This window comes from Streptomyces sp. 142MFCol3.1 (assembly GCF_000424945.1).
In the GTDB taxonomy this organism is placed as follows: Bacteria; Actinomycetota; Actinomycetes; order Streptomycetales; family Streptomycetaceae; genus Streptomyces; species Streptomyces siamensis.
Genome location: NZ_AUKV01000032.1, coordinates 55936 through 102032 on the forward strand (window position 1 = coordinate 55936; position 46097 = coordinate 102032).

The 46097-nt window shown below is 72.3% G+C and carries 42 protein-coding genes (1 of these 42 running past the window's edge); 12 read left to right on the forward strand and 30 right to left on the reverse strand.

Going from position 1 to position 46097, the window contains the following annotated elements:
* A protein-coding gene (locus H305_RS0135275; protein ID WP_028804594.1) for a dihydrodipicolinate synthase family protein crosses the window boundary here: on the forward strand, nucleotides 1-219 show its final stretch. The gene continues 717 nt to the left of window position 1, outside the view; the window shows 219 of its 936 coding nt (coding positions 718-936); its start codon lies off the left edge, out of view; the stop codon is at nucleotides 217-219.
* A 67-nt stretch (nucleotides 220-286) separates the two neighbouring features.
* Here H305_RS0135275 and H305_RS0135280 read toward each other — a convergent pair whose 3' ends face one another.
* The 6 genes from H305_RS0135280 to leuA form a co-directional block, all read right to left on the reverse strand.
* A complete protein-coding gene (locus H305_RS0135280) occupies nucleotides 287-1501 on the reverse strand; it encodes a sialidase family protein (RefSeq protein WP_028804595.1) in 1215 nt (404 codons plus the stop codon).
* Between the two features lie 170 nt (nucleotides 1502-1671).
* A complete protein-coding gene (locus H305_RS0135285; RefSeq protein WP_028804596.1) occupies nucleotides 1672-2349 on the reverse strand; it encodes a response regulator transcription factor in 678 nt (225 codons plus the stop codon).
* Nucleotides 2346-3572, reverse strand: coding sequence for a sensor histidine kinase (locus H305_RS47975; RefSeq protein ID WP_234021363.1), 1227 nt, complete (start codon nucleotides 3570-3572; stop codon nucleotides 2346-2348). Before H305_RS47975 ends, H305_RS0135285 begins: the two co-directional genes overlap by 4 nt.
* Before the next feature lie 211 nt (nucleotides 3573-3783).
* Entirely contained in the window at nucleotides 3784-5889 is a 2106-nt protein-coding gene (locus H305_RS0135295; protein ID WP_028804597.1) for an MMPL family transporter, read from the reverse strand.
* Nucleotides 5890-6065: 176 nt separating this feature from the next.
* Nucleotides 6066-6761, reverse strand: a complete 696-nt coding sequence (locus H305_RS0135300; protein ID WP_028804598.1) for a TerB family tellurite resistance protein — start codon at nucleotides 6759-6761, stop codon at nucleotides 6066-6068.
* A gap of 217 nt (nucleotides 6762-6978) precedes the next feature.
* The gene (gene leuA, locus H305_RS0135305; protein WP_028804599.1) at nucleotides 6979-8700 is read right to left on the reverse strand and encodes a 2-isopropylmalate synthase; all 1722 of its coding nucleotides are present in this window, start codon (nucleotides 8698-8700) and stop codon (nucleotides 6979-6981) included.
* 344 nt (nucleotides 8701-9044) lie between these two features.
* Here leuA and H305_RS0135310 point away from each other — a divergent pair, with 344 nt between their 5' ends.
* The 4 genes from H305_RS0135310 to H305_RS0135325 all read left to right on the forward strand — a co-directional run bounded on the left by H305_RS0135310 (nucleotide 9045) and on the right by H305_RS0135325 (nucleotide 13160).
* Nucleotides 9045-10115 carry a M4 family metallopeptidase gene (locus H305_RS0135310; RefSeq protein WP_028804600.1) on the forward strand — a complete coding sequence of 357 codons (1071 nt, stop codon included), beginning with the start codon at nucleotides 9045-9047 and terminating at the stop codon, nucleotides 10113-10115.
* Nucleotides 10116-10147: 32 nt separating this feature from the next.
* On the forward strand, nucleotides 10148-10414 hold the full coding sequence (locus H305_RS0135315) for a protealysin inhibitor emfourin (RefSeq protein WP_028804601.1): 267 nt from the start codon (nucleotides 10148-10150) through the stop codon (nucleotides 10412-10414).
* 158 nt (nucleotides 10415-10572) lie between these two features.
* Nucleotides 10573-11895: a GH1 family beta-glucosidase gene (locus tag H305_RS0135320; protein ID WP_028804602.1), complete on the forward strand. Its 1323-nt coding sequence runs from the start codon at nucleotides 10573-10575 to the stop codon at nucleotides 11893-11895.
* A complete protein-coding gene (locus tag H305_RS0135325; protein ID WP_051371294.1) occupies nucleotides 11892-13160 on the forward strand; it encodes an MFS transporter in 1269 nt (422 codons plus the stop codon). The genes H305_RS0135320 and H305_RS0135325 overlap by 4 nt, the downstream gene beginning before the upstream one ends.
* Nucleotides 13161-13341: 181 nt before the next feature.
* Here H305_RS0135325 and H305_RS0135330 read toward each other — a convergent pair whose 3' ends face one another.
* On the reverse strand, nucleotides 13342-13680 hold the full coding sequence (locus H305_RS0135330; protein WP_028804604.1) for a P-II family nitrogen regulator: 339 nt from the start codon (nucleotides 13678-13680) through the stop codon (nucleotides 13342-13344).
* Nucleotides 13677-15023, reverse strand: coding sequence for an ammonium transporter (locus tag H305_RS0135335; RefSeq protein WP_037766344.1), 1347 nt, complete (start codon nucleotides 15021-15023; stop codon nucleotides 13677-13679). Before H305_RS0135335 ends, H305_RS0135330 begins: the two co-directional genes overlap by 4 nt.
* A gap of 166 nt (nucleotides 15024-15189) precedes the next feature.
* On the opposite strand from H305_RS0135335, the gene era reads away from it, so the two are divergent.
* A complete protein-coding gene (gene era / locus H305_RS0135340; protein WP_028804606.1) occupies nucleotides 15190-16149 on the forward strand; it encodes a GTPase Era in 960 nt (319 codons plus the stop codon).
* Between the two features lie 233 nt (nucleotides 16150-16382).
* On the opposite strand, the gene H305_RS0135345 is transcribed toward era, so the two are convergent.
* Together H305_RS0135345 and H305_RS0135350 are read right to left on the reverse strand one after the other, a co-directional pair.
* Entirely contained in the window at nucleotides 16383-16736 is a 354-nt protein-coding gene (locus H305_RS0135345) for a cytidine deaminase (protein WP_028804607.1), read from the reverse strand.
* A gap of 45 nt (nucleotides 16737-16781) precedes the next feature.
* Nucleotides 16782-17603 (reverse strand): helix-turn-helix transcriptional regulator, encoded by an 822-nt coding sequence (locus H305_RS0135350; protein WP_420708183.1) that lies wholly within the window; start codon nucleotides 17601-17603, stop codon nucleotides 16782-16784.
* A gap of 145 nt (nucleotides 17604-17748) precedes the next feature.
* Here H305_RS0135350 and H305_RS0135355 point away from each other — a divergent pair, with 145 nt between their 5' ends.
* Entirely contained in the window at nucleotides 17749-19158 is a 1410-nt protein-coding gene (locus H305_RS0135355) for an MFS transporter (protein WP_028804609.1), read from the forward strand.
* 49 nt (nucleotides 19159-19207) lie between these two features.
* Here H305_RS0135355 and H305_RS47980 read toward each other — a convergent pair whose 3' ends face one another.
* Together H305_RS47980 and H305_RS0135365 are read right to left on the reverse strand one after the other, a co-directional pair.
* A complete protein-coding gene (locus H305_RS47980; RefSeq protein WP_037766350.1) occupies nucleotides 19208-19420 on the reverse strand; it encodes a DUF397 domain-containing protein in 213 nt (70 codons plus the stop codon).
* A 111-nt stretch (nucleotides 19421-19531) separates the two neighbouring features.
* Nucleotides 19532-20440: a helix-turn-helix domain-containing protein gene (locus tag H305_RS0135365; RefSeq protein WP_037766351.1), complete on the reverse strand. Its 909-nt coding sequence runs from the start codon at nucleotides 20438-20440 to the stop codon at nucleotides 19532-19534.
* Between the two features lie 429 nt (nucleotides 20441-20869).
* On the opposite strand from H305_RS0135365, the gene H305_RS55870 reads away from it, so the two are divergent.
* Complete coding sequence (locus H305_RS55870; RefSeq protein ID WP_257004723.1) at nucleotides 20870-20992, forward strand: hypothetical protein; 123 nt, start codon at nucleotides 20870-20872, stop codon at nucleotides 20990-20992.
* Nucleotides 20993-21178: 186 nt separating this feature from the next.
* Here H305_RS55870 and H305_RS0135375 read toward each other — a convergent pair whose 3' ends face one another.
* The 5 genes from H305_RS0135375 to H305_RS0135395 all read right to left on the reverse strand — a co-directional run bounded on the left by H305_RS0135375 (nucleotide 21179) and on the right by H305_RS0135395 (nucleotide 25726).
* The gene (locus H305_RS0135375) at nucleotides 21179-21538 is read right to left on the reverse strand and encodes an MmcQ/YjbR family DNA-binding protein (protein ID WP_028804611.1); all 360 of its coding nucleotides are present in this window, start codon (nucleotides 21536-21538) and stop codon (nucleotides 21179-21181) included.
* Nucleotides 21535-22839 carry a hemolysin family protein gene (locus H305_RS0135380; RefSeq protein WP_028804612.1) on the reverse strand — a complete coding sequence of 435 codons (1305 nt, stop codon included), beginning with the start codon at nucleotides 22837-22839 and terminating at the stop codon, nucleotides 21535-21537. The genes H305_RS0135375 and H305_RS0135380 overlap by 4 nt, the downstream gene beginning before the upstream one ends.
* Nucleotides 22836-23333 carry an rRNA maturation RNase YbeY gene (gene ybeY, locus H305_RS0135385; protein ID WP_028804613.1) on the reverse strand — a complete coding sequence of 166 codons (498 nt, stop codon included), beginning with the start codon at nucleotides 23331-23333 and terminating at the stop codon, nucleotides 22836-22838. Before ybeY ends, H305_RS0135380 begins: the two co-directional genes overlap by 4 nt.
* Nucleotides 23334-23345: 12 nt before the next feature.
* Nucleotides 23346-24413: a PhoH family protein gene (locus tag H305_RS0135390; protein WP_028804614.1), complete on the reverse strand. Its 1068-nt coding sequence runs from the start codon at nucleotides 24411-24413 to the stop codon at nucleotides 23346-23348.
* A gap of 203 nt (nucleotides 24414-24616) precedes the next feature.
* Nucleotides 24617-25726, reverse strand: a complete 1110-nt coding sequence (locus H305_RS0135395; protein WP_028804615.1) for a carbohydrate kinase family protein — start codon at nucleotides 25724-25726, stop codon at nucleotides 24617-24619.
* Between the two features lie 412 nt (nucleotides 25727-26138).
* On the opposite strand from H305_RS0135395, the gene H305_RS0135400 reads away from it, so the two are divergent.
* A complete protein-coding gene (locus tag H305_RS0135400) occupies nucleotides 26139-27383 on the forward strand; it encodes an MFS transporter (protein ID WP_028804616.1) in 1245 nt (414 codons plus the stop codon).
* A 3-nt stretch (nucleotides 27384-27386) separates the two neighbouring features.
* On the opposite strand, the gene H305_RS0135405 is transcribed toward H305_RS0135400, so the two are convergent.
* From H305_RS0135405 to hrcA, 10 genes are all read right to left on the reverse strand, one after another.
* Nucleotides 27387-28382, reverse strand: a complete 996-nt coding sequence (locus H305_RS0135405) for an adenosine deaminase (RefSeq protein ID WP_028804617.1) — start codon at nucleotides 28380-28382, stop codon at nucleotides 27387-27389.
* A 177-nt stretch (nucleotides 28383-28559) separates the two neighbouring features.
* Entirely contained in the window at nucleotides 28560-29465 is a 906-nt protein-coding gene (locus tag H305_RS0135410) for a ribonuclease Z (protein ID WP_028804618.1), read from the reverse strand.
* Between the two features lie 6 nt (nucleotides 29466-29471).
* Nucleotides 29472-29825 (reverse strand): histidine triad nucleotide-binding protein, encoded by a 354-nt coding sequence (locus H305_RS0135415; protein WP_028804619.1) that lies wholly within the window; start codon nucleotides 29823-29825, stop codon nucleotides 29472-29474.
* Between the two features lie 124 nt (nucleotides 29826-29949).
* Nucleotides 29950-33159, reverse strand: a complete 3210-nt coding sequence (locus H305_RS0135420; RefSeq protein ID WP_028804620.1) for a S41 family peptidase — start codon at nucleotides 33157-33159, stop codon at nucleotides 29950-29952.
* Between the two features lie 45 nt (nucleotides 33160-33204).
* Nucleotides 33205-33774, reverse strand: a complete 570-nt coding sequence (locus H305_RS0135425; RefSeq protein ID WP_234021362.1) for a hypothetical protein — start codon at nucleotides 33772-33774, stop codon at nucleotides 33205-33207.
* Nucleotides 33775-33921: 147 nt separating this feature from the next.
* Nucleotides 33922-34314: a VOC family protein gene (locus H305_RS0135430; protein ID WP_028804622.1), complete on the reverse strand. Its 393-nt coding sequence runs from the start codon at nucleotides 34312-34314 to the stop codon at nucleotides 33922-33924.
* Nucleotides 34315-34332: 18 nt separating this feature from the next.
* A complete protein-coding gene (locus H305_RS0135435) occupies nucleotides 34333-35082 on the reverse strand; it encodes a 16S rRNA (uracil(1498)-N(3))-methyltransferase (protein ID WP_028804623.1) in 750 nt (249 codons plus the stop codon).
* The gene (locus H305_RS47985; RefSeq protein ID WP_051371288.1) at nucleotides 35079-36212 is read right to left on the reverse strand and encodes a nitronate monooxygenase; all 1134 of its coding nucleotides are present in this window, start codon (nucleotides 36210-36212) and stop codon (nucleotides 35079-35081) included. The genes H305_RS0135435 and H305_RS47985 overlap by 4 nt, the downstream gene beginning before the upstream one ends.
* Nucleotides 36213-36334: 122 nt before the next feature.
* Nucleotides 36335-37471, reverse strand: coding sequence for a molecular chaperone DnaJ (gene dnaJ / locus H305_RS0135445; RefSeq protein WP_028804624.1), 1137 nt, complete (start codon nucleotides 37469-37471; stop codon nucleotides 36335-36337).
* Nucleotides 37472-38491 carry a heat-inducible transcriptional repressor HrcA gene (gene hrcA / locus H305_RS0135450; protein ID WP_028804625.1) on the reverse strand — a complete coding sequence of 340 codons (1020 nt, stop codon included), beginning with the start codon at nucleotides 38489-38491 and terminating at the stop codon, nucleotides 37472-37474.
* A gap of 170 nt (nucleotides 38492-38661) precedes the next feature.
* Here hrcA and H305_RS0135455 point away from each other — a divergent pair, with 170 nt between their 5' ends.
* The gene (locus H305_RS0135455) at nucleotides 38662-39396 is read left to right on the forward strand and encodes an MBL fold metallo-hydrolase (protein WP_028804626.1); all 735 of its coding nucleotides are present in this window, start codon (nucleotides 38662-38664) and stop codon (nucleotides 39394-39396) included.
* Between the two features lie 45 nt (nucleotides 39397-39441).
* On the forward strand, nucleotides 39442-40245 hold the full coding sequence (locus tag H305_RS0135460; protein ID WP_028804627.1) for a DUF3097 domain-containing protein: 804 nt from the start codon (nucleotides 39442-39444) through the stop codon (nucleotides 40243-40245).
* Here H305_RS0135460 and H305_RS0135465 read toward each other — a convergent pair.
* The 3 genes from H305_RS0135465 to H305_RS0135475 form a co-directional block, all read right to left on the reverse strand.
* The gene (locus H305_RS0135465; RefSeq protein ID WP_028804628.1) at nucleotides 40229-41515 is read right to left on the reverse strand and encodes a hypothetical protein; all 1287 of its coding nucleotides are present in this window, start codon (nucleotides 41513-41515) and stop codon (nucleotides 40229-40231) included. The two genes, H305_RS0135460 and H305_RS0135465, sit on opposite strands and share 17 nt — an antisense overlap.
* 27 nt (nucleotides 41516-41542) lie before the next feature.
* Nucleotides 41543-42775 carry a radical SAM family heme chaperone HemW gene (hemW, locus tag H305_RS0135470; protein WP_028804629.1) on the reverse strand — a complete coding sequence of 411 codons (1233 nt, stop codon included), beginning with the start codon at nucleotides 42773-42775 and terminating at the stop codon, nucleotides 41543-41545.
* Nucleotides 42776-43030: 255 nt separating this feature from the next.
* A complete protein-coding gene (locus tag H305_RS0135475; RefSeq protein WP_028804630.1) occupies nucleotides 43031-45193 on the reverse strand; it encodes a SpoIIE family protein phosphatase in 2163 nt (720 codons plus the stop codon).
* 103 nt (nucleotides 45194-45296) lie between these two features.
* Between H305_RS0135475 and H305_RS0135480 the strand changes: the two genes are divergently transcribed.
* Nucleotides 45297-46097: HAMP domain-containing protein (locus H305_RS0135480; RefSeq protein WP_199791497.1), on the forward strand; the 801-nt coding region annotated here is incomplete at its 3' end.

Genomic DNA, 46097 nt, shown 5'->3' on the forward strand with positions numbered 1-46097 from the left:
CGGGTCGAACAGGAGCGGCTGTGCGCGCTGTTCGGGCTGGTCCGGGCCGGAGATCCGGCCCGGATGGGCGGGAGTTCCTCTGCGCTCGGTGCCTTCAAGGCGGCGTTGCACCTGAGAGGCGTCATCGCGTGCCCCGCCACGGCCGAGCCGCAGATCCCCCTCTCCGAGGGCGAGACCGAGCGCGTCGGCAAGTACCTGGCCGCAGCAGGCCTGTTGTAGTGACGTCCCGCCCCCGGAGCCGCTGCCCGTCCGGCGTCCGAGGAGCGCGGCCCGGGCCGGGGAAGGCCTACTCCAGCAGGTCGCCCACCGGCACCCGGCGGAACTCGATCGTGTCGTACGTGCCCGTCGTCCCGGTCTCGTACAGGAGTCCCACCCGGCGCGGGCCGAGCTGGACGAGATCGGAGTACGCGGCCCGCAGGGTGGAGAGGGTGAGTGCCTTGGTGAAGGTCGCGCCCGCGTCCGTGCTGCGCCACACCGCCATCGTCCGCCGGGCGGTCGGCACGGAGGGGCCGCTGAAGAGGAGGGGCGCGCCCCGCCCGCGGAGCTGGAGGACGGCGCCCTGGACGACGGGAACGTCGTCCAGGGCGGGCTGGACGGCGTAGGGCCGGTCGAGGGTCTCGGCGCCGTCGCCGGAGTAGGAGTCGAGCCGGTTCCCGGCGCTCGTACCGTTCTGGTCGCGCGAGGTGAAGTAGATCCGCCCGTCGGGCAGTTCGGCGGCCATGCTCTCGTTGGAGTTGACCGCCCCGTCGTAGGAGTCGTCGACGAAGCCCAGCTTCCAGGTGGCGCCGCCGTCGTCGCTGTAGAGGGCGTGGGCGCCGTAGTACTTGGCCTCCTGTCCGGTGTCGGCGGAGCCGGCGGGCGGGGCGGCGGAGTGGTTGGCGGGGACGACGAGGCGCCCGGCGTGGGGACCGTGCCGCAGGGCGATGGCGTGCCCGGGGCCGGTGGCGTACCACCGCCAGCCGGGCACTTTCGTGTCCGTCGTGATGTCCCGCGGGGCGCTGAAGCTCCGGCCGTCGTCGCGGCTGGTCTGCACGAAGACGCGCCGGCTCTGCTCCGCGGTGGCCTCGCCCCGCATGATCTGGGCCTCTGTCACGGCACCGCTGTTGTAGGACGTGAGGAGGACGATCCGGCCGGTCCTGGGGTCGACGACCGGCGCGGGGTTGCCGCGGGTGTCGCCGTCCCCGGGGGCCACCACCTGAAGCGGGCCCCAGGTGCAGCCGCCGTCGGCGGAGCGTCTGAGGACGACGTCGATGTTCCCGGTGTCGCCCGCGTCGTTGTGTCTTCCCTCGGCGAAGGCCAGCACGGTGCCCGCGGCGGTCGTGACGGTCGCCGGGATGCGGTAGGTGTCGTAGCCGTCCCGGCCCGCGGTGTACGGCACGGAGGACGTGCAGCCGCGTGGCGCGAGCGGAGCGGCGGTGGCGCTGCCGGTGCCCGTGACCACGAGGACGGCGAGGAGTCCGGCGGCTGCCGCCGACGCGGCCGTTCGGCGGATGCAGGTCATGACACTCCCTGGGGCTGGATCGGACCACGGTGGACATGGGACGTGTGACATGGGATGTCCACAGAACGTAGTGCGCCCGGAGCGTCGCGACAACATCCGTGCGGGTACGGCGTGTTGATGAGACGTCGGTTGACGCGGAGGCGCCGGCGGGCCGTGGGACCGGCGCGGCGTCAGTCCAGGTCCGGGGCGCCGGGGGTTACGAGGCCCGACTCGTACGCGACGATCACCAGCTGGGCACGGTCGCGGGCGCCCAGCTTGCCCATGATGCGGCTGACATGGGTCTTCGCGGTGAGCGGGCTCAGCCCCAACGCGCCTGCTATCTCGGCGTTGTTGAGGCCGCGCGCGACCAGTGTCAGCACCTCGCGCTCGCGGCCGGACAGGCCGTCGGGGCCGCCCACCGGGGGCGGGGAAAGCGCCGGGCCGCGCAGGAAGCGCGCGATCAGCCGGGCGGTCGGGCCGGGCGAGAGCAGTGCCTCGCCCGCGGCCACCGTACGGATGGCGTCGAGGAGTTCGGCGGGCCTGGTGTCCTTGACCAGGAAGCCGGAGGCGCCCGCACGCAACGCCTCCGCGATGTGCTCGTCGGTGTCGTACGTGGTGAGGACGAGGACCCTGACGTCGGCGAGGTCCTTGTCGGAGGCGATGAGGCGGGTCGCCGCGATGCCGTCCAGGTCGGGCATGCGGATGTCCATGACGATCAGGTCGGCCCGGGCGCTGCGGGCCAGTGCCACGGCCTCCCGTCCGGTGGCCGCCTGGCCCACGACCTCCATGTCGCGCGCCGATTCGACGAGCAGGGCGAACGCGGCCCGCACGAGGGTCTGGTCGTCGGCGAGGAGCACGCGGATGGTCATCGGCACTCTCCCTCCGCGGGTCCGGACGTCTGTACGGGGGCCGGTCCGGGCGCCGGGGACGCGGCGGCACCGCTCCCCAGCGGCAGCACCGCCGACACCGCGAACCCGCCGCCCTCGCGCGGCCCGGCGTCCAGGGTTCCGCCCACGCTGCGCACCCGCTCCCGCATCCCGACGAGCCCGAAACCGGGCGGGGCGCCCGGGGCCCCCACGCCGTCGTCCGTGACCGTCACACGCAGCGCCCAGTCCTCCGCGTGCAGGCGGACGCGGACGTGCGCGCCGGGGCCCGCGTGCCGGACCGCGTTGGTGAGGGCCTCCTGCACGACGCGGTAGGCGGCGGCGCCCACGGCGGACGGGACGCCGGCCGCCGTGGCGGCGACGTCCGCCGTCACCCGGGCGCCCGCGGTGCGTGCCGCCGCGACCAGGTCGGGCACCCCGTCCAGGCCGGGCAGCGGGCCCCGGCCGTCGCCGCCGGGCTCCGAGGCGCGCAGCACCTCCAGTGTGGTGCGCAGTTCACCGCGCGCGGTGCGGCAGGTCTCGGCGATGTCGTCCAGGGCCCCGGCGACCGCCGTGCGGTCGAGGCGGTCGGGGTCGGCGGTCAGGACGTGCGCGGCGACGGCGGTCTGCACACCGATCAGCGTGATGCTGTGGGCGAGCAGGTCGTGCAGGTCCCGGGCGATGCGCAGGCGTTCCTCGGCGACCCGGCGGCGCGCCTCCTCCTCGCGCGTGCGTTCGGCGCGCTCGGCGCGCTCGACGACCGAGGAGACGTACTGGCGGTGCACGCGTACGTAGCCGCCGCAGAGCAGCACCGCGACGATCCAGCCGGCGATCCGCAGGCTCTCGGCGACGCCCGCCATGCCGTCGGAGGTCTTCAGCACGGCCATGGTGCCGATGACCGAGACCCCGGTGAGCAGCGCGCGCAGCGGCCGGCCGGTCGCCGCCACCGTGTAGAGCGCGACGAGTGTGGCGCCCAGCGGTGCGGTGTGGTTGTAGTCGTGCGCGTGGTACGTCGCGATGACGGGGACCATGACGCACAGCACCAGCAGCGGTGCCCGGCGGCGCCACACCAGCGGGACGTGGGCGAGGAGCAGCAGGGTCCAGCCGAGCGCGTCGGGCCGCCGGTGGCCGTCCGGGAGGGCCAGGCCCAGGGCGACGGCGAGGACGGCGAGCGCGGCGGCGCGGTAGGCGTCGTTGCGGACCCCGTGCGGGGAGGAGCCGCCGGACATGCGGGCGACGACGGCCCGCAGCCGCTCGGCGGCGCGCGGCCGCCGGCCCACCGTCCTATTGGGCTCCGCCCCCGCCGCCGTGCCCGCGGGCCGTGCCGGTGTCGTGACCGTTCCCGTGTGTGCCTGCACGTTGTCCATCTTCCGTCAGTCGGGCGCCCGGTCGGCAGGGAGGGGCGGGGTGCCCCTCCGCGGCGAAGGGGCACCCGGCGGTTCAGCCGACGGCGACGGTCGGGGCGGGCCGGGTCTTTGGGGGTTCCGGCGGCCGCGGCTCCCGCGCCAGCCGGCCCGGCCACCACACCCTGCGCCGCAACGCCACGCTCGCGCTGGTCACGAGGTAGGTCCGGACGAGGAAGGTGTCGAGCAGCACGCCGACCGCGATCACGAAGCCGAGTTCGACGAGCTGGACCAGACCCATGTTCGTGAGGACCGCGAAGGTGGCCGCCAGCACCAGGCCCGCGGAGGCGATCACGCCTCCGGTGGTACGCAGCGCGGTGAGCGCGGCGGCGGCCGGTTCGGAGCCGTTCAGGGACTCCTCACGCATGCGGTGCATCAGGAAGATGCCGTAGTCGACGCCGAGGGCGACCAGGAAGACGAAGGACAGCAGGCCGAGTCCCGGGTCCGTCCCCTCGAATCCGAACAGCGGCCCGAAGACCAGCCCGCCGATGCCGAGGGCCGCACCCCACACCGCGACCACGGCGACGACGAGGAGCAGCGGGGCGACCAGGCTGCGCAGCAGGGCGACCAGGATCAGCAGCACGGACACGAGCACGATCGGTACGACGACGAGCCGGTCACGGGCGTTGGTGTCCTGGAGGTCGATCTGCTGGGCGCTAGCACCGCCGACGTACGAGCCCTTGGTCTCCCCCCGGTCCAGGTCCTCGCGCAGGGACTTGATGGTGGCGGTCTCGGCGGCCGACTGGGGCGCGCCCTTCGCGGTGACGGAGATCTCCGTCCAGCCCTTTCCGCTGCGGCCCGGATCGGCGCCCGCCACGCCCCGGTGGTGGCGGATCTCGGCGAGGGCCGCCCGCGCGCGGTCCGTGGGGGCCATCACGGTGATCGGCTGGGTGCCCTGGCCCGGGTAGGCGCGGGCGAGGGTCTCCATCGCGGCGACGGAGTCGGGGGTGTCGACGAAGGTGTCCTCCTGCTTGAGCGAGCCGGGCAGGTTCAGCGCGCCGACGGCGAGCGCGCCGAGGAGGACGGCGCCGCCCGCGAGGACGGTGAGCGGCCGGCGGCCGGCGGAGGAGCCCATCGCGGCGAACAGGCTGCGCCGCTGCCTGGGTTCGCTCCCGAACACGGGCACGAGCGGCCAGAACACGCGGCGGCCGAGCACGACGAGGACGGCGGGCAGCAGGGTCAGCATGGCGACGAGCGCGCACAGCACGCCGACGGTGCCCATCGGGCCCATGCCGCGGCTGCTGTTGAGGTCGGCGGCGAGCAGGCACAGCAGGCCGGCCGCGACGGTGCCGGAGGAGGCGAGCACGGCGGGGGCGCAGCCGCGCAGGGCCTGACGCATGGCGTCGTAGGGGTGTTCCACCCGCCGCAGTTCCTCCCGGTAGCGGGAGATGAGGAGCAGGGCGTAGTCGGTCCCGGCGCCGAACACGAGGATCGTCATCACTCCGGAGCTCTGGCCGGAGATGCTGGTGCCGAAGGCCTGGTGGAGTCCGTAGGCGACGCCCATGGAGAGGTAGTCGGCGACGCCCGCGACGGCGAGCGGCACGAGCCACAGCAGCGGGCTGCGGTAGATGAGGATCAGCAGGACGGCCACCACGGCGACGGTGGTGTAGAGCAGCGGCCCGCCGAGGGAGCCGTACACCTCGGAGGCGTCGGTGGCGAGCGCGCCCTGCCCGCCCACCTCGACGTCCATCCCGTTCTCGGAGCGGGCGACATCGCGTACGTCGTCGACGAACGCGTCGCGCTTCTTCTCGTCGTTGCCGGGCGCGGAGCTGGCGACCGGGTACATCAGCGTGGTGCCGTCCCGGGACGGCACGCCCTTCGGGGGCGCCGTCAGCGGTTCGCGGCCGGCGATGTCGGCGACCTGGCGGGCGGCCGTCGCCCGGTCGGCGGCGCTCAGTCCGCCGTCGCGGTGGTAGACGAGGACGAGTTCGGTGCTCTCCCCGCCCGGCAGCCGGTCCTCGATCTTCGCCACCTGGGTGGAGTCCGCGCTCGCGGGCAGGTAGTCCACGGCGCGGTCATGCTGTACGTCCGCGAGCTTCGACGCGAACGGTCCGACGACGGCCAGGACGGCCACCCACAGACCGAGCAGCACCCAGGGAACGGCCCTTCGCCGTGTACGCGTGGTTGTCTCTCCGGGCCCCATGCCGGGGTCCTCCCCTCCTGGCGGATGTCTGGACAGGCACCAGACTCCCGGCACGCGGGCGCGGATTCGTCGCGCCGAAGGGCGAGTTCACGGGTACTGCGCAAGGTGGCCGGACGGCCGGACTACTCCCACGGGAGTACGGCGCGCGCACGCGTCGGCGTACGCGCGGGGCCGGCCTACGAGGGGGTGCGCGCCGCCGCCAGCAGCCGGGTCACGTCGTCCGCGCAGATCGTGAGCGCGGCGCCCACGGTCGCCAGGGCGTCGCGCTCGGCGGGGGTGTAGGGCCCGTCCGCGAGGGCGATGCGGGCGCCCTGGAGGAGGATCGCCTCGCGGCCGGTGGGAGCGAGGTGCGGGGCCAGCGGATCCAGCGCTTCGTGGAGCTCTATGGCCAGGCTCGCTCCGCACGGTCCTCCGAGGACCCGGCCGGTGTCGGCGGCGAGCGCCTCGACGAGGGCTCCGAGCTGGTCCTCGGTGCAGTCGTCGAAGCCGGCGGAGCGCACGATGCTCGCGGCGGTCTCCAGGGACGTACGGGCGCAGGTGCCCCCGGCGGCGAGAACGGCGAGGGCGACGGTGTGGACGGCGTCGCGGAGCATCGCCGAGAAGCGGGTGGTGGTGGGGTGGTCGAGGACGTCGGCGCCGTAGTGGTGGCGGCAGGCGGCGCACTCGACGACGGGCCCGGTCTCGCCGCGCGGGACGACGGGGACGCCGAGGAGGGTGAAGCGGCGGCGGCCGGTCAGGCGCTGGTAGTTGCGGTCGCCTCCGCAGCCGGGGCAGAAGAATTCGCCGTCGCCGACGGTGGTCCAGGCGGTGCGGATGCCCAGGATGCGGGGAACCTGAACTGCACGACCGTTTCGTCCCCATCCTGGCAGCACGTCGCACACCTCCGTTGCTCCCCCACAGCCTTTTGGGCGTGAGAGGTGACCCCGCGGCAACATCGCCGCGCTGGCGTGATGTTAGCCACATTGTTGATGTGGAGTCAGTACCCAGGACGAGACCTTCCCGTGACCTCCACAGGGATTGGCCGGTAAACGACGGGGCCCCGCCCGCCTCGAAAGGCGAACGGGGCCGGGAAGAACCAGGTGAACTAGGTCAGCGGGCCGCGCGGTTGACGGCGGAGACGACGGCCTTCAGCGAAGCACGTGTCGTATTCGCGTCGATCCCGATCCCCCACAGGACCTTGCCGTCGATCGCGCATTCGATGTACGAGGCGGCCTGCGCGGAGGCGCCCTCGCTCATCGTGTGCTCCTGGTAGTCCAGCAGGCGTACGTCGATGCCGATGGACTGCAGCGCGTCGAAGAAGGCCGAGATCGGACCGTTCCCGGAGCCGCTCAGGACGGTGTCGGCGCCGTCGACCGACGCCTCGACGGTGAGCGTGTCCACGCCGTCCTTGTCCGTGGTGGACTGGCCGTTCTTGACCTGGATGCGGCCCCACGGGTTCTCGGGGTTGGGCAGGTACTCGTCCTGGAAGGTCGCCCAGATGTCCTTCGGCGTGATCTCGCCGCCCTCGGCGTCCGTCTTCGCCTGGATGAGCTTCGAGAACTCGATCTGCATACGGCGCGGCAGGTCCAGCTTGTGGTCGTTCTTCAGGACGTAGGCGATGCCGCCCTTGCCGGACTGCGAGTTGACGCGGATGACGGCCTCGTAGGACCGCCCGACGTCCTTCGGGTCGATCGGCAGGTACGGGACGGCCCACTCGATGTCGTCGACGGTGACACCCTGGGCCGCCGCGTCGGCCTCCATGGCGTCGAAGCCCTTCTTGATGGCGTCCTGGTGGGAGCCGGAGAAGGACGTGTAGACCAGGTCGCCCACGTACGGGTGGCGCGGGTGGACCTCCATCTGGTTGCAGTACTCCCACGTACGACGGATCTCGTCGATGTCGGAGAAGTCGATCTGCGGGTCGACGCCCTGCGAGAACAGGTTCATGCCCAGGGTGACCAGGTCGACGTTGCCGGTGCGCTCGCCCTGGCCGAACAGGCAGCCCTCGACCCGGTCGGCGCCGGCCATCACGGCCAGCTCGGCGGCGGCCACGGCCGTGCCGCGGTCGTTGTGCGGGTGGACCGACAGCACGACGTGCTCACGGCGGGACAGGTTGCGGTGCATCCACTCGAAGCGGTCCGCGTGGGTGGAGGGGGTGGAGCGCTCGACCGTGGCGGGCAGGTTGAGGATGATCTCGCGGCCCGGACCGGGCTGCCAGACGTCCATGACCGCCTCGCAGACCTCCAGGGCGAAGTCCAGCTCGGTGTCGGTGAAGATCTCGGGGCTGTACTGGTACCCGAACTCGGTCTCGGGGCCCAGCAGTTTCTCCGCGTACTCGACGACCAGACGCGTGCCGTCGACGGCGATCTGCTTGATGTCGTCCTTGGAGCCGCGGAAGACGACACGGCGGAAGACCGGCGCGGTGGCGTTGTACAGGTGCACGGTGGCGCGCTTGGCGCCCTTCAGCGACTCGACGGTCCGCTCGATCAGGTCCTCGCGGGCCTGGGTCAGTACGGAGATCGTCACGTCGTCCGGGATCGCGGTCTCGTCCTCGATGATCGAGCGGACGAAGTCGAAGTCGGTCTGGCCGGAGGCGGGGAAACCGACCTCGATCTCCTTGTAGCCCATCTTGACCAGCTGGTCGAACATGCGGCGCTTGCGCTCGGGCGACATCGGGTCGATCAGGGCCTGATTGCCGTCGCGCAGGTCGGTGGAGAGCCAGCGGGGGGCGGCGGTGATCCGCTTCTCGGGCCAGGTGCGGTCGGGGAGGTCGACCTGCTCGTACCGGCCGTACTTCTTGATCGGCATGGAACTGGGCTGCTGGCGGTTCGCCATGATTGCGTGGGCTCCTCGATGTGTCCGCGGTGTCCGCTGTCCGCGGGTCCGGAAGGACGGCCGACGGCGCAACGCCAAACTCCGCGGGGAGGGGGTCGGCCTCGACTACAGGCCCTCGCCGCGGCAGCTAAGGAGAAGCAGCCCGAAACGCATGATGCTCCGCAGCCTAGCCGAGCCGTGCCCCGTGCGGGGTGGTGTTCCAGTATGCGGGATCGCATGCATAAAGCGGACAAAAAGTGCGCCATACCACTCGACGACGGCTTCCGATGCTCCTTATCGCCGCATTTCACCAATCATGGTTGCAGGTAGTGACAGTGGGATAACTCAGTGCAAGGGTGCCGGGCATGACGACCAACGGGGGCTTCGAGCCCGTCTTCTGCACCATCGTGCCGCCCCACGTCCTCGACAAGCTCGCCCAGCACGAGGACCCCGCACTCGCCGGCCCCGCCCGCCAGACCCTGGAGCGCGACGCCTACGAGCGCACCCACCGCCGGCTGACCACGGTCATCGGCGCCCCGGCAGTCGCCCCGCCCGCGGAGGCGGAGGAGGACGGGCCGCACCGCACGATCTACGACGCCCGCCACCACCAGGACCTGCCCGGCAAGAAGGTGCGCGGCGAGAACGACAAGCCCGGCAAGGACGCCACGGTCAACCGCGCCTACGCCGGTCTGGGCGCGACCTTCGAGCTGTATCTGAAGGCGTACGGGCGCAACTCGATCGACGGCTCGGGCCTGCCGCTGGACGCGACGGTGCACTTCGACCGGGACTACAACAACGCCTTCTGGAACGGCGAGCAGATGGTCTTCGGCGACGGCGACGGCGAGATCTTCCTCGACTTCACCATCCCGGTCGACGTCATCGGGCACGAACTGACCCACGGCGTCACCCAGTACACCGCGAACCTGACCTACTTCGGCCAGCCGGGCGCCCTGAACGAGTCCATGTCGGACGTCTTCGGCTCGCTGATCAAGCAGTACACACTCGGCCAGAGCACCGCCGAGGCCGACTGGCTGATCGGTGCGGGCCTGCTCGCCCCGCGCGTCACCGGTACGGCCCTGCGCTCCATGAAGGAGCCGGGCACCGCGTACGACGACGACGTGCTCGGCAAGGACCCGCAGCCCGGCACCATGGACGGCTACGTCCGCACCGGTCGCGACAACGGCGGCGTCCACATCAACTCGGGCATCCCCAACCACGCCTTCTACCTGGTCGCCCAGGCACTCGGAGGCCACGCCTGGGAGCGGGCCGGGCAGATCTGGTACGACGTCCTCACCGGCGGGCAGCTCCAGTCCCAGGCGAGCTTCGCAGACTTCGCCGCGCTGACCGTCGCCCAGGCGCGCGAACGGTACGGGGAGGGCGAGGAGCTCCAGTCGGTGCTGAAGGCCTGGGAGCAGGTCGGGGTACCGGCCGCGTAGCCCCGGCGCGCGACTCGTACTAGACAGGACCCATGCGTATTCAGGTGAGGCGCACGGGCGGATTCGCGGGCATCGAGCGTCATGCCGAGGTGGACACCTCGGGACGGTCCGACGCCCACGAGTGGCAGACCCTGGCCGAGCAGGCGGTCGCCGCCGGCCGGGGCACGCCCCCCGTCGGCGTTCCGGACGGCTTCAGCTACCAGATCACCGTGGACGGGAAGACGGTGTACGCGGCCGATCCCCGCCTCACGGAGGAACAGCGGACGCTGATCTCCAGAGTGCTGAAGGAGGGCGCGTAGCCGACGGCCGCCGAGGGGGAGATGCGTCCGGGGCGCCGGCCGACGGCCCGTCCCGACGGCCGCCGGTCACGCCGTGACCGCGGCCTCTCCCCCCTGGGCGCCCGACGGGCGACAACCTTTTCCCGCCGCCCCGTTGACTTCCGTTACCGCCGGTACGGATGATCGCGCGCATGGCGACGAACCCCCTCCCGCAGTTCCCGCCCGGCTTCCTCTGGGGCGTGTCCACCTCGGCCCACCAGATCGAGGGGGCCGCCGAGGAGCGCGATCCCTCGGTGTGGGACGCCTTCACGGCCGAACCAGGGCGGATCAAGGACGGCTCGACCGCGGAGGTGGCCTGCGACCACTACCACCGCTACCCCGAGGACGTCGCGCTGCTGGCCGGTCTCGGCGTGGACGCGTACCGCTTCTCCGTCTCCTGGCCCCGGGTGAACTCCCCCGGCGGCCTCGACTTCTACGACCGCCTCGTCGACGAGCTGTGCGCGGCGGGCGTACGCCCCGTTCCCACCCTCTTCCACTGGGACCTGCCGCTGGAGCTGGACTGGCTGTCCCGGGACACGGCGGCGCGTTTCGCCGACCACGCCGCTGTCGTCGCCGAGCGCCTCGGTGACCGGGTGATGAAGTGGATCACCCTCAACGAACCGGCCGAACACACGCTGCTGGGCCACGCGCTCGGTGCGCACGCCCCCGGCAGGCGGCTGCTGTTCGACGCGCTGCCGGTGGCCCACCACCAGCTCCTGGCCCACGGCCTGGCCGTACGGGCGCTGCGCGCCGCCGGAGCCGGCGACATCGGGATCGCCAATTCGCACGGACCCACCTGGGCGGCGTCCCGGCGCGCCGAGGACGTGGAGGCCGCCGACTTCTACGACGTCCTCCTCAACCGGCTGTTCTCCGACCCGCTGCTCCTCGGCCGGTACCCGGAGGGCATCGGCGAGCTGCTGCCCGGCGACGTCGAGTCCGACCTGAAGGTGATCGCCGAACCCATGGACTGGTACGGCGTGAACTACTACCAGCCGACCAAGGTGGGTGCCCCCGAGGGCACGGAGATCGAGTTCAGCGGACTGACCCTGCCCGCCGACCTCCCCTTCTCCGTACGCGAACTGGAGGGCTACCCGGTCACCGACTTCGGCTGGCCGGTCGTCCCGGAGGCCCTCACCGAACTGCTGGTCGGCCTCCGCGAGCGCTACGGCGACCGGCTCCCGCCCGTCGTCATCACCGAGAACGGCTGCTCGTACGAGGGCATCGACGACCAGGAGCGGATCGCCTTCCTGGACGGTCATGTCCGTGCCCTGCACCGGGCGCTGGAACAGGGCGTCGACGTGCGCGGCTACTTCGTCTGGTCGCTGATGGACAACTTCGAGTGGGCCGAGGGCTACGCCCGGCGCTTCGGACTCGTCCACGTCGACTACGACACGCTGGAGCGGACCCCCAAGGCGTCGTACGCGTGGCTGCGGGACGCCCTGCGGGCGCAGGCGCGCAGATGACGGCCGCCGATCCCGTCGTGCCCGCGGAGGGCGGCGCACTCGCCGAGCCCGTCGAGCGGGTGGGGCGCGGCTGGACCGCGGCGCTCTCGCTCGCCAACGGCGCGATCTGGGTGGGCTGGTTCGGGCCGCTGCAGATCCTCCTGGCCTCCCAGGCGGAGGACTTCGCGCCCGGCACCGGCATGTCGAAGGAGACGGTGCTCGCCTGGGTCACGGGGGCGGGCGCGCTGATCTCGCTGGCCGCGAACCCGTTCTTCGGCGCACTCTCCGACCGTACGACCGCCCGCTGGGGCCGCCGTACGCCGTGGATCGTGGCCGGGGCGGCGGGCGGCGCGCTGTCCCTGCTGCTCCTGGCGGGCGCCGGCGGGGTGTGGACGATGGCGGCCGGCTGGTGCCTGGTCCAGCTGACGCTGAACGCCGCCTTCGCCGCGATCACGGCGGCGGTCCCGGACCGGGTCCCGCGGCTCCAGCGGGGTTCCGTGGGCGGCTGGCTGGGTGCCGCGCAGATCCTGGGCGTGGTCGGCGGGACAGGGCTCGCGGCGGCAGCGGGCGGCACGGGCGCGGGGTACGCGGCGTGCGCGGTGTTCACGCTGGCGGGCGTCCTGCCGTACGTCCTGCGGCACCCCGATCTGCGGCTGCCCGCGTCGGCCCGCGCGCCCTGGGCCTGGCGGTCCTTCCTCGCCTCCTTCCGGCTGAGCCCGCGCCGTCATCCGGATCTGGCGTGGGCCTGGCTGACCCGTTTCCTGATCAACCTGAGCAACGCGCTCGTCCTGCTCTATCTGCTGTACTACCTGCGCGACAGGCTGCACCACCACGACCCCGAGGAGGGCGTCCTCGTCCTCACGGCGGTCAACGCCGTCACCCTGCTCGCCACGGTCGTCGTGGGCGGGGTCTGGTCGGACCGGGTGGGACGCCGCAAGCCGTTCGTCGTCTGGTCGGGCGTCCTGATGGCGGTGGCCACGGCCGCCCTGGCCGGCTGGCAGACCTGGCCGGGGGCGATCGTCGCGTCGGCGGTGCTGGGCGTCGGCTTCGGCGTCTTCACCTCCGTCGACTTCGCCCTGATGACCGACGTGCTGCCCGAGGCGCTCGACCGCGGCAAGGACCTCGGCGTCATCAACATCGCCAACGCCCTCCCCCAGGTCGCGGCGCCCGCGCTGGCCGCGCCGATCGTGACCCATCTCGGCGGGTACCGGGTGCTGTACCTGGTGTCGGCGGCGATCGGGCTCGCCGGGGCGGTGCTGGTGCACAGGATCAGAGGGGTGGAGTGACGGCGCCCTGATCCGTGCGTGGTCCGGGGCTCGCGCGGTCCGGGGCAGTCCGACCGGGGCGAGGTGACACTGACGGCCGACACGGCCGGGACCCGCGACTCTGCGAGCGCGCCCTTCCTCGCCCTGCCGTGGCTCGTCGCGGCCGTGGTGGCGGCCGGGATCGCCCCGGCCGTCGTGGTGATCAGAGCGCGTCGGGACCGCGCTCGCCCGTCCGTACCCGCACGACCGTCTCCACCGGTACGGACCACACCTTTCCGTCGCCGATCTTCCCCGTCTGCGCGGCCTTCACGATCTCGTCGATGACGGCCTCCGCGTCGGCGTCCTCGACGACGACCTCGATCCGGACCTTGGGGACGAGGTCGATCCGGTACTCGGCCCCGCGGTACACCTCGGTGTGGCCGCGCTGCCGCCCGTATCCGCTGGCCTCGGTCACGGTCAGCCCGTGCACGCCGATTTCCTGGAGGGCGGTCTTGACCTCGTCGAGTCGGTACGGCTTGACGATCGCGGTGATGAGCTTCATGCCTGGGTCTTGGCCTTCTGGGCGGTGGGGACGGATGCGGAGACCGGGGCTCCGTGCCCCAGGACCCCGTGATCGTAGGCCGTCTCGGCGTGCACCGTAAGGTCCAGGCCGGTCCGCTCGTGCTCCTCGTCCGCCCGCAGGCCCATCAGCCGGTCGATCAGCTTGGCGAGGCCGTACGTGACCGCGAAGGCGTACGCCCCGACGGCCACCACGGCGACCAGCTGCCTGCCGAGCTGGCCGAGCCCGCCGCCGTACAGCAGCCCCTCGGTCCCGCCCGTCATCTCCTTGACGGCGAAGACGCCGATGAGCAGGGTGCCGACGATGCCGCCGACCAGGTGCACACCGACGACGTCCAGCGAGTCGTCGTAGTTCAGCTTGAACTTCCAGCCCACGGCGTACGAGCAGACGACACCGGCGGCGAGACCGACGACCAGCGCGCCGAGCAGCGACACGGTGCCGCACGACGGGGTGATCGCGACCAGGCCCGCGACCGCGCCGGACGCGGCTCCCAGGGTGGTCGGGTGGCCGTCGCGGCGCTGCTCCACGAAGAGCCAGCCGAGCAGCCCGGTGCAACCGGCGGCGAGGGTGTTGAGGAAGGCCGCGGCGGCCAGCCCGTTCGCGCCCATCGCGGATCCCGCGTTGAAGCCGAACCAGCCGAACCACAGCAGTCCGGCGCCCAGCATCACCATCGGCAGGTTGTGCGGGCGCATCGCGTCCTTCTTGAAGCCGAGGCGCGGGCCGAGGACCAGGCACAGGGCGAGACCGGAGGCGCCCGAGGTGATCTCGACGGGCAGCCCGCCCGCGAAGTCCAGCGCACCCAGCGCGTCCACGATCCAGCCGCCCGGACCCCACACCCAGTGGGCGACGGGAACGTATACGAGCAGCGCCCAGAGCGGCACGAACACCAGCCACGCGGAGAACTTCGCCCGGTCCGCGACCGCGCCGCTGATCAGCGCGGCCGTGATGATCGCGAAGGTGAGCTGGAAGGTGGCGAACAGCAGGGTCGGCACGGTGCCGTGGACACCGGCCGGGCCGATCCCGGCCATGCCCACGTGCCGCAGCCCTCCGACGAGCCCGCCGAAGGCGTCGTCCCCGAAGGCCAGGGAGTACCCGGCCGCCAGCCACACCACCGTCACCAGGGCGATCGACACGAAGCTCATCATCAGCATGTTGAGGACGCTCTTCGTGCGCACCATGCCGCCGTAGAACAGGGCGAGGCCGGGCGTCATCAGCAGGACCAGCGCGGTGGCGGCCAGCAGCCAGGCCGTGTCACCGGTGTCGACGGGTGGTTTACCAGCGGGAGCGGAGGCGAGGACCAGGGGCAGGGCGGTGGCCGGCGTCACGGTGTCTCCAACGGGGTGGGGGCTGCGTCAGAGAGTCGTCGGCGCTCGTTTCCGGACGCGCACGCCCAGGTTTCCGTCGTGTTTCGTGTTGCGCCGGGGTTTCCGGAACCTCACCGCGCACCACTCGGGCGCACGGCGTGCGGCGGGCGCCCGTGGATCAGGGACAATGGGCGCCATGAGCGTTCGTACCCCGTCATCCGAGCCGTCCGAGGCCACCCATCGCGCCGGCTTCGCCTGCTTCGTGGGCCGCCCCAACGCGGGCAAGTCCACCCTCACGAATGCTCTCGTCGGCAAGAAGGTGGCGATCACCGCCGACCAGCCGCAGACCACGCGGCACACGGTGCGCGGCATCGTGCACCGTCCCGACGCCCAGCTGATCCTGGTGGACACCCCCGGACTGCACAAGCCGCGCACCCTGCTCGGCGAGCGGCTCAACGACGTGGTCCGTACGACCTGGGCCGAGGTCGACGTGATCGGCTTCTGCCTCCCGGCCAACGAGAAGCTCGGCCCCGGCGACCGCTTCATCGCCAAGGAACTGGCGTCGATCAAGAAGACGCCGAAGATCGCCATCGTCACCAAGACCGACCTCGTGGACAGCAAGGCACTCGCCGAGCAGCTCATCGCGATCGACCAGCTCGGCAAGGAGCTCGGCTTCGAGTGGGCGGAGATCGTGCCGGTGTCGGCGGTCCGCGACAAGCAGGTCGACCTGCTCGCCGACCTGCTCGTCCCGCTGCTGCCCGAGGGCCCGGCCCTCTACCCCGACGGCGAGCTCACGGACGAGCCCGAGCAGGTCATGGTCGCCGAGCTGATCCGCGAGGCCGCGCTGGAGGGCGTCCGCGACGAGCTGCCGCACTCCATCGCCGTCGTCGTCGAGGAGATGCTCCCCCGCGAGGACCGGCCCGCCGACAGGCCGCTCCTCGACATCCACGCCTTCGTCTACATCGAGCGCCCCAGCCAGAAGGGCATCATCATCGGCCCCAAGGGCAAGCGCCTGAAGGAGGTCGGGATCAAGTCCCGCAAGCAGATCGAGGCACTGCTGGGCACCCCGGTCTTCCTCGACCTCCACGTGAAGGTGGCCAAGGACTGGCAACGCGACCCCCGCCAGCTCCGCAAACTGGGCTTCTGACCCGCACTCCCGGCCCGCCCGGCGCCCCTCGGGACCTGGGGCGCGCCTCAGCCCGTCCGACGCGTGAGGCCGAGGCCGTCCGGGCCGATGCGCTTCAGCCCGTCCGGCGCGTGAGGACGAGGCCGTCCGGGCCGATGCGGGGGTCCGGGGGCGGAGCCCCTCCGGGAACAAGGGACGGGCAGGGGCGGAGGGGGCGAAACCCCTCCGCCCACCGGACGCACCGGACCGGAGAGTCAGCCGGCGGCGACGACACCCCGTACGGCCCCGTCGGGCCCCGCGACCAGCACAGGCGTCCCGGGCCCCCCGAGGTCCAGAACCGCCGCACGGTCCTCCTCGGACACCCCCTCCGCGTCGGAGACGACCGCCGCCGCCTCCAGGGACTTCGCCCCCGACGCCACGGCCATGGCCACCGCGGTCCGCAGAGCACTCAGCCGCAGGGACGGCAGCTCCACGGTCCCGGCGACATACGTACGCCCCGTCTCGTCGCGCACGGCCGCCCCCTCGGGCACACCGTTGCGTGCCCGCGCGGAACGGGCCAGGGTCACGATCTTGCGGTCCTCGGGGTCGAGCGCGCTGCTGTCGGTCATGCCCTGAGCATACGAAGTGCCGACGCGGCACCCCGGCCAAGGGGGTCAGCCCGCCACCGGGTACATCGAGCCGCGCCGCCCCTCCGGCGAGGCCAGCCACTCCAGCTTGGCCGCGGTGTTCGCCTCCGGCAGCGGCGTGTGCAGCACGATCGTCAGGTCGGGCCGCGCCGGCACCTTCATGGCCGTCGACTCGACGGACAGCAGTCCCACCAGCGGATGGTCGAGCTCCTTGCGGATCTGCCCCGCGTCCTCGATGTCCCGCTCCTCCCACAGCCCGGCGAACTCGTCGCTGGCCTCCTTGAGCCGCGCCAGCAGCTCCTGGAAGCCCTCGTCGTCGGGCGCGGCCGCGCACGAGGCGCGGAACTGGGCGACGACGGTGCGCGCGTTGGTCTCCCAGGACCGGGACTGCCCGCGGTAGAGGGGGTCGGTGAAGAAGTCGACGATGCAGTTCTGCGTGTTCTCGGGGCGCATGCCGAGGACCATCGCGGCGGCGTCGTTGTACATCACGCAGTTGTAGTACGCGTCCATGATGTGCGCGGGGTACGGCATCCACGTGTCGATCAGCCGCCGCAGCCCGTCGCCCATGTCCCGGTTCCCGGGAGCCGTCTCGGGCGCGGGCGGGTTGAGCCCGGCCAGCACGTACAGATGGCGCCGCTCGGCGCCGCTGAGCAGCAGTACGCGGGCGACCGAGTCGAGGACCTGCGGGGAGACCGAGATGTCCCGTCCCTGTTCCAGCCACTGGTACCAGGAGGCCCCGACGCCCGCGAGCACGGCGACCTCTTCGCGGCGCAGCCCCGGGGTGCGCCGTCGCGAGCCGCCGTCCGGCAGACCGGCCTGCGCCGGGGACACCTTGGCCCGACGGCTCATCAGGAAGTCGCGCAGCTCCCGCCGTCGGTGACTCCTGAGCGCGTCCTCCGTCACGTTCGAATCCCCCTCTTGGTGACTGGTGGTGCGACCACCAGCATAAGTTCCCGCTCCCCACGCTTGTTCCGACCGCACGAGGCTCTTGGCCATGGCGATCGACACCACCGACCTCGAGTCCACTCCCGTACGCACCCCGCCGGGCGCGCGGCTCTCGGCCCGCGACAAACTCGTCCTCTTCGTGCTGTGCGCGGCCCAGTTCATGGTCGCGCTCGACTTCTCCGTCCTGAACGTGGCGCTGCCCGTGCTGGGCTCGGACCTGGGCATGAGCCGGTCCACCCTGCAGTGGGCGGTCACCGCCTTCGCTCTGCCGTCCGGCGGCTTCCTGCTGCTGTTCGGCCGCGTCGGCGACCTGTACGGGCGCCGCAGGCTCTTCCTGACCGGCCTCGGGCTCTTCGGTGCGGCCTCGGTGCTCGCGACCTGCGCCTGGGACCCGGCGTCCTTCCTGACGGCCCGCGCGCTGCAGGGTCTGGGCGCGGCGGCCATCGTGCCGACGGGCATGTCGCTGCTGACGACGACGTTCCCCGAGGGGCCGGCGCGCGACCGCGCCCTGGGCATCTCCGGCACGCTGCTGTCCCTCGGCTTCACGGTCGGCATGGTGGCGGGCGGCGTCCTGACCGACGCGCTGGGCTGGCGCTCCACGATGGGGCTGTTGGCGGTGTTCGCGCTGATCGTGCTGCCGCTGGCGCCGGGTCTGCTGCCCGAGTCCCGCACCCCGCACCGCCCGCGCCTGGACGTCCCCGGCGCGGTCACCGTCACCGCAGGCCTGCTGGCCCTGATCTACGCCCTCTCCACGGCCGCGGAGCGCGGCTTCGGCGGCGCCGACGTGCTCGTGTCGCTCGTGGCGGGCGTGCTGCTGCTCAGTGCCTTCGGGTACGTCGAGTCGCGCAGCGCGTCGCCGCTCGTCTCCCTGCCGATGCTGCGCCGCCGCACCGTGGCGTGGGGCAACCTGGCCGGTCTGGTCACCTTCTCGATGATGTCGACGGTGATCTTCGTCCTGACCCTGTACCTGCAGGAGACGCTCGGCCTGTCCGCCTTCGAGACGGGTCTGGTCTTCGGTGTGCAGGGTGTGCTGTCGGCGGTGGCGGGGGCGTACGCACCGAAGGTCATCGGCCGCGTCGGCGTCCGTCGCACGCTGGTGGGTTCACTGGCCGGGCAGGGTCTGTTCGTGGCGACGCTGGTGCTGCTGAACGCCCACACCTGGTCGGTCTGGCTCGCCACGGCCGCGGTCTCCCTTGCCAGCATGTGCCACCTGGGCGCGATCATCGCGTACGGCCTGACCGTCACGTCGGGGGTCCCGGACGAGGAGCAGGGCCTGGCCACCGGTCTGGTGACGTCCACTCAGCAGGTGGGACTCACGGTCGGCATCCCGCTCCTCGGCGTCCTGGCCACCACCTCGGGCGACCTGTTGACGGGGGTCCGCACGGTCCTCGCCCTGGACGCGGTGATCGTGCTGGCGGCGGCGGTACTGGTGAGCCTGGGGCTCGGCCGCCGCGCCTGATCGCAGCACGACGGCCCGCGCCGCGACGTCGGCGCGGGCCGTCACCGTCTCATCCGTCCGTCGTCCTGCGCCCGGAAGGCGGCAGGTGCGACAGGGAGCCGAGGAAGCCCTCCCACACGGCCGGCCCGAACGCGACGACAGGGCCACGCCCGTTCTTGGAGTCGCGCACGAGGACCGTCTCACCCGTCCACGCGATCTCCACGCAGTCGCCGTTCCCGCCGGTGCTCGCGCTGCTCTTGCGCCACGACCATGAGCCACCCACGCCGTCCCCTCCAACCTGGGTGTGGACCCGCAGCACCTCTTTCAGAATAGCGGCGCATCATACGGCGATGAGCGAGACAATTCTCGCCAACTTCCCTCCGTGAAACGGACTTTACTGATCCGCCCCGTCGAGCAGTGACACGAGGTCGTCCCGCCCCTCGTCCAGCCTGGACGCCAGCCGGCGCAACAGCGTGTCCACGTGCTCCTTGACACCCAGGTCCTCGAGCTCCCAGAAGCTCTCCAGGTAGCGGCCCGTCTCCTCGGGAGCACTGCTCAGGTAGGAGTCACCGCGCGGGTTCTCCAGATAGATCGAGTCCGGCATCTCGTCGGCGTCGAACTCGAAGTGGGTGAAGGGCCCTTGGATGCCCGGATGCGCACCGATGCTGAACGGCAGGATCTCGACGGTGATCCGCGGCCGGGTGGCGAGCTCGGCCAACTGCTCCAGCTGGGCGCGCATCACTCCGCGACTGCCGACCCGCCGCCGCACGACCGACTCGTCGATGACGAAGAACAGTTCGGGGCCCTCGTCGCCCAACAGCATCTCCTGGCGCGCGAGCCGGCCCTCGATGTAGCGGTCCACCAGCTCCTCGGAGGCCCCGCGGTTGTAGGCGCCCATGACGGCACGCGCGTACTCCTCCGTCTGCAACAGGCCGGGAACCACCAGTGGATTGAAGTTGCGGATGATCGACGCCGACGTCTCCATCGCCAGGAACTGGAGGAACTCCTTGGAGTAGATGTCCCGGAACTCCGAGAACGGCATCTTCCGGCTGCCCCGGGCCAGGTCCAGCAGTTCGTCGACCTTGCGCTGGCTGCTGATCTCGTAGACCGCGAGCAGCGGGCGCAGGTCGTTGACCGTGATGCCGACCTCGCCGGCCTCGATGCGGATCAGCTTGGAGGGACTCCACTCCATCTTCTCGGCCACCTGGCGCTGCGTCAGCCCTGTCTTCGTGCGGGCCTTGCGCAGTTCGGTGCGGAGCCGGATCCGCTGGATCGCCGGGCTCGGCGACTTCGCCTCACTCATGATCCCCCACCCCCATGAGGACCGAGCAAGTTGCGACATGGCGATTTCGATGGTTACACATCGGTACCTCTCCGAGAGAACGCACGCTCAGGACGCGACACAGATCACCACTGGTGGCGGGGGTCGCGCTGGAGCGCCAACTGCCGGGATGCTATGTCGCACATCGCAGCCAACGTATCGGACACACCGACCTGGAGTCAGCATCTAGGACTGTTCACCCGTCTGCGCGGAGGCTACATTGTCAGAGGGAACGTTGTCGCGCGGACGGCAACCGCCTCAACTCCGGTTCCATGAAGGGAGGTTCGACCAAGCGGTAGCGAGGTTGACGCCAACCTCCTTGAGAGCCGCCCGACTTCCTCCGACTCCCACCTGTGGATCACCGCGGTATCCACAAGGTATGTGGAGCCGCCGGGAAGGAGGAAAAGCCCCATGGCCACAGAGCCGGAGGGGCGCCGCAACACGTGGACCGACAGGGTGTCCCACATCGTCCCCTGGATGAGTCTCATCTTCCTGATCTACAAGATCATCGAAGAGGTGCTCCACCACGTGTGAGAGAAAACGGCCCCGGCCAAGAAGACCGGGGCCATGGAAGCGGACGCCAGCAGGAGCAGGTTCCACTCCGAGTGTGCTTGCTGGGCCTACACGGAGTGGGCCTGTCGAGAGCCCGCCGAACTCATTATTCTGCCGCGATTTTCCCGTCCTGGCGAGCCGTCGGAACCCGTCGGCCGAGGGGCGGGTTCACGCCCGGTCGAGCCGGAGCCGCTCGGCGCGCGGCAGTCCCGCGACCACCAGGTCGTACGAGTCCTCGATCAGCTCCCGCACCAGCCGGTCCGGGAGCGACCCGTCCGCGGTCACCGTGTTCCAGTGCCGCTTGTTCATGTGATAGCCGGGGACGACGAGCCCCGGGTGCTCCCCGCGCAGCCGTACCGCGTCCTCCGGGTCGCACTTCAGATTGACCGTCAGCGGAGCCGCGTCCAGGTTCGTCAGCGCGAAGAGCTTCCCCAGCACCTTGAAGACCGACGTCTGCGGGTTGAAGGGGAAGTCCTCGACGGTCGCGTTGAAGGACAGGCAGAACGCGCGCAGCTCCTGCGGGGTCACTCCGGCTTCTCCTCCTCGGCGGGCTCCACCGGGCCGACCGGCTCGACGAGCACCGTGACGATCTTGTTGCGGCGCCCCGCCGCGGCCTCGGCGGTCAGCCGCAGCTCCCGCCCGTCGGGCAGTTCGACCACCGACGAGGCCCCGGCGATCGGGACCCGCCCGAGCGCTTTGGCGAGCAGTCCGCCGACGGTCTCCACGTCCTCGTCGTCGTACGCCTCGTAGCCGTACAGCTCGCCGAGGTCGCCGATGTCGAGACGGGCGGTCACCCGGTAGCGGTCGTCGCCGAGCTCCTGCACGGGTGGCAGCTCGCGGTCGTACTCGTCGGTGATCTCGCCGACGATCTCCTCGAGGATGTCCTCGATGGTCACGATGCCGGCCGTGCCGCCGTACTCGTCGATCACGACGGCGACGTGGTTGCGCTCCTGCTGCATCTCGCGCAGCAGGTCGCCCGCGTTCTTGGTGTCGGGCACGAAAGTGGCGGGCCGCATCGCCGTGGAGACCAGCTCCGACTCCGCGTCCCGGCTGATGTGCGTCTTGCGGGCCAGGTCCTTCAGATACACGATGCCGACTATGTCGTCCTCGTTCTCCCCCGTGACCGGGATGCGCGAGAAACCGGAGCGCAGGGCGAGCGTGAGGGCCTGACGGATCGTCTTGTAGCGCTCGATGGCCACCAGGTCGGTCCGCGGGACCATCACCTCGCGCACCAGTGTGTCGCCCAGTTCGAAGACGGAGTGCACCATGCGGCGCTCCTCGTCCTCGATGAGCGACTCCTTCTCCGCGAGGTCGACCATCGCACGCAGCTCCGCCTCGGAGGCGAACGGGCCACGCCGGAATCCCTTGCCCGGCGTGAGCGCGTTGCCGATGAGGATGAGCAGCGGCGGGATCGGCCCCATGACCCGGGCCAGTGGGTGCAGGACGTACGAGGCGGCCGTCGCGGTGTTCAGCGGGTGCTGGCGGCCGATGGTGCGCGGGGACACGCCCACCGCGACGTACGACACGAGGACCATGACGCCGATGGCGACCGCGAGGGCCTGCCAGGTCTCGTCGAACTCCTTCAGGCACGCGTACGTGACGAGCGCGGCGGCGGCCATCTCGCAGGCGACACGGACCAGCAGCGCCACGTTCAGGTAGCGGGTGGGGTCGGCGGCGACCTGGGCGAGCTTGGCGCTGCCGCGCCGGCCCGACCGGACGGCCTCCTCGGCCCGGAAGCTGGAGATGCGCGCGAGGCCCGCCTCCGCGCAGGCGGCGAGCCAGGCGACGACGACCAGCGCGATGGCGCCGACGACGAGCTGTGGACTCATGACACGGTCGGGGCCGGGGACGGGCCGGTCAGGCCCTTCTCCGCACGCCACCCGTCCACGATGGCCGCCTGGAGGCCGAACATCTCGGCCTTCTCGTCCGCTTCCTCGTGGTCGTACCCCAGCAGGTGCAGCACTCCGTGGACGGTCAGGAGCTGGAGCTCCTCGTCCATGGAGTGCTGCGTCGGCGCCTCGCGGCCCTGCCGCTCGGCGACCTCGGGGCACAGCACGATGTCGCCGAGCAGGCCCTGCGGAGGCTCGTCGTCGTCCTTGGACGGCGGGCGCAGCTCGTCCATGGGGAAGGACATGACATCCGTGGGGCCGGGCAGGTCCATCCACTGGATGTGCAGCTGCTCCATGGCGTCGGTGTCCACGACGATCACCGAGAGCTCGGAGAGCGGGTGGATGCGCATCCGTGTGAGCGCGTAGCGGGCGATGTCGAGGATCGCCTGCTCGTCGACCTCGGTTCCGGACTCGTTGTTGACGTCGATCGACATGGTCGTGCTGGTCTACTTCCCCTTGTGGCCGGCTTTGCCGCGGCCCTTGTGGGAGCCGTTCTCGGTGCCGTTCTCGATGTCGTACTTCTCGTACGCGTCGACGATACGGCCGACCAGCTTGTGCCGTACGACATCGTGCGACGTGAGCCGCGAGAAGTGGACGTCCGCGACGCCTTCCAGGATGTCCTGGACCTGGCGCAGACCGGACTTCGTCCCGGTCGGGAGGTCCACCTGGGTCACGTCACCCGTGACCACGATCTTCGAGTCGAAGCCGAGGCGGGTGAGGAACATCTTCATCTGCTCGGCGCTCGTGTTCTGGGCCTCGTCCAGGATGATGAAGGCGTCGTTGAGCGTGCGGCCGCGCATGTAGGCCAGGGGCGCGACCTCGATGGTGCCCGCCGCCATGAGGCGGGGGATCGAGTCGGGGTCGAGCATGTCGTGCAGCGCGTCGTACAGCGGGCGCAGGTAGGGGTCGATCTTCTCGTAGAGCGTGCCGGGCAGGAAGCCGAGGCGCTCGCCCGCCTCCACCGCCGGGCGGGTCAGGATGATGCGGTTGACCTGCTTGGACTGCAGGGCCTGCACCGCCTTGGCCATGGCCAGGTACGTCTTTCCGGTACCGGCGGGGCCGATGCCGAAGACGATCGTGTGCTTGTCGATCGCGTCGACGTACCGCTTCTGGTTGAGCGTCTTGGGGCGGATGGTGCGGCCCCGCGAGGACAGGATGTTCTGCGTGAGCACCTCGGCCGGGGTCTCCTGGCCGTCGCCCTCCCCGTTCTCGCTCGCCCTGAGCATGGCGATCGAGCGTTCCACTGCGTCCTCCGTCATCGGCTGCCCCGTGCGGAGCACCAGCATCATCTCGTCGAACAGGCGCTGGACGAGGGCGACTTCACCGGCCTCGCCGACCGCACTGATCTCATTGCCCCGGACGTGGATGTCGGCCGCCGGGAAGGCCTTCTCGATCACGCGCAGGAGCGCGTCTCCGGAACCCAGCACGGTCACCATGGGGTGCTTGGCAGGGACGGTGAAGTGCGCTCGCGCCTGCTCCTGAGCGGAGCTGTGAGCTGTGGGTGTCTGAGTCATGGGCCGGCTCTGTAGGCCTGCGAATCCTCCTCGGTCGGCACGCTTGCCACACGGGCAGCCTTGCGGTTCCAAGGGTACGTCGCTGCACTGACAGAGCCGTAGGGCTTTTCCTCACCCCGCGCCGAGCACCCGCGCCCCGCGCACGACGGCGCACGCCGGGGGCGGGACGGTTCGGGACGCCCCGCCCGATCCCGGCGCGGATGTCACGCGGTGCGCCCGAAACCGATCGTCGGCACCGCCCGGCGCAGCGGCCACGGGCGCGTCACCTCCGGGAGCAGGCCCTCAAGGAACGCGTACCGGCTCAGCGCCGTGGGGTCCTGGGCGGCTACCGACTGGACCTTGCGCCACCAGGCCGCGATCTCGGACCAGCCCGGCGCCGACAGGGACCCGCCGAACTCCTGCACGGACAGGGCCGCGGTCAGCCCGGCGAAGGCGAGCCGGTCCGCGAGCGGCCAGGCGGCCAGCGTCCCCATGACGAAGCCGGCCACGAAGACGTCGCCGGCGCCCGTGGGGTCCAGGGCCTCCACCGCGATCGCCGGGACCTCGGCGGTCTCCCCGGTGCCGCCGTCCACGGCGTACGCGCCGTCCGAGCCCAGGGTGACCACGGCCAGCGGCACGTGATCCGTCAGCGCGCGCGCCGCCGCCCGCGGACAGTCCGCGCCGGTGTAGCGCATGGCCTCCTCGGCGTTCGGCAGGAACGCCTCGCAGTGCTCCAGGTCGGCGAGGCCGGCCAGGTCCCAGCGGCCGGTGTCGTCCCAGCCGACGTCCGCGAAGATCCGGGTGCCGCTCTTGGCCGCCTCCTCGATCCAGGGCGCGCGCGTGCCGGGCGTCAGCGAGGCGACCGCCGCACGCGCGCGGGGCGGGCAGTCCGGCGCCGGCTCCTCGGGCGTCGGCTCGTGCCCGTGGCTGACCATCGTGCGCTCGCCCTCGTACGCCATCGACACGGTGACCGGGGAGTGCCAGCCGGACACGGTGCGCGACAGGGAGAGGTCGATGCCTTCGCCCTGCTCCAGGGCGTCCCAGCAGTACTCCCCGTAGTGGTCGTCGCCGAACGCCGCGGCGAGGGACGTCCGCAGTCCCAGCCGGGCCAGCGCCGTCGCCATGTTCGCGACGCCGCCCGGGCTCGATCCCATGCCCCGCGCCCACGACTCCGTGCCGCGCACGGGGGCCGAGTCGAGCCCGGTGAAGATGATGTCCAGGAAGACCGTGCCCGTGAGGTAGACGTCCCAGGACGGATCCTGGGGGGTGCGCAGGCCGGCGAGCGGGTCGACATGGGCCTGGCAGAGCGGTCGCTCTCCGTCGGGCGTGATCACGGTGCGCTCCCTGAGATGGTGCGGATCAGGCCAGTGTGCACCAAGTCGGCCACGACACACCGTGGTCGTGCGGGGTCGGGTCGCGCCCCGGCCGCGCCGGACCGCGGACGGCGGGCCGGCCCGCCGGGCGGCGCGCATCCCGCCGCGAGGCGGAACGGCGGCCCGTGCCGGGCGGAGCGGCACCGCCCCCCGCGACGCCCCGCGAGGGGCGCCTGCGGCACCCTCTCCGGCGGAGCAAAACGCTTCGTGTACCCCACCCCTGCGGGGTCAAACGGAAAGTGCCGTAGATCACATCGTCCGACCTTCTTCGCACGCCCGGCCCCTTGATACAAATTGCCCGCGCGTTCCTGTCCGTCGACAGCCGCTCAACCCCCCTTCCGAGCCGCTCCTTTCGCATGCCCTGGGAACGCCCGTGTCCGCCCGCACCACCATGCCCTGGCCCCTCGTCGCCCTTTTCACGGCCGGGTACCTCGCCGCGTACCTGCTGCCGACCACCGTCGGCAGACTGGACGCGGGCCTCCCGCTCTCGGCCACCCAGGCCGGCGCCATCGGCAGCGCCCTGCTGCTGAGTTCGGCGACCGCCGGGTTCCTCCTGGCGTCCCGCGTGGACCGCTTCGGCCCCCGCAGACTCGCCCGCACCGGTCTGCTCCTCGCCGTCGCCGGCTACGGCACCGCCGCCCTGACGACCACCGTGCCCCTGGTCGTCACCGGCGCGGTCGTCGGCGGCTTCGGCTCCGGCGCGGCCACCACGGTCGCCGCGACCGGCATCGCCGCCCAGCGCGACCCCCACCGCACCACCACGACGGGCCTGTTCGGGGTCTCCGCCCTGGCCGGCGTGCTGTATCTGACGATCCCCCACCTGGGCCCGGCCCACGGCCCGCCCCTCGCCGCGATCGCCTGCACGGCGCTGCTCGTGCTGCCCGTGACCGGACGGCTGCCGGACCGCACCCGCGCCGCGCGGACCCCGCGCACCACGACGCCGCTCCCCCACCCGCGTTCCGGCCGGCTCCTCGCCGGCACGATGCTCTTCTGGTCCCTCGCCCAGAACTCCCTGTGGGGCGTCAGCGGCCGCATCGGGCTGACCCAGGCGGGGCTCACCGAGGTCACCGTCGGCGCGGTGTTCGCGACGGCGCTGGGCGCGGGTCTGCTGGGGGTGATCGGTGCGGGCGCGCTGGGCCCCCGGCTCGGCCTGGCCCTGCCCATCGGCGTCGGCACGGCACTGATCGCCGGGTGCATCGCGCTCAGCGCGGCGGCCACCGACCTCACGTCGTTCGCGGCGGGCGAGATCGCCTGGAACACGCTCTACCCGGTCGTCCTGTCGTACGTGATCGGCCTCGCCGCCTCCCTCGACCCGCGCGGCCGGTGGGCGGTCCTGGTCGGCTCCGCGTCCTCGCTCGGCACGGCGTGCGGCCCGCTCACCGGCAGCCTGCTCTCGGCCCGGGCCGGATACCCGGGCATGGGCACGGTCCTGGCGGTCGGGCTGCTCGTGATCGCCGTGCCGATGACCCTCGTGGCCGTCCGGCCGCGGCGCGGCGTCCCGGTCACCCCCGTCGTCGAGATCCCGCTGGAGACGGCTCCCGCCGAGCGGACGGCGTACGGCACGGCCGGGCCCCGGCCGGCCGCGGCAGCCACCGCACCGGGGCCCGGAACCGACTGACGGCTACCGCCCGAACTCGTACGCGTCGACCTCGGCGAGATAACGGGCCCGTCGCTCCTCGTCGTGGTCGAGGAAGGACGCCAGGAACGAGTTGCGCGCCAGCTCCCGCATCTGCTCCAGTTCCAGGCCGAGGGCGTCGCGGACCGCGTGGTAGTTGTCGGCCACGTAGCCGCCGAAGTAGGCGGGGTCGTCGGAGTTCACCGTGCACAGCAGGCCGGCGTCGAGCATGGCGCGCAGCGGGTGGTCCTCCAGGACGCGTACGGCCCGCAGCCGCACGTTCGACAGCGGGCACAGCGTCAGCGGCACCCGCTCCCGTACGAGCCGCTCCACCAGCCGCGGGTCCTCCATGCAGCGCAGCCCGTGGTCGACGCGCTCGACGCCGAGGACGTCGAGCGCCTCGGTGATGTACTCGGGCGGCCCCTCCTCGCCCGCGTGCGCGACGCGCCGCAGACCGAGCGCGGCGGCGGCCTCGTACACCTCTCGGAACTTGGCCGGCGGGTGTCCGACCTCGGCGGAGTCGAGCCCGACGCCGGTGATCCGGTCGAGGTGGGGCTTCGCGGCCTCCAGGGTCCGCAGGGCCGACTCGGCGGACTCGTCCCGCAGGAAGCACATGATCAGCTGGGTGGAGACCCCGTGCTTCTCCTCGCTGTGCGCCAGCGCCCGCCACAGCCCGTCGACGACCGTCCCCATCTCCACACCGCGGGCGAGGTGGGCCTGCGGGTCGAAGAAGATCTCCGCGTGCCGCACGCCCTGCGCGGCGGCGCGCTCCAGGTAGGCGTCCGCCAGGTCGGCGAAGTCCTCTTCGGTCCGCAGGACGGCCATGAGCTCGTAGTACAGGTTCAGGAACGACTGGAGATCGTCGAAGAGGTACGCCTTGCGCAGCTCCTCGGTGTCCTCGTAGGGCAGCGTGACGCCGTTGCGCGCGGCGAGCGCGAAGGCGAGCTCGGGTTCGAGAGTGCCTTCGATGTGGAGGTGCAGTTCAGCTTTGGGGAGGGGCATCGAAGCATCGTACGGGCGACGTCCCGACATAACGGAACCGAACGCGGCCCGCTGTCGTCCGCGTCGCCCGGGCCCGGCAGCGCACCGCCCGGCGCCCGGGCACCGGTGCTCCGAGCCGGCCGTCGCCACCGCCGCCTCGCGCCCTGCGCCGGCCGCCCGCCCGGGCACGGGCCGCCGCTACCGGCGCTTCGGCACCGGGACCCGCAGCAGGTCGTACGCCACCGTCAGATCGCCGTCGAAGCCCGCCGCGCGGGCCTGCCGCTCGAACTCGCCCGGATCGGAGTAGCGCTGGCTGAAGTGGGTCAGCACGAGATGCCGTACCCCGGCGTCCCTCGCCACCCGCGCCGCCTGGCCCGCCGTCAGATGCCCGTGGTCCTCGGCGAGCCGCTCGTCCTCGTCCAGGAAGGTCGACTCGATGACGAGCAGGTCGCACCCTTCGGCGAGGGCGCCGACGCCCTCGCACAGCCGGGTGTCCATGACGAACGCGAAGCGCTGCCCGCGCCGCACCTCGCTGACGTCGTCGAGGGTGACGCCGCGCAGCACGCCGTCCCGCTGGATGCGCCCGACGTCCGGCCCCTGGATCCCGTGCTCCGCGAGCCGCTCGGGCAGTATCCGCCGCCCGTCCGGCTCGACCAGCCGGTAGCCGAAGGACTCCACGGGGTGTGAGAGCCGGCGCGCCTCCAGGGTGTACGACGGCGTGGCCGCGAGGATCCCGTCGTCGTCGACCGGCGCCTGGGTCAGCGCCACCGTCTCGCGATAGGCCGTGGCGTGGCGCAGCCGGTCGAAGAACCGCTGCCCGGACGCCGGATAGTGCGCGGTCACCTCGTGCGGCACGCGGTCGAGATTGATGCGCTGGATCACCCCGGCGAGCCCGAGCGAGTGGTCCCCGTGGAAGTGGCTGACGCAGATCCGGTGCAGGTCGTGCGCGGCGACCCCGGCACGCAGCATCTGTCGCTGCGTGCCCTCGCCGGGGTCGAAGAGCAGCCCCTCGCCGTCCCACCGCAGCAGGTAGCCGTTGTGGTTGCGGTGTCGCGTCGGGACCTGGCTGGCGGTGCCCAGCACCACCAATTCACGTACGGACAAGGCCGGTTACCCCGGAGGCCACTGCATGCCGCGACCGCCCAGCACATGGGCGTGCGCGTGGAAGACGGTCTGTCCGGCGCCGCTGCCGGTGTTGAACACGACGCGGTAGCTCTCCAGCTTCTCCTCGCCCGCGACCTCGCCGGCCTCGCGCAGCAGGTCGGCGACGACGGTGGGCTCGGCGACCGCCAGCGCCGCGGCGTCCCGGTAGTGCACCTTGGGGATGACGAGGATGTGGGTGGGCGCCTGAGGGTTGATGTCACGGAACGCGACGGTGGTGTCGGTCTCCCGGACCAGGGTCGCCGGGATCTGTCCCGCGACGATCTTGCAGAACAAGCAGTCGTCCTGCGGCTCTCCCGCCATGCGTGTGCCTCCTTCACGCCGTTGATCGCTACGACGGCATCGTATCCACCGGAGCAATTCTTCAGCGCGACAACGGGGTCCGGGGCGACCGTCCGTGAGAACGGCCGCCCCGGATCCAAGTGCGTCAGTCCTCCGGCAGCGCCGGGGCGGTCTTGGCCGGGTTCTCCTCCAGGGCGGCGAGGGCGATCCGGATCGCCTCGTCGAGCTGGGTGTCACGTCCGGCGGCGTGGTCCTGCGGCGTCTGGACGACCTCGACGTCGGGGTCGACGCCGTGGTTCTCGACACCCCATTCGTAACCCTCCATCCAGAAGGCGTACTTGGGCTGGGTGACGAGCGTGCCGTCGACGAGCCGGTAGCGGCTGTCGATGCCGATCACACCGCCCCAGGTGCGGGTGCCGACCACCGGCCCGATACCGAGGGCCTTGATCGCCGCGTTGACGATGTCGCCGTCGGAGCCGGAGAACTCGTTCGCGACGGCGACGACCGGACCGCGGGGCGCGTCCTCCGGATAGCTGTACGGGCGCAGTCCGCGTGGCAGGTCCCAGCCGACGATCCGCCGCGCGAGCTTCTCCACGACCAGCTGGGAGGTGTGGCCGCCGCGGTTCTCACGGACGTCCACGACCAGCCCGTCCCTGGCCACCTCGACCCGCAGGTCGCGGTGGAGCTGGGCCCAGCCGGAGCCCACCATGTCCGGCACGTGCAGATAGCCGAGGCGGCCCCCGGACCGCTCGTGGACGTAGGCGCGCCGTTCGGCGACCCACGCGTGGTAGCGCAGCGGCTCCTCGTCGGCCAGCGGGATCACGACCGCGTGACGCGGATCGCCGCCGCCCGCGGGCGACACGGTCAGCTCCACCGGCTTGCCGGCCGTGCCGACGAGCAGCGGTCCGGGACCCGCCACCGGGTCCACCGGCTGCCCGCCGATCGCGACGATCGCGTCGCCGGCCCGCACCGCGACACCGGGCGCGGCGAGCGGCGCCCGGGCCTCGGGGTCGGACGTCTCGGAGGGCAGGATCCGGTCGATGCGCCAACTGCCGTCCTCATGGCGGGAGATGTCCGCGCCGAGCAGTCCCTGCGCCCGGTCGCCACCTCCTCCGCCGCCGGGGAGGACATAGGCGTGGGAAGTGCCGAGCTCGCCCTGCACCTCCCACAGCAGGTCCACGAGGTCGTCGTGCGTGGCGACGCGCTCCAGCACCGGCCGGTACCGGTCCAGGACGCCCGGCCAGTCGACCCCGGCCAGGTCGGGCCGCCAGAAGTTGTCCCGCATGAGGCGGCCCGTCTCGTCGTACATCTGCCGCCACTCGGCGGCCGGGTCGACGGTCTGCCGCACCCTCGACAGGTCGACGGTGATGTTCGAGTCGCTCTCGTCGTCGTTCGAGGCGCGCCGGTCGCTGGGGACGACCTTGAGTCTTCCGTCGGTCCACAGCAGGACCCGCTTGCCGTCGCCGCTGACGGCGAAGTGGTCGGCGTCGGCGGCGAGGTGCTCGATGCGCTGCTGGGCGAGGTCGTACCGCTCCAGTTCGCTCTTCGGGTCCGGGGCGTCCGGAGTGGCACGGGAGGCACCGAGCACACCGCGCACCGGGTGGCGCAGCCACAGCACCCCGTCCTTGGCGGCGCGCAGCGTCGAGTAGCGGGCGGCCTCGACGGGGAACGCCACGATCCGGTCGGCGAGACCGTCGAGGTCGATACGGGTCGTCGGCGCGCCCTCGCTGTCGGGGGTCTCGTCCTTGTCGGGCGCTTCGAAGGGACGGCCGTGGCGCTGCGGCCCGAAGGGCGACGGCGTGGTCGCGGCCAGGGTGATCAGGTAGGGCCGTGATCCGCCGACGAACGCGAGGTCGAAGACGTGCTCGTCGTAGACGGGATCGAAGGAGCGGGCCGACAGGAAGGCGAGGTGCTTGCCGTCGAGGGTGAACGCCGGCGCGTAGTCCCGGAAGCGGAGCGGGGTCGCCTCGGTCACCGCCAGGTCGGCGGTGTTGGCGAGCCTCAGCTGCCGCAGCGGGCGCGGCCCGGGGTGCGACCAGGCGAGCCACGCCGAGTCGGGCGAGAAGACCAGCCCGGTGGCCTCGCCGTCCTCACTGCGGTCGAGTTCGCGGACCTCGCCGCTGTCGCGCTCGACGAGCAGGACCCGCCCGTCGTGCGAGGCGACGGCGGCGCGGCTGCCGTCGGGAGCCATCGCGAGTCCGAGGACGCGCCCGAGCTGTCCGGCGGCGAGCCGCCGCGGGGTCGCTCCGGGGGCGACGCCGGTGGCGGGGGCGAACTCCAGCGCGTCGTCGCCCTCGGCGTCGGTGACCCACACGACGTGTTCCTCGCCGTCGGCGCGGAAGGAGCGGGGCAGCCGGGCGCGCACGCCCTGTCCGGCGGCGAGCGTGCGGGCCGGGCCCGAGCGGTGCGTGACCCAGTGCACGGCGCCACGCACCAAGATCGCGCTGCCGCGTCCGGTGTGGTCGGGTGTGGCGGACGAGAACCAGCGGGAGGCCCTGACGGGGTGCGGCTGGAGGTCGGCGCGCTGGCCGCCCAGCCGGATGTCCAGCCGGCGCGGCTCGGCGCCGTCGAGGTCGTCGAGGAGCCAGAGCTCACCGGCGGACGCGTACACGACCCGGGAGCCGTCGCTCGCCGCCTGCCGGGCGTAGAAGCCGTCGACGGACGTGTGCCGGCGCAGGTCCGAGCCGTCGGCGAGGGAGGAGTACAGCGCCCCCACGCCCTCGTGGTCGGACAGGAAGGCGATGCGCTCCCCCACCCAGAGGGGATATTCGAGATTCCCGTCGAGGTCCTCGTGCAGGCGGACGAACTCGCCGTCGCCCGCCCGGTCGATCCACAGCTTGCCCGCCGTGCCGCCGCGGTACCGCTTCCACCAGGCGGCCTCGCGGCCCATCGGCGCGGACAGCAGCACGGTGCCCGGGCCGCCCTGGGCGACCTCGCCGACCGGGCCGTACGGAAGGACCGCCCCCGGACCGCCGTCGAGCGGGACCGACCGCGCCCAGCTGCGGCGCAGGCTCTCCCGGCCCTGCGTGCTGAGCGCGAGCACCTGCCCGCCGGTGGTCCAGCCGCGCACCTGGGTCTTGGGGCTGCCCCAGTAGGTGAGCCGCTTGGACGGGCCGCCGGCCAGGGGCGCGGCGTGCACCTCGGGCGCCCCGTCGCGGGTCGACGTCCAGGCGACGGTCGTGCCGTCCGGGGAGATGCGCGGATGGTTCACCGGCACGTTGTCGGCACTGACCCGCCAGGCCCGGCCCCCGCCGTCGAGCGGGGCGGCCCAGACGTCGTCCTCGGCCGTGAAGACGACCAAGTCGCCGTGCAGGTGCGGGAAGCGGAGATACGCGGAGGCTGCGGGCTCTGTCACCCGATCACCCTATGCAGCCGGGGCGCACGCTGAAAGGGGTCACGATCACTTGCCCTGGGAGGGCCAGCAGGTGGGATCGCCCTTGCACCACATGGTTTTCGTCACCGTCACGGTGACGGTGGGGTTCGGCTGGCCGTTCGTCGGCCGGTACGTGACGGGCGGGACGGGGTTGGTGGTGGCGTCGCAGTTCCCCAGGCCCCGCACGTGGAACCACTCCTTGCCGCCGACCTTCGCGACGAGGTCGCCGCGCACGCAGGCGCCGTCGACGGCCCGGGTGACCCGGCCCTTGACGGTGATCTCCCGCCCGTCCTCCGACTGCCCCTGGCAGTCGACCGAAGCGACCGTGTTCTCCGTCGGCCGGGGCGACTTGCCGGGCGTGTAGGCCTTGTTGTTGCCGCCGTAGGAGGCGGTGCAGCTGAGCCAGCGCACGTTCACGTGCTGCCGTTCGAGCTCCTTGGTGGCGGTCTTGTCGGTCGTGTACGCCACTGCCGCCGGGCTCAGCCCGTCCCCCGGGTCGCAGGCGGCCACGCCGAAGATCCCGGCCGCCGCGAACCCGGTCGCCAGCAGTACCCGTCGACGCCCCGCCCGGCGTCCTGTACGCCTCAAAGCCCCCATGAACGGCAGCGTGCCACTCTCCCGGCGGCCGCGGTAGACCGCATGCGGACACTGTGTGGAGTGCACCGCCCGTCCGTGCGAATCCGGTTCGAGCACCCGCGCCAGGACCGGACATCCGGGCGAACGCGGGTGCTTCCTTCGGGGACGTCAGCCCAGGAGGAGCAGCCACTCCTGGAGCTCCACCAGATTCCCCTCGGGGTCCTTGAGGTGGGCGACGCGCATCCGCTCGGTCATGGGGGCCGGACCGTGCAGGATCGTGGCGCCGCGCGAGGTGATCTGCTCGCAGTACGCGTCCAGGTCGTCCACCCGCAGCACGACCAGCGAGCGGTGACCGGTCGCCAGATCGCCCAGCTCACCGAGGACCTCGGCCATCATCGAGCGGTCCTGTATGGCGATGCCCGCCGAGCCGGTGGAGGGGCTGAACTTCTCGTAGGGGCCCTCGGCCGAGCCCGACTGGGGCTTGAGGCCGAGGACGTCCGCGTAGAAGTGGTAGCAGGCGGCGAAGTCGGAGACGAGCAGCCGTACTTGGGCCAGTTCCAAGGCGATCCCCCGTGCGTGTCAGGACCAGCGGCCGGTGCGTGCCAGCAGCAACGCCGCCGCCACCGTCCCGGCGGTCGATGTGCGCAGAACGGTACGCCCCAGGTGGAACGTCCGCGCCCCCGCCCCGGTGAAGAGCTCGACCTCCTCGGGGGAGATCCCTCCCTCGGGTCCCACCACCAGCACGATCTCCCCGTCGGCGGGCAGGTCCGCCGTGGCGAACGGCTCGGTGCCCAGCTCCGTGTCCTCGTGCAGCACCGCCGCCAGATCGGCTTTGGCGAGAAGTGCGGCAACCTGCTTGGTCGTCATCGCGTCCGCGACGTCGGGGAAGCGGACCCGGCGGGACTGCTTGCCGGCCTCCCGGGCCGTGGCCCGCCACTTGGCGAGCGACTTCGCCCCGCGGTCGCCCTTCCACTGGGTGATGCACCGGGATGCCGCCCAGGGGACGATCGCGTCCACACCGGTCTCCGTCATGGTCTCGACGGCGAGTTCACCCCGGTCGCCCTTGGGGAGGGCCTGGACGACGGTGATGCGCGGCTCCTGCGCGGGCTCCTCGGTGACCGAGTCCATCCGGACGACCAGCCGGTCCTTGCCCTCGGTGTCGAGCACCACGCACTCCGCGTAGCGTCCGGCCCCGTCGGTGAGGACGACGTCCTCTCCGGGGCGCAGCCGCTTCACCGAGACGGCGTGCCGGCCCTCGGGGCCGTCGAGGACGTAGCGTCCGTCGCCGCCCGCGTCGAAGTGTTCGACCACGAACACCGGCGCCGTCATCGGCCCGCACCCGCTTCCTCGTCCGGGAACGCCGAGGTGTCCGGGCCCGGCAGGCCCGACAGCCCGGGCGCCGCGGACAACGCTGTCCGGGCGGCGGCGAGTTCGGCGCTCAGCACCTCCACCAGCCGTGCGGCGGGCAGCTCCCGCGCCATGCGGTGGCCCTGGCCGGCCCACAGCGCCATGCCCTGCGCGTCGCCCGCCCGGGCAGCCGCCTTGCGCAGCGGCGAGGTCAGATGGTGGACCTCGGGGTAGGCGGCGGGCGCGTACGGCCCGTGCTCGCGCAGGAACCGGTTGACGAGTCCGCGCGCGGGGCGGCCGGAGAACGCCCGCGTCAGCTCCGTACGGACGTAGAGCGGGTTGGTCAGCGCCTGCTTGTGCACGGCGTTCGCGCCGGACTCGTGGGTGGCGAGGAACGCGGTGCCGAGCTGAGCGGCGCTCGCGCCGGCCGCGAGGGCGGCGGCGATCTGGCTGCCGCGCATGATGCCGCCGGCCGCGACGATCGGGATCCGCACGGTCTCGCGGACCTGCGCGATCAGCGAGAGCAGGCCGATGCCGGTGCCGTCCGTCTCCGGGTTGTCGCGGTGGGTCCCCTGATGGCCGCCCGCCTCGACGCCCTGTACGACGACGGCGTCGGCGCCCGCCCGCTGCACCGCGAGGGCCTCCTCGGCCGTGGTCGCGGCGATCAGGGTGAGGGTGCCGACGCGGGCGAGGGACTCCAGCACCTCGGGCGCGGGGCAGCCGAAGTGGAAGGAGACCACCGGCACCGGGTTGTCGAGGAGGACGGCGAGCTTGGCGTCGTAGCCGTCGTCGCGGCCGCTGTCCGGGTCACCGAGCTCGGTCTCGTACCAGGCGGCCTCTCCGGCGAGCTGGTTCGCGTACACCTCGACGGCCGACCGGTCCGCGTACTCGGGCTGCGGCATGAAGAGATTCACGCCGAAGGGCTGGGCCGTCAGGCCGCGCAGCTGCTTGATCTCCTGGTACATGCCGTCGGCCGTCTTGTACCCGGCGGCCAGGAAACCGAGTCCGCCGGCCTCGGACACCGCCGCCGCGAGCTGCGGCACGGAGACGCCGCCCGCCATGGGGGCCTGCACGATCGGCAGCGGGAAGAGATCGGTGAGCGCGGAGGACATGACCGCATGTTGTCACGTCCTCCGAACAAGTCCGAATCCACCCTTCCGCCTCTCCGGAACCGGCCGGAAGGGCACCTGGTCAGCGCCCTCCGCGGCTCCGGTCCCGGCTCCCGACGGTCGCGTCAGCGGCCGTTGAACGCGTCCTTCAGACGCGAGAACAGACCCTGCTGGCCGGGCTGGAACTGCCCGGTGGGCCGCTCCTCGCCGCGCAGCTTCGCCAGTTCGCGCAGCAGCCGTTCCTGCTCGGGGTCGAGCTTGGTCGGCGTGGTGACCTCGACGTGGACGATCAGGTCGCCGCGGCCGCCGCCGCGCAGGTGCGTGACGCCGCGCCCGTGCAGCGGGATCGACTGCCCGGACTGCGTGCCCGGACGGATGTCGACCTCCTCCAGGCCGTCGAGCGTCTCCAGCGGCACCTTCGTGCCGAGGGACGCCGCGGTCATCGGGATGGTGACCGTGCAGTGCAGGTCGTCGCCGCGCCGCTGGAAGACGTTGTGCGGCAGTTCGTGGATCTCCACGTACAGGTCGCCGGCGGGGCCGCCGCCGGGGCCGACCTCGCCCTCGCCCGCGAGCTGGATCCGGGTGCCGTTGTCGACACCGGCCGGGATCTTCACCGTGAGGGTGCGCCGGGAGCGGACCCGGCCGTCGCCCGCGCACTCGGGGCACGGGGTCGGGACGACGGTGCCGAAGCCCTGGCACTGCGGGCACGGGCGCGAGGTCATGACCTGGCCCAGGAAGGACCGGGTGACCTGGGAGACCTCACCACGGCCGCGGCACATGTCGCAGGTCTGCGCGGAGGTGCCCGGAGCGGCGCCCTCGCCGTTGCAGGTGGCGCAGACGACGGCCGTGTCGACCTGGATGTCCTTCGTGGTGCCGAAGGCCGCCTCGTCCAGTTCGATCTCCAGACGGATCATGGCGTCCTGGCCCCGACGGGTACGCGAGCGCGGTCCGCGCTGCGACGCCGTGCCGAAGAAGGCGTCCATGATGTCCGAGAAGTTCCCGAAGCCGCCGGCGCCGAAGCCACCCGCGCCACCGCCGCCCGCCTGGGACAGCGGGTCGCCGCCGAGGTCGTAGACCTGCTTCTTCTGCGGGTCCGACAACACCTCGTAGGCGGCGTTGATCTCCTTGAACCGCTCCTGCGTCTTCGGATCGGGGTTGACGTCCGGATGCAGCTCGCGCGCGAGCCTCCGGAACGCCTTCTTGATCTCGTCCTGGGAAGCGTCGCGGCGCACGCCGAGCACGGCGTAGTAGTCCGTGGCCACTTACGACTCCGCCAGGATCTGTCCGACGTACCGTGCCACCGCTCGTACCGCTCCCATCGTTCCCGGATAATCCATGCGGGTCGGGCCGACCACGCCGAGTTTGGCTACTGCCTCGCCGCCCGAACCGTAGCCGACGGAGACCACGGACGTGGAGTTGAGTCCCTCATGGGCGTTCTCGTGACCGATCCGCACGGTCATGCCCGAATCCTTCGCCTCACCAAGCAACTTGAGGAGCACGACCTGCTCCTCCAGCGCTTCGAGCACCGGCCGGATGGTGAGAGGGAAGTCATGTCCGAAGCGGGTGAGATTGGCGGTGCCGCCGATCATCAGCCGCTCCTCGGTCTCCTCGACGAGTGTCTCCAGGAGGGTGGAGAGCACCGTGGCGACCGTACCGCGGTCCTCGGGCTCCTCGAACGCCTCCGGAAGGTCCTGCACGAGCTGCGGGACGTCCGCGAAGCGGCGGCCCGCGACCCGGCTGTTGAGCCGCGCCCGCAGGTCCGCGAGCGACGTCTCGCCGAACGGCGCGGGGCAGTCGATCATGCGCTGTTCGACCCGCCCGGTGTCCGTGATCAGGACGAGCATGACGCGCGCCGGGGCGAGCGACAGGAGCTCCACGTGCCGCACGGTGGAGCGGGTCAGGGACGGGTACTGCACGACGGCGACCTGCCGGGTGAGCTGCGCGAGCAGCCGCACGGTCCGGGCCACGACGTCGTCGAGGTCGACGGCGCCGTCGAGGAAGTTCTGGATGGCGCGCCGCTCGGGCGCCGTCATCGGCTTGACCCCGGCGAGCTTGTCGACGAAGAGCCGGTAGCCCTTGTCGGTGGGGATGCGCCCGGCACTGGTGTGCGGCTGGGCGATGTACCCCTCGTCCTCCAGCGCCGCCATGTCGTTGCGCACGGTCGCGGGCGAGACGCCGAGCCGGTGCCGCTCGGTGAGCGCCTTGGAGCCGACCGGCTCCTCGGTGCCCACGTAGTCCTGGACGATGGCGCGCAGCACTTCGAGCCTGCGTTCACTGAGCATCGCGCACACCTCCAGAAGTCGGCTCCGTGGTCTTCATGGCCCCTGGCCTGGCACTCAGCGCACGTGAGTGCCAGCGTTCCCCGGCCAAGTGTACGGCTGTGAGGTACGGCCCGGGCAAGGGCCGGCCTGCGATGTCGTGCTCACCACGTCCGCACGGCTAGCGTCTCCGTATGAGCGTGACTTGGGAAGAGCCGGGGTGGGAAAGGGTGACACCCCGGGTCGGACGACGGCGGCTTCCCGTCTGGGACTGCACCGTGGGGCTCGTGGTGGGCGAGGACGCCGCGCTCGTGATCGACGCCGGGTCGAGCCTCGGAGAGGGCGCACGGCTGCGCGCCGAGGCCCTGCGGCTGCTCGGGCCCGGACGCAGGGTGACGCACCTCGCACTCACGCACCCGCACTTCGACCACGTCTTCGGGGCGGCCGCGTTCTCGGGGGTGGAGGTCTTCGGGGCGGTCGGGCTGGACACCGTCCTCGCACACGGGCGCGAGGAACTGCGCGCGGACGCGGTGCGCAACGGCCTGGGACCGAGCGCGGCGGCCGAGGCGGCGGATCTCCTGGTGCACCCCCGGCACGCGGTGTCCGGCGAGTGGACGCTCGACCTCGGCGGCGTCCAGGTCCTGCTGGCGAACGTGGGCCCGGGACACACCGCGCACGATCTGGCGGTCCTGGTCCCCGGCGGACCGGGCGGACCGGAGACCGTCTTCTGCGGCGATCTGGTGGAGGAGTCGGGCGAACCCCAGGCCGGTCCCGACGCGATCACCTCACACTGGCCGGCCGCCCTGGACCGGCTGCTCGACCTGGGCGGCGAGGACGCGGTGTACGTGCCCGGTCACGGAGCGACGGTGGACGCGGCGTTCGTGCGCGCCCAGCGGGACGCGCTGGCGGCGCGTTTCGGCGTGTCGTAGCGATCTCCCCCGCACCGCCTCGCCGCTTCTCCTATCGTCATCCGAATGCGCCAGTACTCTCCGGACCTGACTCCGCCGTGGAAGAAGCCCAAGCCCGTGCCGGAGGTCGCGGCGGACCCCGGTCTGGTGGTCGAGGAGCCCGGTACCGGCTTCTGCGGTGCCGTGATCCGCTGCGAGGCGGGCACGGTCACCCTGGAGGACCGCTTCGGCAAGCACCGGGTGTTCCCGCTGGAGCCGCGCGGCTTCCTGCTGGAGGGGCGGGTGGTCACGCTCGTACGGCCGTCGTCGGCCCCGGCACGCCCGTCCCGCACGGCGTCCGGTTCGGTGGCCGTGCCCGGTGCGCGGGCCCGGGTCGCCCGCGCGGGCCGCATCTACGTGGAGGGTCGCCACGACGCCGAGCTCGTCGAGCGGGTGTGGGGCGACGACCTGCGCATCGAGGGCGTCGTCGTCGAGTACCTGGAGGGTGTCGACGACCTCCCCTCCATCGTCGAGGACTTCGGACCCGGCCCCGACGCCCGGCTGGGCGTCCTGGTCGACCACCTGGTGCCCGGCACGAAGGAGTCCCGCATCGCCGAGGCGGTCACCAGCGACCACGCCCTGGTGGTCGGCCACCCGTACATCGACATCTGGGAGGCCGTGAAGCCGTCGGCCGTGGGCATCGCGGGCTGGCCCCGGGTCCCGCGCGGGCAGGACTGGAAGACGGGCGTGTGCCGGGCCCTGGGCTGGCCGGAGAACACCGGCGCGGCCTGGCAGCACATTCTGTCCCGGGTGCGCTCCTACAAGGACCTGGAGCCGGAGCTCCTGGGCCGCGTGGAGGAGTTGATCGACTTCGTCACGGCGCCGCAGTGACGGTCCTGCCGCCGGTTCCACGGGCGCGGCGCCGGTGCCCCTTGAGGTCCGGGGCTCCCTCGTAGCCGGACTTCATCCGCTCCGCGCCGAGCCAGAGGTCCGGCGCCCAGCGCCGGCAGCCGGCCGCCACGGCGTGCCGGCCGCCGGCGGGCCAGATGGAGACGCGGTAGCGCAGCCGGGGCAGCCCGGGCCGGGGCGGCTCGCTGTCGCGCACGAACAACCACAGCAGCGGGGCGTCGCGGTCGATCTCGTCCTTCGGGCAGAGCTCGAGGGTGTGCAGCGGTGGTGCGCCGTGGATGCCGACCCCGGCGAGCGAGTCCCACGGCACGGTGGCGGACCGTCCGCGCCGGGTGACGTGGATTCCGGTGGCGTCCATGACGACGCGCAGGTTCCAGATGAGCCCCACTCCCCGCAGGATGAGGACGAGGGCCCAGCCGGCCAGCGCGACGAGCACGACGGCGATCACCTCGCGCACGACGGCGACGGCCCCGTGCCCGTTCTCGGGCAGGAGGGCCGGCACGGCCCAGGCGCAGGCCGACACCATGACGAGCGCCACGGCCAGCCGGCTGCGGACCAGCACGCCGGCGCGGTGGACCACCACCGAGTCGCCGATCTCGACGGTCTCGAGGACGAGTGGTTCGGGCGTGCCGCGCCCCGCCGTGCCGGTCCGCTCCTGGTGGCCCGCGTGATCCGGCCCGCCCACGTACGACATCGGCTGTTCCCTGCGGCCGAACCACAGCTCGGGCGCCCACTGCTGGAAGGCCTTCTCGTACGCCTTGTGGGAGCCGCCCACGTCGATGCGGTAGCGGAGCCGGGGCAGTCCCGGCCTGAGCGGCTCCGTGTCGCGGACGAACTTCCACAGCAGCGGATCGTCGCGGTCGATCTCTTCCTTCGGGCAGAGCTCGACCGTGAAGACGACCGTCCTGCTGCCGCGAGCCCAGTGGATGCCCGCGCCGGCCAGGGAGTCCCAGCGGATCAGCGCCATCTCCTTGCCTCGCATCCACCAGAAACCGGTCGAGTCGAAGGCGGTGATCCAATGGCGGGCCCGCCAGCGGGAGACGAGCAGACTCACTCCGGCGACACCCATCGCCAGCAGCATCCCGAGCGCTATCCAGCCGGCTCCGATACCTCCGTCGTGCTCGACGGCGATCCATACCGCGCACACACCGCCGGCGGTCAACAACAAAACGATCGGCAGCGACATGAGCAGCCGCCGCAGCCCGTATCGGAGGACGGTCGCGTCCTCGTCGGGCCATCCACCAGAGATCATGGCCGCGGACTGTACGCGAACAGTTGTTCAGTCCACCAGGTCCCTGACGACGGCATCCGCGAGCAGCCGGCCGCGCAGCGTGAGCACCGCCCGGCCGTCCTCGTACGGACCGGTTTCGAGGAGCCCGTCGGCCAGGGCCCGGCGGGAGGCCGCGAGGCCGTCCGGGCGCAGCAGGGACAGCGGGCAGCCCTCTCGCAGCCGCAGTTCGAGCAGGATCCGCTCGACGCGGCGGTCCTCGTCGGCGAGGAGCTCGCGGCCGGCCCCCGGGGACCGGCCGCCGGCCAGCGCCGCCGCGTAGGCCCCCGGGTGCTTCACGTTCCACCAGCGGACGCCGCCGACGTGGCTGTGGGCGCCGGGGCCCGCTCCCCACCAGTCGGCGCCGCGCCAGTACAGCTCGTTGTGCAGGCAGCGGCCGGCCTCGGAGGTGGCCCAGTTCGACACCTCGTACCACTCGAAGCCCGCCGCCGACATCACCTCGTCCGCGATGAGATAGCGGTCCGCGTGCACGTCGTCGTCCGTCATCGGGACCTCGCCGCGACGGATGCGGCGGGCGAGCTGGGTGCCCTCCTCGACGATCAGGGCGTACGCGGAGATGTGGTCCGGCCCGGCGCCGAGCGCCGCGTCGAGCGAGGCGCGCCAGTCGTCGTCGGACTCCCCCGGGGTGCCGTAGATCAGGTCGAGGTTCACATGCTCGAAGCCCGCCGCGCGCGCCTCGGCGACGCAGGCCTCGGGGCGGCCGGGGGTGTGCGTGCGGTCGAGCACCTTCAGCACGTGCTGCCGGGCGCTCTGCATGCCGAAGGAGATCCGGTTGAAGCCGCCGGAGCGCAGGGTCGCCAGGTACTCCGGGCCGACCGACTCCGGGTTCGCCTCCGTGGTGATCTCCGCGTCGTCCGCGAGCCCGAACTCGTCGCGGATCGCCCCCAGCATCCGCACGAGGTCGTCGGCGGCCAGCAGGGTGGGCGTGCCGCCGCCCACGAAGACCGTGCGCACCGGGCGTGAGTCGTCGCCGAGCACCTTGCGGGCCAGTCGGACCTCGTCGATCAGCGTCGACGCGTAGTTGTCCCGGGAGGCGAGCACGCCTCCGGTGCCCCGCAGCTCGGTCGCCGTGTACGTGTTGAAGTCGCAGTAGCCGCAGCGGGTCGCGCAGTACGGGACGTGCAGGTAGAACCCGAGGGGCCGCTCGGCCGCCCCGGCCAGGGCATGCACGGGCAACGCCCCGTCGTCGGGGACGGGCTCGCCGTCGGGAAGTGCGGAAGGCATGCGTTCCATTGTCCAGCACGGCCAGGGGTACCGGATTCCGGTCCGCGGGGCGCGCTCCGCACGCACCGGTGATCGGTGTTCCGCCCGACGGCGCCGCCCCACCCCCCACCCGGGGCGAGCTCCGGCCCGCCGGACGACCAAGGCCCTCCGGCCCGTCCAGCGGCAGAGAGGCAACGGCCCGTGCAGCGCTCGATGACGAGGCCGAACGGGGGGCCGTGGGCCTGGGGCGGAACCCCCGGGGGGGACGGCCAGGGGCTACTCGGCCTGAAGCACGAGAAGCGCCATGTCGTCCTCCGAAGGCCCCGCCCCGAACTCGTGCACCAGCCTGCGGATACGTTCCGCGATCAGCTCCGCGGTCAGCCCCGTACAGCCCGCGAGAGCCTGGGCCAGACCGTCGTCGTCGTCGAACTGGCTGGCACCGCTGCGCCGCTCCGTCACCCCGTCCGTGACGCACAGCAGGCTGTCGCCGGGGTGCAGCTCGAAGGTCTCGGAGGTGTACGCGGCGTCCTCGACGACGCCGAGCAGGGTCTGCGGCCTGGCCACCTCCCGTACGTCCCCGTCGGGCCCCAGCAGCAGAGGCAGCGGATGCCCGGCGGAGGCCAGCGTGCAGCGCACCCCGCCGTCGAAGGGGACGAGCTCGCCGTAGAGCATGGACAGGAAGCGCGTCTGGGGGCCGAGGTCCGCGCCGAGCCCGGGCCCGCCCGCGGCCACGAGTGCCCGGGCCGCCGCGTCCGCGGCCTCTGTCGCGTCGTCGAGCAGCAGCTGGTTGAGCCGGTCGAGGACGTCCGCGACATGGTAGCCCTCGCGGGCCAGCAGCCGCAGCCACGGCCGGGCCAGCCCGATCACCACGGCGGCCTCGGGCCCCTTGCCCTGGACGTCGCCGACGGCGAAGCACCACCGGCCGTCGCCGGCCGGGAACAGGTCGTAGAAATCGCCGCTGGGCCCGCCCTTGTCGAGCGGCTCGTACACGAGGGCGCTGCGCACGCCGGGGATCTCGGCGACCGCTCCGGGCAGCAGACCGCGCTGGAGGACCCGGCTGATGGTGGCCTGGCGCGCGTATTGGCGGGCCGCGCCGATGGCGAGGGCGACACGGCGGCTGAGGTCCTCGACGAGGCCGGTGACCTCGTCGGGGAAGTCGGCCGCTCCGGACCGTCCGATGACGAGCGTGCCGAGCGGCCGGCCACCCGCGATCAGCCGGTACGCGAGCGCCGCCCCGCTCGACCCGGGGGTGCACAGGGCCTCGCCGGGCCAGGGCACCGGCACGGCCCGGGAGCGCACCGCGTCCGGGAGCCGCGGCGGATCCTTCTCGAGGGCGAGGCGCAGCTCCTCGATGCGGTTCTCGCTGCCGTGCCAGACGCGGGCGAGCCGGGGCCCCAGGGCGAGGCCCAGTCCGCCGGCCCGGTCGGTGGCCTCGTCCTCCAGCCACACCGCGCACCAGTCGGCGAGACGGGGCACCAGCAGCTGTCCGGCGAGCGCGGCGACCAGGTCCTCGTCGAGCTGGCCGGCGAGCAGGTCGGAGGCTTCGGCGAGGAAGGAGAGGGCTCCCCGGTTGAGCCAGTCCTGGTCGGGCCGGGCGTCGCGGCCGGGTTCGGGTGCGCGTATCTCGTGGCCGGGAGTGACGCCGCTCCGGGGGTCGGGCCCCGGACCCCCCTCACCGGTGTGCGTCTGTGTTCTTTCCCCGTGCCGCACGGGCGTCGTACTCCCGCCGCCGCGCCCGGCGTCGGCGGCCCCCACGCCGTTCGCCGTCTTCGCGGTGTGCGGCCCTGTCGCCGCGTCCGCCCTTTCCACGGCGTCCGGCTGCTTCGCCGCGGCGTCCGGCTGCTTCGTCGCCTCCGCGGTTCCCCCGAGGTCCGGTGCCGAGCCGGTGCCGGAGAACAGGCCGTCCTCCGACATGCCGTCTCCGCCGGTGCGGCCGTCGAGCGGGATGCGCGCCCACACGGTCTTCGTGCCGGGGCGGAAGGTGATCCCCCAGGCCTCGGAGAGCGCGGAGACGAGCCGCAGGCCCCGCCCGTACTCCGGTGTCCCGTAGGGCCGTTCGGCGGTCTCGTCGCGCAGGCCTCGCGAGGGGTGGTGGTCGCAGACCTCGACGACCAGAGGGCCGGGCAGTCCGTCCGCGGGGCGTTCGAGGCGGCACAGCAGGCCCACGTCGGTGCCCGCGTGCACGACCGCGTTGGTGACGAGTTCGCTGACGATCAGCAGGGCGTCCCCGGTGAGCCTCTCGTCGATCATCGCGGCTCCGGGCAGGGCGAGTTCGGCCCATTCGGCCAGGGTGTCGCGCAGGAACCTGCGGGCGGTCCCCGAGGCCAGTGGGGTGCCCGGCAGCGAGGTGCGCACCACGACGTCCTGACCGGCGCGGTGGTGCGCAGGCGCATCAGGAGCACGCGCCACGAACTCCCGTTGCGTCGGAATGGCCCCCACTGTGCGGCTCCCTGAGCAGTTCGGACGAATACGCCTCAGCCGATGCGGACAGGGTGACAGACTGACCACGCCCATAAGCGCCGAGTTACCGAAGTGGGCCGTCATGAGTGAGAACAGTGGTATGCAAGTGCTCGAAGACGGACAGATTCGAGCGTCGGATCTGCGTCCGCTGCTCGCCGCGATGACCGCCGCTCGGGACGGCGACTTCGGCAAAGTGCCGGAGACGGGCCATGGCCTGGTGGCCGAGCTGAGCACCGTCTTCAACCAGATCATGGACCGCAGCGCCCATTTCAACTCCGAGGTGCAGCGGGTGCGCCGGGAGCTGGTGCGTCACGGCCGGCTCGACGAGCGCCTGTCGGCCAGTCCGGGCCAGGGCAACTGGACGACTCGCGTCAACGACGTGAACCAGCTGCTCGACGCCCTGGTCGCGCCGGCGGCGAACGCGACGCGGGTCCTCGACGCGGTGGCCGGCGGCGATCTGACCCAGCGGGTCGACCTGCACGACGGCAATCGTCAACTCCGTGGCGATCTGCGCCGGCTGGGCCGAGCCGTCAACAAGATGGTGGACCAGCTGTCGCTGTTCACCGGCGAGGTCACCCGGGTCGCCCGCGAGGTGGGCACCGAGGGCCGACTCGGCGGGCGCGCCAAGGTGACCGGCCTGTCCGGGAGTTGGCGGGACGTGACCGAGGCGGTCAACACGATGGCGTCCCGGCTGACGGCGCAGGTGCGGGACATCGCTCTGGTCACCACGGCGGTGGCGCGCGGCGACCTGACCCGTACGGTCACCGTCGAGGCGACCGGTGAGCTGCTCGAACTGAAGCTGACCGTGAACACGATGGTCGACCAGCTCTCCGCCTTCGCCGACGAGGTCACCCGCGTCGCCCGCGAGGTCGGCACCGAGGGC

What these genes read in the sequence shown, in the direction of transcription:
- H305_RS0135280 (WP_028804595.1), bottom strand. Translation starts at nt 1,501, where the DNA reads ATGACCTGCATCCGCCGAACGGCCGCGTCGGCGGCAGCCGCCGGACTC.
- H305_RS0135285 (WP_028804596.1), bottom strand. Translation starts at nt 2,349, where the DNA reads ATGACCATCCGCGTGCTCCTCGCCGACGACCAGACCCTCGTGCGGGCC.
- H305_RS47975 (WP_234021363.1), bottom strand. Translation starts at nt 3,572, where the DNA reads ATGTCCGGCGGCTCCTCCCCGCACGGGGTCCGCAACGACGCCTACCGC.
- H305_RS0135295 (WP_028804597.1), bottom strand. Translation starts at nt 5,889, where the DNA reads ATGGGGCCCGGAGAGACAACCACGCGTACACGGCGAAGGGCCGTTCCC.
- leuA (WP_028804599.1), bottom strand. Translation starts at nt 8,700, where the DNA reads ATGGCGAACCGCCAGCAGCCCAGTTCCATGCCGATCAAGAAGTACGGC.
- H305_RS0135310 (WP_028804600.1), top strand. Translation starts at nt 9,045, where the DNA reads ATGACGACCAACGGGGGCTTCGAGCCCGTCTTCTGCACCATCGTGCCG.
- H305_RS0135315 (WP_028804601.1), top strand. Translation starts at nt 10,148, where the DNA reads ATGCGTATTCAGGTGAGGCGCACGGGCGGATTCGCGGGCATCGAGCGT.
- H305_RS0135320 (WP_028804602.1), top strand. Translation starts at nt 10,573, where the DNA reads ATGATCGCGCGCATGGCGACGAACCCCCTCCCGCAGTTCCCGCCCGGC.
- H305_RS0135325 (WP_051371294.1), top strand. Translation starts at nt 11,892, where the DNA reads ATGACGGCCGCCGATCCCGTCGTGCCCGCGGAGGGCGGCGCACTCGCC.
- H305_RS0135330 (WP_028804604.1), bottom strand. Translation starts at nt 13,680, where the DNA reads ATGAAGCTCATCACCGCGATCGTCAAGCCGTACCGACTCGACGAGGTC.
- era (WP_028804606.1), top strand. Translation starts at nt 15,190, where the DNA reads ATGGGCGCCATGAGCGTTCGTACCCCGTCATCCGAGCCGTCCGAGGCC.
- H305_RS0135345 (WP_028804607.1), bottom strand. Translation starts at nt 16,736, where the DNA reads ATGACCGACAGCAGCGCGCTCGACCCCGAGGACCGCAAGATCGTGACC.
- H305_RS0135350 (WP_420708183.1), bottom strand. Translation starts at nt 17,603, where the DNA reads ATGAGCCGTCGGGCCAAGGTGTCCCCGGCGCAGGCCGGTCTGCCGGAC.
- H305_RS0135355 (WP_028804609.1), top strand. Translation starts at nt 17,749, where the DNA reads ATGGCGATCGACACCACCGACCTCGAGTCCACTCCCGTACGCACCCCG.
- H305_RS0135365 (WP_037766351.1), bottom strand. Translation starts at nt 20,440, where the DNA reads ATGAGTGAGGCGAAGTCGCCGAGCCCGGCGATCCAGCGGATCCGGCTC.
- H305_RS55870 (WP_257004723.1), top strand. Translation starts at nt 20,870, where the DNA reads ATGGCCACAGAGCCGGAGGGGCGCCGCAACACGTGGACCGACAGGGTG.
- H305_RS0135380 (WP_028804612.1), bottom strand. Translation starts at nt 22,839, where the DNA reads ATGAGTCCACAGCTCGTCGTCGGCGCCATCGCGCTGGTCGTCGTCGCC.
- ybeY (WP_028804613.1), bottom strand. Translation starts at nt 23,333, where the DNA reads ATGTCGATCGACGTCAACAACGAGTCCGGAACCGAGGTCGACGAGCAG.
- H305_RS0135390 (WP_028804614.1), bottom strand. Translation starts at nt 24,413, where the DNA reads ATGACTCAGACACCCACAGCTCACAGCTCCGCTCAGGAGCAGGCGCGA.
- H305_RS0135405 (WP_028804617.1), bottom strand. Translation starts at nt 28,382, where the DNA reads ATGCCCCTCCCCAAAGCTGAACTGCACCTCCACATCGAAGGCACTCTC.
- H305_RS0135415 (WP_028804619.1), bottom strand. Translation starts at nt 29,825, where the DNA reads ATGGCGGGAGAGCCGCAGGACGACTGCTTGTTCTGCAAGATCGTCGCG.
- H305_RS0135425 (WP_234021362.1), bottom strand. Translation starts at nt 33,774, where the DNA reads ATGGGGGCTTTGAGGCGTACAGGACGCCGGGCGGGGCGTCGACGGGTA.
- H305_RS0135435 (WP_028804623.1), bottom strand. Translation starts at nt 35,082, where the DNA reads ATGACGGCGCCGGTGTTCGTGGTCGAACACTTCGACGCGGGCGGCGAC.
- H305_RS47985 (WP_051371288.1), bottom strand. Translation starts at nt 36,212, where the DNA reads ATGTCCTCCGCGCTCACCGATCTCTTCCCGCTGCCGATCGTGCAGGCC.
- hrcA (WP_028804625.1), bottom strand. Translation starts at nt 38,491, where the DNA reads ATGCTCAGTGAACGCAGGCTCGAAGTGCTGCGCGCCATCGTCCAGGAC.
- H305_RS0135455 (WP_028804626.1), top strand. Translation starts at nt 38,662, where the DNA reads ATGAGCGTGACTTGGGAAGAGCCGGGGTGGGAAAGGGTGACACCCCGG.
- H305_RS0135460 (WP_028804627.1), top strand. Translation starts at nt 39,442, where the DNA reads ATGCGCCAGTACTCTCCGGACCTGACTCCGCCGTGGAAGAAGCCCAAG.
- H305_RS0135465 (WP_028804628.1), bottom strand. Translation starts at nt 41,515, where the DNA reads ATGATCTCTGGTGGATGGCCCGACGAGGACGCGACCGTCCTCCGATAC.
- hemW (WP_028804629.1), bottom strand. Translation starts at nt 42,775, where the DNA reads ATGCCTTCCGCACTTCCCGACGGCGAGCCCGTCCCCGACGACGGGGCG.